Below are 56,332 nucleotides of genomic sequence, written 5' to 3'. Positions count from 1 at the left end.
GACCGAGGTCGGCGACCGTGAGGGGCTCACGTGGGTCGAGGCGGAGGATGCCGCCCGCACGACGGGTGAGATCTCGACGCCGGAGTCGTGGACGGGCGAGTCGAGCTGGTCGGGCGACAAGCTGACGCTGTCGCGCGGTGAGACCGCGGTGTTCGACGTCGGTACGGCGGGCACGGATCGGTGGATCGAGCCCGTGGTCTGGTCGGAGGTCGGAGAACGCACGTCGTCGACGTGGACGAGCGACCGCGCCCGACTGGGGAGCCTGCAGCTCACCGGTCCTCGGCAGGGGATCTCACCGACACCGGGTGCGATGCATCCGCACACGCTGCAGAAGGCCCTGCCCGGTTCGCGTGACGAGCTGCGCGTCGTGTCGACGCGCGGCGAGGTGCAGGTCGACGGCATCCTCGTCCGGCCGTTCGTCTCCCGCCTCGTGCTCGAGGGCGACGACGGTGCGCGCACCGAACTCGTGCACTCGGCGGCGCGCTCGCCGCAGAAGGTCAGGGTGGGCGCCGGCGACCTCGCGGTCTACGACGACCGCGGGCGCGAAGTGCGCGCCAAGAAGGACCGCACGGGCGTCCTCACCCTGCCCGCCGGCGGATTCGCGATCGTCGAGCGGTGACGATCCGACCGGGCCGTGGGACGCCGCGGCCCGGTCATCGCCGGAAGGCCCAGTCGGGCAGGTGGGCGTGCGCCACGAACGATCGCACGATCTCGCCGAGTCCGTGCTCGCGTTCGAGGCGCAGCGCCGCCGCGGCGTGACGATCGGCGTGGGTGGAGCGTCCGAGCGCCCAGGCGAGCCATGCGGCCGTCGCCAGCGGGCCCGCCCGGTGGGCCTCGGGAGTGCGGGCGGCCACGTGGCGCACCAGCTCGAGCGCCGCCTCGAGCCGGGTCGGGTCGGGCCGTTGGCTCTCGCCCCACATGACCGACGCCAGGTCGGCGGGGTACTCCTCGCCGTCCTCCCACCGGCGTTGCGCGTCGAGGGCGGCATCCCCTCCGGCCCGGTCGGTCGCCCACTGCACGATCCCGACGTCCCGAAGCGACGGACGTGCGAGACACCACGCGAGCACGGCCGTCCGCATCGGGTCGAGGTGTGCGGCATCCCACGTCAGGCAGGTCTCGAACAGGGCGGGCAGGTCGTCGAGCGCGCAGCCAGCCTCGAGCGCCGCCGGATCGATGCGCGTCGGGGCATCCGCCAGAGCCGGGATGCCGCACAGCACGGCCAGCGCCGACTCGAGCGACTGCAGCGCGGCGGCGACGTCCGCGACGATGGCGGGGTCCGCGGTCGGTAATGCGGCGCCGTCGTGCTGGTCGTGGTCGAGGCGGGGCAGGTGACGCTCGAGTTCTGCGAGCGCGCGGCCGCCGCGCGGGAGCCGCTCGTCGTAGTGCGAGCCCCAGCCGTCCCCGGCGACGGTGAGCGCGTCGACAATCCCGAGCCCGCAGGTCGCCGCCGCCCGTTCGAGCGCCTCGGCCAGGTCGCCGTGGGGGAGTCGGTGACGAGCGGATGCCGCCGTGTAGACGACCGCGGTGAAACCGTCGGCATCCGACACCCGGCAGATCATGCCGACGACGGTCGACGCGACGGGATCGAGCGGCGCGCCCCGGGGCGGCAGGTCGATGCGCAGGGCGCCGAGACTGCGCCCGCGGGTCATCGGGACGACGACGAGGCTCTCGGTCGGGGTGAACCCGAGCAGGCGGGGGACGAGGGCGAGGAAGTGCGCGGAATCCGCGGCGGTGACGATGGTCGACATGGCCCCACGGTCGTCGGGCGGGACCCCTCGCGGGCGCGAGGATGCGAGGCTGTGGACGATCCGCCGAGGATGCCCCCGGTTAGGGGAGCTCCGCGCCGTCCGGCCGCACCGGCATATTACGATGGAGACATGGATGAGGTCTGGAGCGCGGTCGTCTGGGGACTGATCCCCACGATCGTGGTGGCCGGGCTCTTCGCCTTCGTGATCCGCAGCATCCTTCGCATGGACCGCACCGAGCGAAAGCTCTACGCGCAGGTCGAGGCGGAGGAGCGGAGCAAGCGAGGTCTTCCTCCCCGCGACGAAACCGCCGGTCGATCCGCCAAACGATAGGCTGACCCCACACTCTCTGGGGGCCTCGTGATCAGCATCAGCGTCGACTGGACGTGGACGTGGTGGATCGTCCTCGTCCTCCTGTTCGACATCTCGGTGCGCGCCATCGCGGTCTTCATCATCCCGCGCAACCGCCGCCCGACCGCGGCGATGGCCTGGCTGCTGGCGATCTACTTCATCCCGGTCTTCGGCATCCTCCTCTTCCTCCTCATCGGCAACCCGCGTCTTCCGCGCAAGCGCCGCAAGGAGCAGGAGTCGATCAACGACGCCTTCCGTGCCGCGAGCGAGGGTCTCGACTTCGGCACGCTCCGCCCCGACGCCCCCGAGTGGTTCACGCAGCTGGTCGGCCTGAACCGCAAGCTCGGCGCTCTCCCCATGGCCGGGGACAACGGGGCGCAGATCATCTCCGACTATCAGGGCAGCCTCGACACGATGGCGTCCGAGATCGACCGCGCCGAGCGCTACGTCCACGTCGAGTTCTACATCCTGCAGTCCGACGGCGCGACCGACGGCTTCTTCGCCGCCCTCGAGCGGGCGACCGCCCGCGGCGTGAGCGTGCGAGTGCTGCTCGACCACTGGGCGAACCGCTGGAAGCCGAACTATCACGCGACACTCGCGCGCCTCGAGCGGATGGGCGCCGAGTGGCACCTGATGCTTCCGGTGCAGCCGCTGAAGGGCAAGTACCAGCGGCCCGACCTGCGCAACCACCGCAAGCTGCTCGTGATCGACGGCGTCGTGGGCTACGTCGGTTCGCAGAACGTCACCGACCGCAGCTACAACCTGAAGACGAACCTGCGCCGCGGGCTGCAGTGGGTCGACCTGATGGTCCGCGTCGACGGGCCGGTCGTGGCATCCCTCTCGGCCGTGTTCGTCTCGGATTGGTACGGCGAGACCGGCGAGGTGTTCGCGGTCGAATCCGACTTCCTGATGGATGCCGGGACCGGCGACCTCGACTGCCAGATCGTCCCGAGCGGGCCGGGGTTCGAATACGAGAACAACCTGAAGCTGTTCCTGAGCCTCATCTTCGGCGCGAAGAAGAAGATCGTCATGGTCAGCCCGTACTTTGTGCCCGACGAGGGACTGCTCCTCGCGATCCAGACCGCCTGCCACCGCGGCGTCGAGGTCGAGCTGTTCGTGTCCGAAGAGGGCGATCAGGCGATGGTCTACCACGCGCAGCGCAGCTACTACGAGCAGCTGCTCGCGACCGGTGTGAAGATCTGGATGTACAAGCGGCCTTACATCCTGCACTCCAAGTCGATGTCGATCGACGACGAGGTCGCCGTGGTCGGGTCGAGCAACATGGACATGCGCTCGTTCGGCCTCAACCTCGAGGTGACGATGCTCGTCCGAGGGGCGGAGTTCGTCGAGCAGCTCCGCACGGTCGAGGACCAGTACCGCGGCATGTCGCGCGAGCTGACGATCGCTGAATGGGAGAAGCGGCCTATGCGATCGGTCGTGCTCGACAACCTCGCCCGTCTGACGTCGGCGCTGCAGTAGGGGTTCCTCCCCGGCGGGCGAATTTCCGCCGTTGCGCACACAGGGCGGGGCGCGGCATCCGTTTGCCTTTCGCATCAGCGACCGTGACGGGATGCGCGCGCGATCCCTCCCCGACGGGCTCGGGGAGCCGTTCTCGGTCGCGCAGGCGCGCGCGGCGGGAGTGAACCGGTCGCGACTGCGGGCCGCGGACCTGACACGTCCGTTCCACGGCGTACGGTCGACGGCTGTTCCCGACGGCGACCTTGCGCAGATGGTCGCGGCCTACGCCTGCGCGATGAGCCCGCACGTCTTCTTCAGTCACGTGACGGCCGCGGAATTGTGGGGGATGCCGCTTCCCTCTTCCGCGGGTGGGCCGCTGCACGTCTCCGTGCGCGCGCCGCATCGCGCGCCAGCCGGGGCCGGTGTGGTGGGACACGCGGTGCACCCGTCGATGGTGGGGGTGGTGCGGCATCCGCTGTTCGGGGTGCCGGTGACGTCGCCCGCGACGACCTGGGCGATGCTCGGGGGTGCGCTCGGGAACGTGCGCGATCTGGTCGCGACCGCGGATGCCGCTGTGCGCGAGCCGATGCACCCGGCCGATCCGCCGCCGCTCACGACGCGGACGCAGCTCGAGCGGGCGGTGGCGGCTGGCCGTCGTGTCGGCGCCGCGCGTCTGCGCGAGGCGTTGCCGCGGGTCTCGGTGCGGTCGAGGTCGCGGCCCGAGACGTGGCTGCGCCTGATCGTGGTGGACGCCGGTTTCCCGCCTCCGGCCGTGAACCATGACGTCGTCGCTCGGGGGATGTGGTTGGCGCAGGTGGATCTCGCGTACCCGGCTCGGCGCGTGGCGCTCGAGTACGAGGGCGAGCATCATCTGACCGATCCGGCGCAGTGGGCCGCCGACCTCGCGCGCTACGACCGACTGGTCGAGGCCGGGTGGCGGGTGCTGCGGGTGACGAAGGGCGACGTGTTCGGAGACCCGCGTGACCTGCTCGCGCGACTGGGGCGGGCTCTGGCCTGAGGTGTGCGGCTGGGTGCGCGGCGGTGCGTGGTCGGTCGCGCGGCGCGGGCGTTCGGTCGCGCCGAATGGCGGGTGCGCGGGCGCGAAGGTCACCGTTCGGCGCGACTGAATCGCGGGGCGTGTGTTCAGTCGCGCCGAATGGCGGGTGCGCGAGCCTCGAGGTCGCCATATGGCGCGAGTGAATGTGCGGGTTGCCCGGGCATGCGAGATGCGGGTGCGGGTGTGCTCGCCCGAGCTCAGTCGCGCCGTATGGCGGGTAGACGGGTGCGGAGGTCGCGACATGGCGCGAGTGAATCCCGGGGCGTGCGTTCAGTCGCGCCGTATGGCGGGTACACGGACGCGGAGGTCGCCATTCGGCGCGACCGCGCGATGCGCGCAACGCCACACGACGCGCGGCGGGCTCAGTCCGCGCGCACGAGCAGCTCGCCGACCTCGCAGTCGAGGGCGCGGCAGATGGCCGACAGGGTCGAGTACCGGATCGCACGGGCGCGGTCGTTCTTGAGGATCGACAGGTTCACAACCGAGACCCCGACGATCTCGGAGAGGCGCGTCAGCGTCATCCCGCGTTCGGCGAGCAGTTCGTCGAGTCGACAGTGGATGCCGGTGAGCTCGTCCTCCTCGGTCGGACTCACACGAGCCCCTTGGTGTCGCGCTGCAGTCGCTCGCCCTGCGCGAAGGCGCTCGCCAGCACGGCCGCGGCGACGGCGACCAGCAGGATCGGCAGCAGGGGCAGCAGATCGAGCATCGACAGCGTCTCGAACCGGATGCCGAGGGATTGCATCGCGTGCTGTCGCCCCATCCCGTCGACGATCGGCCACGCGAACACGGCCGCCGTCAGCGTTCCGGCGATCACCGCAAGCGCGTGGGTGGCGCCCCCGGCGAACACGCGTCCCCGGCGCACGGCGAGAGCGACGCGCATGAGCGCTGCGGCCACGACCACGCTCGCGACGGCGACGAGCAGGACCGCCGCGATCATCCAGGAACGGCCGCCGACGCCGAGATCGGGCGCCCGGACGCTCACGGTATCCACCGTCGTCCCCACCGAGAGTCCCAGTGCAGCGGATGCCGCATCCGCCCCGACCGTCACGGCAGGGCCCTCGGGGCCAAGGATCTCGGTGATGCGGAACACAGCGACGGCCAATGCCGCGAGGGAGGCGGCGACGCCGTAGACGACGAGGTCCAACGCGCCCGTGGTCCGGGTCCCGGCGGCCATCAGACGAGCCCCGTCACGTCCCGCTGGAGGCGGGAGCCGTAGCGGAAGAACGCAGCCAGAGCAGCGAGGCCGAGGCCTGCCGCGATGGGCCAGAACGGGAAGGTGATGAGGAGGTTGGCCTGCGGAACCCAGGCGGCGAAAGGGTCTTCGATCCCGGGAATGTCTTTCCAGGATCTGCCCGTCACCTCGAATACCTGCGACGACGCCACGCTTCCCGCGATGTCTCCGAACACCTGCGCAAGAGTGCCGCCGGCAGTGACGCACACGGCCGACACCGACGCCATCCGCGCAACCACCGGAGCGAATCCGCGGCCAGACAGGAGGTGGGAGCACGCAACGGCGACAAGAGCGGCGATCGACGCGGGCACCAGCCAGGCAGCGACCTGACTGATCGCCCAGGTGATCCGTGCGGCAGGGTTCAGACCCGCCACGTCGAGCGTCACGGAATCGAAGCCGCCGCTCACGCGCGTGGCCTCCGTCGGCTCGGCACGGACCTGGCTGGGCAGTTCTGGCCAGAAGCTTTGAATCGGCATGGTGATCGACACTGTCGGCGAGAGGAGGATGAACAGGAGCGTGACGAGTGCGCCGACGGCCGACACTCCGGCCCACACGACAGCCACGATCTGGGTGACGCGCACCAAGGACGTCGGGTCCTTCTGTTCGCGTCGACGCTCACCCGCAGCAAGGACGAACGCGAGGATCATCGCCGCGATCAGGATCACGACGAGCATCGCGGCCATGCCGATCATCCAGGTGAATCCGCCCATGTCACACCAACCCTTCGGTCTCGCGCTGCAACCTCGCGCCCTGCTGGAAGATCACGCTCAACGCCCCGAGCCCCAGCGCCACACCGAGAGGCCATACCGGTGGGTTCAGGTTGAACGCCCTCGGCGCCGTCACAGGCGAGTCGGCGATCGGCTCCGCCAGGACGGATTGTGCAATCAGGAACGAGCCGACGTCATTGAGGAGAGACCCGAGCGTGCCGGCCACGAGCACGACGATCGCGCTGACGAGCAGCCACCGCGCGGAGCGAGCGGCGAACGGCGCTCGTGTCAGGGCGCGCTGGCCGAGGACGGCGATGACTACTCCTGGGACCGCCGCGACGAGCAGAGAGAGGACGCTCCCGAAGCCGAGCAGCGCACGCAGGCCGCCGTCGAGGCCGCTGACCGTGGCGCTCGCCGAATCGGCGACGGCGCAGTGCAGCACAGCGCCTTCACCTGTGATCCCGCCGCCGCGCGACTGGCACGGGAGCTCGGTCGGCCACCTGAGCGAGACAGGCATCTCAGCCAGGTCGTAAGGGCCGCCGGACACCCAGCGGATGATCGTCACGACGATCCCGAGCACCACGATCGCTACCCACACGCGGGCCATCGCAGCGATCACGTCGAGCAGGACCGACGGAGACTTCCGGCGCCGCGCATCCCACACCATCAGCCCGACGATCGCCGCGACGATCGCGAGCCCGATGGTGCCCCACAACATCACGCTCGACATGTCCGTCCCAGAAACCATTCCCGCCCCCATAACGACATTCGTTGTTATCGACAAACGTTATGCCCACGGATGCCGCGGCCGCAAGCCCCGGCATCCCGTATGCCCACGGCGAACACGGGCATACCGGCATCCCGCCGTCGTTAGCCTCTACGTAAGACGCCGCCAGTGCGTCGAGTGGAGGTGGAGACGATGTTCGAGAGATTCACAGACCGTGCACGTCGTGTGGTGGTGCTCGCCCAAGAAGAGGCGAAGATGCTGAACCACAACTACATCGGCACGGAGCACATCCTCCTCGGCCTGATCCACGAGGGTGAAGGCGTCGCCGCCAAGGCCCTCGAGAGCCTGGGCATCTCGCTCGACGCCGTGCGCGAGCAGGTCCAGGACATCATCGGGCAGGGGCAGCAGCAGCCGACGGGTCACATCCCGTTCACGCCGCGTGCCAAGAAGGTGCTCGAGCTGTCGCTGCGCGAAGCGCTGCAGCTGGGCCACAACTACATCGGCACCGAGCACATCCTGCTCGGGCTCATCCGCGAGGGTGAGGGCGTCGCCGCGCAGGTTCTCGTCAAGCTCGGCGCCGACCTGAACAAGGTGCGCCAGCAGGTCATCCAGCTGCTCAGCGGCTACCAGGGCAAGGAGCCCGCGGGCGTCGCTTCCGGCGCCGGCGAGCAGGCCCAGGCCACGGCGCAGGGCGGCTCCGCCGTCCTCGACCAGTTCGGCCGCAACCTCACGCAGGCAGCGCGCGACAACAAGCTCGACCCCGTCATCGGGCGCGAGAAGGAGATCGAGCGCGTGATGCAGATCCTGTCGCGCCGCTCGAAGAACAACCCCGTCCTCATCGGTGAGCCCGGTGTCGGCAAGACCGCCGTCGTCGAGGGCCTCGCCCAGGCGATCGTCAAGGGCGAAGTTCCCGAGACGCTCAAGGACAAGCAGGTCTACTCGCTCGACCTCGGTTCGCTGATCGCCGGTTCCCGCTACCGCGGTGACTTCGAGGAGCGCCTCAAGAAGGTCACCAAGGAGATCCGCACGCGCGGCGACATCATCGTCTTCATCGACGAGATCCACACCCTCGTGGGTGCGGGTGCCGCCGAAGGCGCGATCGACGCCGCCAGCATCCTGAAGCCGCTGCTCGCCCGCGGTGAGCTGCAGACGATCGGTGCGACGACGCTCGACGAGTACCGCAAGCACTTCGAGAAGGATGCCGCGCTGGAGCGCCGTTTCCAGCCGATCCAGGTGGCGGAGCCGAGCCTTCCCCACGCGATCAACATCCTGAAGGGCCTGCGCGACCGCTACGAGGCTCACCACAAGGTGCAGATCACCGACGGCGCCATCGTCGCCGCGGCGAACCTCTCCGACCGGTACGTCTCGGACCGCTTCCTGCCCGACAAGGCCATCGACCTGATCGACGAGGCCGGCGCACGCCTGCGTCTGTCGATCCTGTCCAGCCCGCCGGAGCTGCGCGAATTCGACGAGAAGATCGCCAAGGTCCGCGAGGACAAGGAAGCCGCCAGCGAGGAGCAGGACTTCGAGAAGGCAGCCTCCCTGCGCGACGAGGAGAAGTCGCTCCTGGCCGAGCGTCTGCGCCTCGAGAAGCAGTGGCGCTCGGGTGACGTCGCGTCGCACGCGGTCGTCGACGAGGGTCTGATCGCCGAGGTGCTGGCGCAGGCCACCGGCATCCCCGTCTTCAAGCTCACCGAAGAGGAGACCAGCCGTCTCGTCTTCATGGAGAAGGCCCTGCACCAGCGCGTCATCGGTCAGGAGGAGGCCATCGCGGCCCTCTCCCGCACGATCCGTCGCCAGCGTGCCGGACTCAAGGACCCGAACCGCCCCTCGGGCTCGTTCATCTTCGCCGGCCCCACGGGCGTCGGTAAGACCGAGCTCGCCAAGGCGCTCGCCGAGTTCCTCTTCGACGACGAGGGCGCGCTGATCTCCCTCGACATGTCGGAGTTCGGCGAGAAGCACACGGTCTCGCGACTGTTCGGTGCCCCTCCCGGGTTCGTCGGCTTCGAAGAGGGCGGCCAGCTCACCGAGAAGGTGCGCCGCAAGCCGTTCTCCGTGGTCCTCTTCGACGAGATTGAGAAGGCCCACCCGGACATCTTCAACTCGCTGCTGCAGATCCTCGAAGAGGGTCGACTGACCGATGGTCAGGGCCGCGTGGTCGACTTCAAGAACACCGTGATCATCATGACGACGAACCTCGGTTCGTCGGCGATCGCCGGTGGTCCGGTCGGCTTCCAGGTCGAGGGCAACTCGCAGACGACCTACGAGCGGATGAAGGGCAAGGTCGACGAGGAGCTGAAGCGTCACTTCAAGCCCGAGTTCCTCAACCGTGTCGACGACGTCATCGTCTTCCCGCAGCTCAACAAGGCCGAGCTGCGCCAGATCGTGACGCTGTTCACGAAGCGCCTCAGCGAGCGTCTGCTCGACCGTGACATGACGGTGGAGCTGACGGATGCCGCCAAGGACCGCCTCATCGAGATCGGGTTCGACCCGACCCTCGGTGCCCGGCCCCTGCGCCGCGCCATGCAGCGCGAGGTCGAGGACCAGCTCTCCGAGCGCATCCTCCGTGGCGAGCTGAACGCCGGCGACCACGTCGCGGTAGACGTCCAGAACAACGCCTTCGTCTTCGCGACGACCCGCCAGGAAGGCCGCGAAGCGGTCGGTGTGGGCGCCGCGGGCGAGATCACCGCGAGCCCGGACATCATCGCCGGGTCGTAAGCGACACGAACGACAGGGGTCGGATGCCGAGAGGCATCCGACCCCTTCGTCGTTCAGTCCCGGCGGACCAGGAAGACGTCGACCTCGTCCTCGCTGTCGAGGATGAAGCCGTGACGCTCGTAGAGGCGGCGGGCCGGGCTCTTCTGCAGGACATTGATGCGCCAAGGTCCCGGGTGGTCTTCGGCGAGGACCGACTGCAGGACCTGCGTCCCCACACCGTGCCCCTGCACACGCTCGTCCAGATAGAAGTGCTCGATCCACGTACCGTCCGGGGCCGAGCGGACGGCGACGCAACCGGCATCCGCCCGGTCGACGACGATCACGCGGGTGAGGGCGGGGTCGAACGCGTCGAGGAACCGCTGCCGCACCCGCTCGGGGCTGAAGACGCCGAGGCGTTCGAGGTCGGGGCGCATGACGACGGCGCGGAGTTCAGCAATCCACGTCGCGTCTGCGGGCGTCGAGAGGCGGGTCGTCCAGCGCATCCGTCCATTCAACCCCGGCGGGCGCGACGCCGAGAGATCGCGTGCGATTCGTCGCCTCCGCTGACAGGCGAGGATGGTCGGGTGCCTCTCCTCGTTCGCCCGGCCGTCCTCGACGGTGCCGATCTCGGCCTGGTCGCTGCGATGCTGGCTGACTATCACGCGCAGACCGAGGGCGAGAAGGTCGAACAGGGGCTCGCCGAGCGGGGCCCGTTGCCCGAGCGTTACGCGGCCGAGGTGCGCGACCCTGCGGCAGCCTTCGCAGGCGCCGAGGTGATCGTCGCAGAGCGCGACGGCAGCGCGATCGGGATGGCGGTGCTGCACCGGTCGGGATCGGATCTCGAGATCAAGCGGCTCTGGGTCGCGCCCGCGGGGCGTCGCTCCGGCGCCGGGTCGACGTTGCTGACGGATGCCGCCGACCGCGCGCGTGCCGTCGGTGCGACCGGACTTCGCCTGTCGGTCTGGGACTGGCGTGCCGACGCGCTCGCCCTCTACGCGCGGCAGGGCTTCGTCGAGGCGCCGTCATGGGAGTCGCGCGATCGGCTCGTGTGCCTCCGCCTCGTGCTCTGACCCGCTGTCGTCGGATGCGAGGGATGCCGGCGCCGCGAGGCATCCGAACGTGGCCGCACGTGCGAACGGACCGGGTGCGCCCTCAGCAGCACCCGGCCCGCCCGGGTCGGTCAGGAGCGCGTGTCTCCGAAGACGTCCTTCTCCATGGCGTCGTAGCCCTCGCGCTGCGGGTCGCCGTGGAGGCCGCCCGAGAGCGCGTACTCCTCCTCTGGCGAGAGGATGAGGCGCTTGCGGCCGTAGACGGCGAAGCCGATGAAGATCACGACGTAGACGATGATGATCGCGACGATCGCCAGCAGGAACGTCGGGTTGAACAGCAGTCCGACGAACACGATCGCGGCGATGATCGCGGCCGAGTAGGCGCCGAACAATCCCCACGGGCTCTTGTAGGGCCGCGCCGCGTTCGGGAACTTCTTCCGCAGGATGATGAACGACACCATCTGCAGGAAGTACGCGAGCACCGCGCCCCACACCGCGATGTTCAGCACGATCGCTCCGGCCGGGCTCGTGTCGCCGCCCGCGGCCTGCAGGATCACGAGGGCGATGAAGCCGAGCACGGCACCGAACGTGAGCGCGACCCACGGGGTCTGACGTTTGCCGGTCAGTGACAGCCAGCGCGGGTAGTACCCGGCCCGCGAGAGGGAGTACATGTTGCGTCCGTAGGCGAACATGATGCCCATCAGGGACGCGAGTAGGCCGACGAGGGCGAGCAGTGACAGGATCGCGGCGGCCTGGTCGGGCAGGAACGCCTGGAAGCCTTCGAGCAACGGCTCGGTCGACGGGCCGGTCGCGTCCGCGCCCAGCACGCCCGTGTTGATGAAGAGCACGATGAGGCCCGTCACGATGAGGGTGCCGCGCGCCCAGAGGCCGGCGCGAGGGATGTCGCGGGCCGGGTTGTGCGATTCCTCAGCCGCCAGCGGAAGCTCTTCGATCCCCAGGAAGAACCACATGGCGAAGGGCAGCGCGAACAGGACCGCGCCGATTCCCTCGGGCAGGAAGACGGACGCGCCGAACGCGTCCGGGTTGGGGGCCATGTCCCACAGGGAGTCCCAGCTGAACGCACCGGACGCGACGGCCATCACCCCGAACACGACGATGATGCCGATCGAGATGATCGAGACCACGATCGCGAAGCCGAACGACACCGCGGCGCCCGCGGCGTTGAGCCCGATGAAGAGGGCGTAGAGGATGACCCACCACAACCACGGCGGCAGGCTCACACCGGTGAGCAGGTTCAGCGCCTTGTCGGCGTACGAGCCGGAGAAGTAGACGACGACGGCAGTGGTCGCGACGTACTCGATCGTCTCCGCGAGACCGGTCGCGAGCCCTCCCCACGGCCCCATCGCGGAACGCGAGAACGAGTAGGCACCGCCGGTGTGCGGCATCGCGGCGGCCATCTCGCCGATCGAGAAGGTGAGTCCGTAGTACATGAGCACGAGCACGGCGAAGGCGATCAGCATGCCGCCGAAACCGGCGAAGTCGATGCCGAAGTTCCACCCCGAGAAGTCGCCCGAGATGACGGCGGCGACGGCGAGGCCCCAGAGCCCCCAGACTCCAGCGGAGCGCTTCAGGGTGCGTTTCTCGAAGTAGCCCTCTTCGGCTCGGGCGTAGCGCACGCCGCCGGTCGCGGGGGGAGTGGTGCTCGGATTCGTCATGAGACCTCCTGGCTGCGGGTCGGCGCGAGGCGCGCCGTCGGGTCGGCGCGCTGGCTCACGCCTTGCGGAAGAGTGTGGCGTCTATTGGTATGCCATGTCTACCTTTGGGATGTAGCGTTCTCGTTACAGCCCCACGACGATCCCGCACAGTGCACGACGGAAGGACCACGGATGCCCGGAAACCTGACGGTGGACGAACTCGCCGATGCGATCGCTGCCGACGAGATCGACACGGTGATCGTCGCCTTCCCCGACGCGCAGGGACGCCTCGTCGGCAAGCGCGTCGCGGGCCGCTTCTGGCTCGACGAGGTCGCCGGGCACGGCGCCGAGGTCTGCGACTACCTCCTCTCGGTCGACGTCGACGTCAACACGATCGACGGCTACGAGATGTCGGGCTGGGACAAGGGCTACGGCGACCTCGTGCTCCGCCCCGACATGGCGACGCTCCGCCGCATCCCCTGGCAGCCGGCGACCGCACTCGTCATGGCGGATCTGGACTACGTGCGCGGCGGCGCGGTGGTCCAGTCGCCCCGCGGCATCCTGAACGCGCAGCGGCAGCGGCTCGCCGACCGCGGCCTCGTCGCCTACTCGGGTACGGAACTCGAGTTCATCGTCTTCGACGACTCGTTCCGGGATGCCTGGGCCAAGCGCTACGTCGGACTGCAGGCATCCACCGACTACAACGTCGACTACAACCTGCTCGCCACGACCCGTCTCGAGCCGCTGCTGCGCGACATCCGCCGTGGCATGGAGGGTGCCGGGCTCTACTGCGAGGGCGTGAAGGGCGAGTGCCACGACGGGCAGCAGGAGATCGCGTTCCGCTTCGCCGAGGTGCTCGAAACGGCCGACCAGCACACGATCTACAAGAACGGTGCGAAGGAGATCGCCGACGCCCACGGCAAGTCGCTGACCTTCATGGCCAAGTTCGATCAGCGCGAGGGCAACAGCTGCCACATCCACCTGTCGGTCCGCGGCGAGGACGGCGAAGCGGTCATGGCGGGCGACGGCGAGCACGGGTTCAGCCCGCTCATGGAGCACTGGATCGCCGGCATCCTCGCGACGCTGAAGGAGTTCACGCTGCTCTACGCGCCGACGATCAACTCGTACAAGCGCTTCGCGAAGGGCTCCTTCGCCCCCACGGGCATCGCGTGGGGCGTCGACAACCGCACGTGCGCGCTCCGGGTCGTCGGGAAGGGGCCGTCGCTGCGAGTCGAGAACCGCGTGCCGGGCGGCGACGTCAACCCCTACCTCGCCATCTCGGCGATCATCGCGGGCGGTCTGCACGGCATCGAGCACGAGCTCGAGCTGCCCGCACCGCTCACCGGCAACGCCTACGACTCCGACGTCGATCACCTGCCGACGACGCTGCGGGAGGCGGCGGACCTGTTCGAGGCCTCCGAGATCGCCCGCGCCGCGTTCGGCGACGAGGTCGTGGCCCACTACCTGCACCAGGCGCGAGTCGAGGTCCTCGCCTACGACGCCGCCGTGACCGACTGGGAGCGCATCCGTGGCTTCGAACGTCTCTGATCCCGCGGGCGGCCGACGCCCCGTCATCGGACTCACCACCTACCTCGAGCGCGCGGTGCAGGGGGTGTGGGACGTCCGCGCGAGCTTCCTCCCGCAGCAGTACTTCGACGCCGTGACCGCCTCGGGCGGGGTCGCCGTGCTGCTTCCGCCGCAGCCCTCCGCCCAGGCCGCGGCGGCGGTCGTGCTCGACGGGCTCGACGGACTCATCCTGACCGGCGGACTCGACGTGCAGCCCGAGCTGTACGGAGCGCCCCGGCATCCGCTCACCGACCCTGCCCGCGCGGACCGCGACGAGTGGGAGCTCGCCCTGCTCGCCGGCGCGCGGGAGCGCGGCATCCCGGTCTTCGGCATCTGCCGTGGACTGCAACTCATCAACGTCGCCTACGGCGGCACGCTGCATCAGCACCTCCCCGAAGCCCTCGGGACCGAGCGCTACAAGATCGGCGGCGGGGTCTTCGCCGAGAACACCGTCGAGGTGGATGCCTCGACGAAGCTCGCGGGCCTCATCGGCGCCGGTCCCTACGGCGTCCACAGCTACCACCACCAGGGCGTCGACCGCCTCGGCGAGGGGCTCGTCGTCACCGCCCGCACCGATGACGGGCTCGTGCAGGCGTTCGAGACACCGGGCGACGACTACCTCCTCGCGGTGCAGTGGCACCCCGAGGAGAACTCCGCCGATCGGCGCCTCTTCCTCGGCCTGGTCGCCGCCGCCGACGCCTACGCCGCCTCGCACCGGGGAGTCTCCGCATGAGCGCCTTCACCGTCCTCAACCCCGCGACCGGCGCCGCCGTCCGCGACGTCGCGCTCGCCTCGGTGGAGGAGACGGATGCCGCGGTCGCCCGCGCCGTCCGCGCGCAGCGCGCGTGGGCCGAGCTGGCCCCCGTCGCCCGCGCCGATGCGCTCCGGAACTTCGCGCACGTGGTCGAGGACCACGTCGAGGAACTCGCCCAGCTCGAGGTGCTCGAGGCGGGGCATCCGATCTCGTCCGCCCGGTGGGAGGCCTCGCACGTCGCGCAGGTGCTCAACTACTACGCCGGTGCGCCGGAACGCCTGATCGGAAGCCAGATCCCCGTCGCCGGCGGGCTCGACGTGACCTACCACGAGCCGTACGGGGTCGTCGGGATCATCGTGCCGTGGAACTTCCCCATGACGATCGCGGCGTGGGGATTCGCCCCCGCGCTCGCGGCCGGGAACGCCGTCGTGCTGAAGCCCGCCGAGATGACCCCGCTGACCGCGATGCGTCTCGGAGACCTGGCACTCGAGGCGGGGCTGCCGGACGGCGTCTTCACCGTCATCCCCGGTGCCGGCCCTGTCGTCGGCGAGCGGTTCGTGACGCATCCCGACGTCCGCAAGGTCGTGTTCACCGGGTCGACCCGCGTCGGCACCGAGGTCGCCGCGGGCTGCGCGCGCCAGCTCAAGCCCGTGACGCTCGAGCTCGGCGGCAAGAGCGCCAACATCGTGTTCGCCGACGCCGACCTCGAGGCGGCCGCCGCGGCCGTCCCCGGCTCGGTCTTCGACAACGCCGGGCAGGACTGCTGCGCCCGCAGCCGCCTGCTCGTCGAGCGCTCGGTGTTCGACCGGTTCCTCGAGCTCGTCGAACCCGCCGTCGCCGCATGGCGCGTCGGCGACCCGAACGACGAGTCGACCGAGATGGGCCCGCTCATCTCCGCCGCACAGCGCGATCGCGTCGCCGGGTACGTCGACGGTGCCGACGTCGCCTTCCGCGGCGCCGCCCCCGAGGGCGACGGGTTCTGGTTCGCTCCGACCGTCGTGCTCGCCGACCGCGCCGACCGCATCGCGACGGAAGAGGTCTTCGGACCCGTCGTCGCGGTGCTGCCGTTCGACGACGAGGCCGACGCGATCGCCCTCGCCAACGACACCGTCTACGGGCTGGCGGGCTCGATCTGGACGCGCGACCTGGGTCGCGGCATCCGCGTCTCCCGAGGCGTGCAGAGCGGCGTGCTGTCGGTGAACTCGCACTCGTCGGTGCGCTACACGACCCCCTTCGGCGGCATGAAGGCCTCGGGTCTCGGCCGCGAGCTCGGACCCGACGCGGCCGAGCACTTCACCCAGACCAAGAACGTCTTCTACGCCACCTCCTGACCCGGAAGGACTTCCCCGAATGGATCTCACCCAGCGCCTGCGCGACCGCGTCGCCATCATCACCGGCGGTGCCAGCGGCATCGGCCTCGCGACCGCCCGGCGGTTCGCCGCCGAGGGGGCCCGCGTCGTCATCGCCGACCTCGACCCCGTGACCGGCCAGAAGGCCGCCGACGAGGTGGGCGGCGTCTTCCGCCAGGTGAACGTCGCAGACCAGGCATCCGTCGACGCGCTCTTCGACGGTGTCGCCGCCGACCTCGGTTCGGTCGACATCGCCTTCAACAACGCCGGCATCTCTCCCGCCGATGACGACTCGATCGAGACCACCGAGCTGCCCGCGTGGGACAAGGTGCAGGACGTCAACCTCAAGAGCGTCTACCTCTGCTCGCGCGCCGCGCTGCGCCATATGGTGCCGGCGGGCAAGGGCTCGATCATCAACACGGCGTCGTTCGTCGCACTGCTGGGCTCGGCCACCTCGCAGATCTCGTACACCGCCTCCAAGGGCGGCGTCCTCGCGATGACCCGCGAGCTCGGCGTGCAGTTCGCCCGGCAGGGCATCCGTGTCAACGCGCTCTGCCCCGGACCGGTGAACACGCCGCTGCTGCAGGAGCTGTTCGCCGCCGACCCCGAGCGCGCCCAGCGACGGCTCGTGCACGTGCCGATGGGCCGCTTCGCCGAGCCCGAAGAACTCGCCGCCGCCGTCGCCTTTCTCGCCTCGGACGACTCCTCGTTCATCACCGCGAACGCGTTCGTCGTCGACGGCGGCATCACCAACGCCTACGTGACGCCGCTGTGATCCCGGCCGCGTCGTCGCCGGATCTCGGCCGCACCGTCTACCGACCGGTGCGCGGCGGCAACGCGCTCGAAGACACCGTCGCACGGCTCGTGCAGACCGTGCGGCTCGGCGTGGTCGCGCCGGGGGAGTCCCTCCCCTCGGAGCGCGAGCTCGCCGAGCGCTACGGCGTGAGCCGTGACACCGTGCGGCAGGCGATCGGCGAGCTCGCCGACGCCGGTTACGTGGTGCGGCGGCGGGGGCGATACGGCGGCACGTTCGTGGCCGATCCGCTGCCCGTGCCCGCGGGCCCGGTCGACGCGGCCGAACTCGAGGACATCCTGGGCCTGCGCCGCGTGCTCGAGGCGGGCGCCGCGCGCGCCGCTGCGTCGCAGGCGTTGACGGATGCCGCCCGCTCCGCGCTCGAGCAGCATCACCGAGCGACCGTCGGAGCCGCAGAGGGGGAGTACCGCCGGCTCGACTCGCTGCTGCACCTGGCCATCGCGGAGGCCAGCGGCATCCCGTCGCTGCTGCCGCTGGTCGTCGAGAACCGGGCGCGCATCAACGCCTGGCTCGACACGTTCCCGCTGCTGCCGCGCAACATCGAGCATTCCGACGCGCAGCACGAGCGGATCGTCGCGGCGATCCTGGCGGGGCGGGCGGACGCGGCCGAGGCCGCCGTGCTCGAGCACCTCGCCGGGTCGGAGGCGCTGCTGCGAGGGTTCTTGGGCTGAGGTCGCGGCCCGCACGGTGACGGATGTCCGGCCGCTGGGGGCGATGTGGCGTTCGGGGCCGCGTCTTGTCACATCTGTACCGGCCGCCGTGCATCCGTCACGCTCCGACTGGTGCCGCCGGGGCGAATCTGGTGTGCTGAGCGGTGATGATGCGGCCCGGGATGATGCAGCGGCGTGCCGCCGAGGCGGCCGGATGGGGTGCGGCGCTGGCTCTCGCGCTCATCGCCGTGGCCGTCGTCGCCTCGACGAGTTCGTGGCTGCTGTACCGCGATGGGGATTCGGTCGTCGTCGCGCTCATGGCGGATTCACTGCGGCGCGGGGACTCGCAGGACTGGGCGCTGTCACCCGTGCTCTTCCTGCCCGAGACCACGGTCTACGCGGCGCTGTCGTTCCTGGGGCTCGGCACGACAGGGACGCTCACGCTCAACGCCGTGGTCAACCTCCTCGCCGTGTACGGCGGGATCCGCCTGGTCGCCGGGCGCTCCCGGCCGGGCTCGCGGCCCGTGACGGGGAGCGTTCTCGCGTTCGCGGCGTTCGTCGCGCTGGTCCTCCTCGAAGGGCCCGACGGGATGCCGGGGTTCCACCTCGCGCTGCTGACGGCGACGACGACCTACTACTCCGCGACGGTCGTCGGCACTCTTGTCACCGTGGGTCTGTTCCGGCGGCTGCTGGACGGCGCGCCGGCCGTTCGTGTCGTGCCCGTCATGGTGGGCGTCGTCGCGATCTCGACCCTCACGAATCCCCTCTTCGTCGTGTGGTGCGTCGGACCGGTCGCGGTGACCGTCGGCATCTTGCTCCTCGGGCGCAGGATCGTGCCGCGTCTCGCCTTCGTGACGCTGCTCGCGGTCGCGGGCGCGGCGGCGGTCGGCTACCTGCTGCGGGGGTTCTTCGCGGCGAACATTGTCGCCGCCGGCGGCAACTACCTGCGTCCCGACCAGGCGGGTGCCGCGCTCGCCCGTCTCGCCGGTGTGCTCGGCGACACGGTGGTCTCTGTGAACGGACTCCTGTGGCTCGCCGTGGTGCTCGCCCTGTTCGCGACGAGCGTCGTCGTCGCGGTGCGGTCGTGGCGTCGGCGTGACGGCGTCGTCGCGGCCGTCTGCGTCCTCGCGGTCGTCGCGCCGCTCGCGGCGACCGCCCTCGTCGTCGTGGCCGGCACCGACGCCGATCGCTATCTGCAGCCGTGGGTGTTCCTGCCGGTGGTGGTGCTCGCGGCGGCGCCACCCGTCCGGTCGGTCCCTCGCGCCCTGAGCGTGATCCTTGCCGGCGTGCTTGCTCTCGCCGCCGTCGCCGCTGTTCCCGGGACCGTCGCCGCCGCGAGCCGCCCGGACGCCGATCTCGCGTGCGTCACCCGCTGGATCGACGCATCCGGCCGCACCGGTGCGGGGCAGTTCTGGACCGTGCGCGCGCCGAAACTCGCCCTCACCGACCCGTCGCACCTGGTGCAGGTCGACAACACGATGCGCCCCTACGACTGGCTCGTCAACCGCGCCGAACGTCGCGGACCGGTGACGTTCCTGATCCAGGATGCCGCGACCGTCCCCTTCGCCGGTGTCTCGACGTTCGACGCGACGCCCGTCCGCTGTGGTCGCTACACGATCCTCGACTTCGGCTCGCGCGTGCTGCCGCTCGGTGACCCCCGCAACTGACCTCGGCGTCGGCGGTGGCCGGTGGCGGATGCACGAGATCGCGGGCGACACGCGGCATCCACTCGCCTGGGGGCGGGGTGTCGGGGCCGATCTATTGCATCCGCGAACGCGCGGCGCGCTAATCGAGCGGTGCGACGTCGACCTGCACGCGCAGGGTCGAGGTCTTCGCCTCGGTGAAGATGATGCCCGTAACCGGTGAGACGTCGCCGTAGTCGCGGCCCCACGCGACGGTGACGTACCGATCGTTCGCCCACTGATTGTTCGTCGGGTCGATCGCGAGCCACTGGTCGGTGCCGGGCAGCCACACCGCGAGCCACGCGTGCGAGGCATCCGCCCCGAAGACGCGCTCTTTGCCGGGCGGCGGCTGCGTCGCGAGGTACCCCGAGACGTAGCGCGCCGCGATGCCGTGACCGCGCAGGCAGGCGAGGGCGACGTGAGCGAAGTCCTGGCAGACGCCCGCCCGCTTCGTCATCGCGTCGCCCACCGTGCTCGTCACGGTCGTCGCGGTCTTGTCGTAGTCGAAGTCGCGGAAGATCCGCTGCATCAGGTCGGTCGCGGCTTCACCGATCGGCCTCCCCGGTGTCAGCGACTCGGCCCCGTAGGCGAGGGCTGCCTCGTGGTGCGCGACCCGTGCCGACTCGAGCGCATACTCCGTGGCCTCGACGGCGCCGCCGAGTTCGGGATGCCGCAGCGGCCGCGCGAGCTCCCATGGCTGCGCGAGCGCCTCGGCGTCGTACTCGGGCACCGCGACGGTCACCTCGCTCGACGCCTCGATCGTCAGCGCCTCGTGCGGATCGGTCACGTGGAAGTACGTCGACGAGTTGCCGAACCAGTCGGTGCGGGGGGAGATGTCGCCCGGGAGGGGGTCGACCGTCACCTCGGAACCGGCGATCCGCTGCCACGGCAGGTCGCGCGGGCGCAGGTGGAACTGGCCGATGCTGTCCTGCACGGCGTCGCTGTAGGTGTACGCCGTGCGATGCCACACGCGGTACCGGGTCATGCGCGCGCACCCATCAGCTCGACGAGCGACAGCTCGGTCATCGACACCGCCGGCGGGCCGGCCTCGAAGTGCAGGTCGCCGATCGCGTCCGAGAGCTGCTCCAGCTGAGCGCGGACGCCCTCGAGCCCGTCGACGAGCCGCTCGCGGCGTCCCCCGACGACCGCCGTCATCTCGAGCACCTCGATCTCGGCGAGCTCGGTCTCGAGCTGGTCGAGCAGACGCTCCGCACGCGACGAGCCGGTCGAGGCGGGCATGGCGGCCAGGTGGCCGCGCAGGGTCTGCAGCGAGAACGCGAGCGAACGAGGGTTGCCGCGGTCGAGCAGCAGCAGCTCGGCGACGTCGGCCGCTCGCATCGCACCGCGGTAGCGGCGGCGGTGCGTCACGACGCTCTCGGCCGTCAGCAGCAGCGATTCGAGCACTTCGCGGTCGGTTCGCGGACTGCGACTGGCCGACAACGCCGACGACAGCAGGGTCGTCAGTTGCAGGCCGCGCTCCAGGTAGCGACCGGCCTCCATCATGTGCCAGCCGGGGTCGCGGATCATGTTGGCCGTCACGCCGTAGAGGGACAGCATCGAGGCGAGCATCCGTCCCGCGGACTCCGCCGTCCGGTGCGGATGCGGCGCCGTTCGGAGCGCGCGCACCGCGCGCTCGATGTTCGAGAAGACGCGCCACGTGTCGCCCGAGAGCTGATCGCGCACCCCCTCCATGGCGTCGCGGAGGCGCGCGATCGAGTGCGCCGCCGATCCGGGACGCGCGGCATCCAGCAACAGCGACCGGAACTCCGCCTCTGGTTCGCTCGCCCGCGTGCCGGCGAGGGTGTGTATCGCTGCGAGCAGCACCCGCACGCTCTCGCCCGCCTGGCCCGCCCGGTGGGCGCCGGGCTGGTCGAGCGCCGCCTGAGTCGAGATCACGAGACGCAGGAGGTCCTCGGCGCGCTCGGCGTAGCGGCCCGTCCAGAACAGGTCCGACAGCGCGCGCGGCGCGAGGGTCGGGTCGCTTCTGGTCGTCGGCAGGGATGCCACGTCGACGATCCCCTGATCGGCTTCCGCCTCGTCCGACTTCAACACCCACACGTCCTTCGTGACGGGGGCCGACTCGGGTGCGGTCCGCACCGTCGCCAGGCCGCCCACGAGCGGACGGTACGTCGACCCGAAGCGGATCGCGAAACCCCGCAGGGTGACGGGCAGAGCGGATGCCGCGCCACGGGCATCCCACACCGGGACCTGCGACAGGGCCAGCTGCTCGACCGCGGCGAACCGGTGCGGCTCCCGCACCAGGCGGGCGCGCAGTTCGGGATCGGCCGCGTCGAGGCGGCGGCGGGGGTCGTCGATGTGGCGCAGCTCGAGCGTCGGGTCGCCGGCGGTCAGGCGCGGGAGGGCGTCGGCACGGGCGTCGGGGTCGCCGAGCCACCAGGCGGGGACGGACGGCAGACGCAGCTGCTCGCCGAGGAGCCGTTCGCAGACGGCGGGCAGGTAGGGGAGGAGCGCGGGGTTCTCGAGCACGCCGGCCCCGAGTCCGTTGACGACGCGCACGTGCCCGCGGCGCACCGCCTCGGCCAGGCCGGCGACGCCGAGCCGCGATCCCGAGCGGAGTTCGAGCGGGTCGCACCACTCGGCATCCACCCGTCGGAGGATGACGTCGACGCGCTCGCGCGGGGCGCGCTGCGGCCAGCCGGCGGGCTTCATCCACACCGCGCCGTCACGGACGACGAGGTCGCTGCCCTGTACGAGAGGGAAGCCGAGCGCGTTGGCGAGAAAGGCCTGATCGAACGCGGTCTCGGACAGCGGGCCGGGGGAGAGGACGACGATCCGGGGACTGCTCGCTCCCTCGGGGGCCGCAGCGATGAGCGCGGCACGGAGGGCGGCGAAGTAAGGGTCCATGCGGTGCAGGGTGCCCTCGTCGAGCAGGTCGGGCAGCACCTGCGAGATCACGCGCCGGTTCTCGGCGGCGTACCCGAGGCCCGACGGCGCCTGCACGCGGTCGGCGAGCACGTGCCATTCGCCGGCGGCGTCGCGACCGAGGTCGGTCGCCGAGAGCAGCAGGTCGGGCGGCGGGTTCTCGTCGCCGGCGCGCGCCATCGCGCGGAGGAACCCGGCGTGACCGAGGATGACCGCGGCCGGCACGATCCGCTCGCGCAGCACGACCTGCGGTCCGTAGAGGTCGGCGAGGAGGGCGTTCAGCAGCTCGGCGCGCTGCGCGAGGCCGACGTCGAGGCGTGCCCAGCCCGCGGCATCCAGGACGAAGGGCATCGGGTCGAGTTGCCACGGTCGCAGGTCGTCCCCCGCACGCGCGTACGAGACGCCGTCGTCGGCGAGGAACCGCGAGATCTCGCCGTCGACGCGTTCGAGCTCTTCGCGGGTGAGGCCCAGGGCGAGCGAGGCGAGCCCCTGCCAGGCGGGACGCAGTGCGCCGTCGCCGTCGACGACCTCGTCGTAGCGTGGCGCTGTCGACGCGAGCGACAGCGTCGGTTGCGACACGGCCGCGGCATAGTCACGGAGCACACTCACGGGGTCACCTTCCTGGGTCAAGCGTAGGGGCACGCGACCGGTCGGTCCGCGCGTGCGACCGGTCGCACGCGAATACAGTGGGACGCATGACGGGACCGGACTCCACCTTCACCGTCCGCCCCGCGCGGACATCCGACGTCCCCCGCATCCAAGAGCTCCTCGAGCCGTGGGTTCAGCGGCGCATCCTGCTCGGCAAGGAGCGCGTCACCCTCTACGAGACCGTCCAGGAGTTCGTCGTCGCCGAGGCAGGCGACCGTCTCGTGGGATGCGGCGCCCTCCACGTGATGTGGGAGGACCTCGGCGAGATCCGCACGCTCATCGTGGCCGACGACTGGCTGCACCGCGGGGTCGGCGGGGCCGTCGTCGACCTGCTCGAGGAGAACGCGCGGGCGCTCGGTCTCAGCCGGCTGTTCTGCCTCACCTTCGAGGTGCCCTTCTTCTCACGCCGCGGGTTCGCGGAGATCGGCGAACAGGTCGTCGACCCCGATGTCTATTCGCAGCTGCTCCGCAGCGCCGACGAGGGCGTCGCCGAGTTCCTCGACCTCGCGCACGTGAAGCCCAACACCCTGGGCAACACCCGCATGCTCAAGCAGTTGTAGGCGCGCCGGACGGTCCACCGCCGAGGCCGCGCTTACCCTGGGACGCGTGAGCAGCCAGACCCCCCGTCGTCGGCCGTCGCCGGCCGTGTACCGACGACGTCGGCTCGCCGTGCTGCTGCTCGCCGTGCTCATCGTCGGCGGCATCGTCGCGCTCGTCGTGGGTCAGCCCTGGCGGGCGATGACGGATGCCGCATCGCGGCCCTCCGGCGAAGGGGCGGCATCCGCCGGCCCGACCGCGTCGTCCGACGCGCCGCTGCCGGCGGCGACGGGTGTCACCCCCGCACCGTCGGGTACGCCGAGCCCGCGCGTCACCTCGTCGGCGGATGGCGACACCGGTGCGCCCGGTGACGACGACGGCGGGAGTGCGAGTGACGTGCCCGCCTGCACGACCGGCGATGTGACGGTCACCGCCACCACCGACAAGACGTCCTACGGCACGGGTGAGCTGCCGAAGCTCTCGATCACGCTCGTCAACGACACGGACCAGCCCTGTCTCATCAACGTGGGGACGGCCGCTCAGACGTTCGAGATCACCAGCGGCACCGATACCTGGTGGCGGTCGACGGACTGCCAGACCGAGCCGAGTGATCAGATCGTGCAGCTCGACGCGGGCAAGACCGTGAAGAGCTCGGCTCCGATCGTCTGGGACCGCACACGATCGGCCGTCGACACCTGCGACGGCGACCGACAGAAGGCCCTGCCCGGCTGGTACAACCTGGCCGTGACGATCGGGGGGATCGGCTCCGCCGAGCCGGCCTCGTTCACCCTCCGCTGAGCAGGGGCTCCGGCACAGCGTTTTCTGAGAAATTTCTCATGAGAGATGGGCTGTCCCGCGGTGCTCGAGTGTGCGTACCCTGGGGTTCAGCTCACGGCGGCTCTCCTCCACTGGTCCCCAGCAGCGGAGTCCCGCTACCCCCCCCCAGGCGGGACGTCGGATCCCCCGGGTCGCCGGCGAGCGATGGGCCCTCTCGACTTCTCCAGTCCCCAATGGGGAGTTCGAGAGGGCCCCCTTCTTTTGTGCTCGCCGGTGTCCACGATGCGCGGATCGGCGACGCGCGGCATCCCGCTTAGGCTGGGGGGATGGCCGGGAAGAAGCGCGAGAAGAAGCCGCTCGAGTTCCGCAACACCGCACTCGCGGACGCGCTCCAGACGCAGGACATGGCTGCCCTCGCGTTCGCCCTTCGACACGGACCGACGGTCGTGCCGCTGCTGCGCCCCGGCGCCCGCGACGACCCTCGTGATTCGGGTGAGGTCTGGACGTACCGCGATCCGGCCACCGGCGACGTCGCGCTCCTCCTGTTCAGCGATGCCGCGAACAAGCCCGCATCGCTGCCGCCCGGTGTCGGGCTGCAGTCTCCGGCGTGGCTGCGGGCGTTCCTCGGCACATACGGTGACGAGATCACGACCGTGTTCTTCGACATCGCCGGTCCGCACGCGATGCAGGCGTCGCCGGCCGACCTGATCGCGGCGCTCGACGCCTGATCCGCCTCGGAAGCCCGACCTGCCTCAGAAGCCTGACCCGACTCAGAAGTCGGGCCGGTCGTCCCGCGTCGGTGCGTGGTGCCGTGCTCGCTGATTGAGGGCGTCCCGGAGCGTGCCTGCACTCGCATCGATGACCGCTTTGTACCCCAGTCGCGCCGCCTCGGACCGTCGCTGGTCGTGCTGGGTGACGCGGCGGATCTCGCCCGACAGGCTCAGCTCGCCGATCGCCGCGAGCTTCGCGGGGTTCGGCCGCTCGGCTGCAGCGCTCGCGATGGCGAGGGCGATGGCGAGGTCTGCGGCCGGTTCGGTGAGGCGCACCCCGCCGACCGTGGAGACGTAGACGTCCTGGTCCGACAGCTTGATGCCGGCGCGCTTCTCGAGCACGGCGAGCACCATCGCGACACGGGCACCGTCGACACCGCTCACGATCCGGCGCGGGTTCGGAGCCGACGTGTGGAGAGTCAGGGCCTGCACCTCGACGGGCAGCGCACGACGACCCTCGAGGGCCACGGTCACGCACGTGCCGGGCTCGCTGGGACGCGTGCTGAGGAAGAGTGCGCTGGGATCGGGGACCTCGGCGATGCCGTCGCCGGCCATGTCGAAGCAGCCGACCTCGTCGGTGGCGCCGAAACGATTCTTGAGCGCCCGCACGAAGCGCAGCGACGTCTGCCGGTCACCTTCGAAGTGGCAGACGACGTCGACGAGGTGTTCGAGGATGCGCGGCCCCGCGACCTGACCGTCCTTCGTGACGTGTCCGACGATCACGACCGGCAGGTCGCGCTCTTTGGCGACGCGGATGAGGGTGGATGCCACCTCCCGCACCTGACTCGGCTGCCCGGCCGCCCCGTCGATGAGCCCTGACGAGACGGTCTGCACCGAGTCGACGATCAGCAGGTCGGGTCGCACGTCGTCGATGTGCCCGAGCGTCGTGGCCAGGTCGGTCTCGCTGGCGAGGTAGAGCTCGTCGTGCAGCGCGCCGGTGCGTTCGGCGCGCAGGCGCACCTGGCCGAGGGACTCCTCGGCGCTGACGTAGAGGACGCGCCGCCCGGCGCGCGCGCTCTGCGCGGCGACCTCGAGCAGGAGGGTCGACTTGCCGACCCCCGGCTCGCCCGAGAGCAGGATCGCCGCGCCGGGGACGATGCCGCCGCCCAGGACGCGGTCGAACTCCCCGACGCCGCTCGAGCGGCGCGGCGTCTCACGCGTGTCGATCTCGGTGATGCGACGCGCGCTCCGCGTCGGGGCGATCGGGGTGACGGATGCCGTGATCCCCGTCTGCGTGGCGGCTTCGACGACGGTGCCCCACTGCTGGCACTCGCCACAGCGGCCGACCCACTTCGCGGTCGTCCAGCCGCACTCGGTGCAGCGGAAGGCCGCGGTCGGTGCGGGTCGTCGTGAAGCCATGTCCTCAGGCTAATCGCCGCATCCGACATCGCCGGCGGGCACCTCAGCGCAGCGAGGCGGCGACCGCCTTCAGAGCGTCGGCGGAGCGGTGGAAGAGCGCCAGCTCGTCGTCCGAGAACGAGGTCTCGAGGATCGGGCGGGCTCCCGCGCTGCTGACGACGGAGGGAACCGAGAGTGCGACACCGTCGACGCCCTGGAAGTCGCTCAGGACGGTCGACACGGGCATGACGGCGTGCTGGTCGCCGAGGATCGCCTCGACGATGCGTGCGCTCGACAGGCCGATCGCGTAGTTCGTCGCTCCCTTGCCGCGGATGACCGTGTAGGCGGCATCCCGCACATCGACGGCGATGCGGTCGAGCTCCAGGGCCGTGAAGGGCGGCTGGCCGTCCAGTGGCTGCCAGTCCAGGATCGGGACGGTGCCGATCGTCGCGCGCGACCAGTGCGGGAACTCGGTGTCGCCGTGCTCGCCGACGATGTACGCGTGGACGCTCGAGGTCGACACCCCTGCGCGCTGCGCGAGCTTCCACCGCAGGCGCGACGTGTCGAGCACGGTGCCCGAGGCGAAGATCCGCTCGGGCGGGAGCCCGGTGACCTCCTGACCGATGACGGTGAGCACGTCGCACGGGTTCGTGACGACGACGTACACGGCGTTCGGGGCGACCTCGAGCAACTCGGGCAGCATCCGCTTCAGGATGCCGGCATTGACCCCGGCGAGCTCGGTGCGGGTCTGCCCGGGGTTCTGCTTCGCCCCGGCGGTGATGACGACGACGTGGGAGCCCGCGGCGACCGAGACGTCGGACCCGCCGGAGATGTCGCTCGACCCGGTGAACTGAGCGCCGTGGGCCAGGTCGAGGACCTCGGCCTCGACCTTCTCGGCGGCGATGTCGTAAAGGGCGACGTGTCGGGCCGATCCGCGGATGAGCGCGGCGTAGGCGACGCTCGATCCGACGGCGCCCGCGCCGACGACGGTCAGTTTCGAGTTCTCGATGACGCTCATACCGTCAGTGTGGCAGTCGACGGATGCCGCCGGTCCGCATCCAGCCGTGCAAATCAGATGGACTGCGCGTCGGTCGCCGCGGGCCGGCGGATCCCGAGGAACGAGACGAGCGCGCCCGCCACCATGAGGATCGCGGTGATCAGCGCGGCGCGGTGGAAGCCGTCGAGGTCGAGCGATCCGCCGATGATGACGGCGAGGATCGCGATGACGACGAGTCCGGCGATGCGCGAGACGGCGTTGTTCGTCGCCGAGGCGATGCCGGAGCGCTCGCCGCCGATCGCGCCCAGGATCGTCGAGGTCAGCGGCGACACCGTGACGCCGAGCCCCAGGCCGAAGACGATCAGACCGGGCAGGACCTGCGTCCAATAATCGAAGTCCTTCTGGACGGCGAGGAGCATCAGCGCTCCCACCGCCATCACGAGAGGGCCGACGGTCATGAACAGGCGCGGACCGAACCGGTTCACCCATCCGCCCACGACCGAGCTGAGCGCGATCAGGGCGAGCGTCGTCGGCAGGCTCGAGAGCCCGGCGAGTGTCGCACTGAGGCCCGCGCCCTGCTGCAGGTAGACCCCGACGACGAAGCCGTTGAGCGAGAGGGCCGCGTAGATGAAGAAGGTCGCCAGGTTGCCGGTCCAGAAGTTCCGGACGCGGAAGATCCCGAGCGGCAGGATGGGCGAGCGCACGGTGCGCTGACGCAGCAGGAACGCTGCGAACAGCAGGATGCCGGCAGTCAGCGGCATCCAGATCGCCGGATGCCCCCACCCCAGGTTCGGCTGTTCGATGAGCGCGAAGACGATCCCGCCGAGGCCGAGTGTGCAGAGGGCCGCGCTGACGAGGTCGATGTGCGCGTCGTCACGCCGTCGGTCGACGTCGCCGAGGCGCGTCAGCAGGACGAAGGTCACGGCGATCGGGAGGATGTTGACGAGGAAGGCGAAGCGCCACGACAGCAGGTCGACGAACAGGCCGCCGATGAGGGGTCCCGCGAGGTTCGCGCCCGTTGTCCACGCCGTCCACTGGCCGATCGCCCGCGCCTGCGCCGGGCCGTTCAGCAGCGACGTGATGAGGGCGAGCGAACTCGGTACAAGGAACGCACCTGCCGCGCCCTGCAGTGCCCGGGCGATGATGAGGACGACCGGGTCGGGAGCGAGGCCCACACCGATCGACGCGATCCCGAAGCCGATGAGGCCGATGCGGAGGACGAGCACCCGACCGAACGCGTCGCTCACCGACCCCGCGAAGAGGATGAGCGAGCTCAGGGTGAGGAGGTAGGCATCCACCGCCCACTGCTGCGTGGACAAGCCGCCGCCCAGCTCGTCCCGGATGGCGGGGAGCGCGACGTTCACGACCGTGCCGTCGAGGAACGCGACAGCCGACGCGAGCGCTGCGATCGCGACGATCAGCCCGAACCGGGGGGATGTCGTCGGAGCGCTCACAGGCTCACGTTACGCCCGGGGAGGAGGTCAGCGGGGGCTCGAGCCGACGGGAGCGGTCGTCATTCGGGCGGGGAAGCGGCAGGTCGCGTCGGGTCGAGGCCATCGAGAGGAGTGGAGGGGAGGGCGATCCATCCTTCCCGGCGGGCGCGGTCGTGCGCGGCGGGCGGGACGGGGTGCGTTGCGCCCAGCGCGTGTGCGCGGGCGATGAGTGCGGCGACGACGGCGTCGAACGCGTCGTCGGAGGCTTCCATCAGCGCACGATTGCCGGGGGTGACGGCGAGCCATAGGGCTGCGGCGAGGAGGTTCGCCGTCGCCGTCTGGCGGGCCGCGGCATCCGTCTTGTATCCGGACACCGCGACACCCCAGAGGCGGAGGGATGCCGCGGGGTAGACCTCGACGAGTCGTCCCGTCGCGCCCGACCGGTCGACCACGTCACCGGCGGCGGCGAACCCTGCGAGCAGGTCGGCGCACCGCATCGCGGTGAGTCCCAGGCGATCGGTCGAGACGCTGAGGGGGAGGCGCCCCGTGATCCGGTGGGTGGCTCGGTCGGTCTCGCGGTAGGCGAGCAGGCGACGTCCCTCGATGCCGTGGAGGTCCGGGGCGGGTGCCTCGCCCCGCGCGTTCGCCGCGATGTAGGCGACGAAGTCGTCGGGCCAGCCGAACGCGCAGTCGACGCCGACGTGCGTCGACCCGGCGGCGAACCCGACGATGTCGTCATCCGTGTTGTCGAGGCGGAGCGTCGTGAGTTCGGCGCCCCCACCGCGCCAGTCGACGACGGCGACCGCCGTACGCAACGGCTGCGCCGCGAGGTCGACTCCGGTGGTGATCACACCGCGACGCTACCCGTCCGCCGGTGCGTCGAGACGTCGCGGATGGTCGCCGAACCGGGCGGAACACGACCATCCGCGACGCTTCGGCGGGCTGCGACGAGGCTCGGTTCGCGGCATCCGCTCTCGTGTCGTAAGCTGGACGACGGTGACGTGTCCGAGCGGCCGAAGGTGCAACTCTCGAAAAGTTGTGTAGGGTAACCCCCTACCGTGGGTTCAAATCCCACCGTCACCGCCATGAAAACCCCTGCTGATGCGGGGGTTTTCTGTTTCTCCGGGCGGACGTCAGTCGTCCAGCAGGGACACGCTCTGGACGGTGGCGACCCGATCGACCAGGTCGCCTGCCGCGCGATCGATCGCGGCGGCCGACCAGGAGATGACGAGAGCCGCGACGAGAAGGGCACCCGCGGTGGCGGCCCAATCGAGGCCGCGGCGGATCGTCAGGACGACGAAGGCGAGAGCGCTGAGGATCGCGACGGTCTGGCCCGCGACCTGGGCGAAGGCCATGCGCACGGCGGACTCCTCCGTCAGCGGGCCCCAGCTGTTGAAGACGAGCATCAGCGCGAGCGGGACGACCACCACGCCGGCGACGAGCACGGTCCACCGGGTCGGTCGGTAGCGACGGCGTGCGACGGGAAGGGCCTCGAACGCGGTGACGGCGGTCATAGCCCTGACCCTAGCGGCGTGCTCCCGGCCGGGACCAGGGCGAGCCGACGCGAACGGCATCCATCCGCGCACGGTCAGCGCAGATCGCGTCGGGTCGAGACCAGGCCCGCCGCCCTAGAGTGAGTCGGATGCCACGACGGGGGAGGCGACGATGCTCGCGACGGTGACCTATGCGCCGACGGACGGTCAGGATGCGACCGCGCTCGGCTTCCTGGTGCACAAGCACCCCGCCAAGGTGCAGACCTTCTCGGCCCCGGTCGGCGACATCCACGTCTTCTATCCCGAGGCGACCCCCGAGCGGTGCACCGTCGCGGTCATGCTGGAGGTCGATCCGATCGCGCTCGTCCGCAATAAACGGTTCCGGGGGGATGCCGGGGCTCTCGGCCATTACGTCAACGACCGCCCGTACGTCGCCTCGAGCATGCTCGCCGTCGCGCTCGGGACGGTGTTCCGCACCGCGATGACCGGTCGCAGCGACTCGTACCCCGAGCTGGCGGCATCCGCTCTGCCCCTGCGGATCGAGATCCCCGTGGTCTCCGCCCGCGGCGATGACGACCTCGTGCGTCGGCTGTTCGAGCCGTGCGGCTGGTCGGTCGAACAGACCCGCATCGCGCTCGACGGCGACCACCCCGAGTGGGGCGACTCCCGGTACAGCTCGGTCGTCCTGACCGGCGAGGTCCGACTGGCCGAGGCGCTGCGCCAGCTCTACGTCCTGCTGCCCGTCCTCGACGACGCGAAGCACTACTGGGTCGGCGACGACGAGATCGGCAAACTCGAGCGCGCCGGCGAGGGATGGCTCGCAGGCCACCCTGAGCGCGACCTCATCACGCGGCGCTACCTCGTGCACCAGCGCGCGCTGCTCGCCGATCCCGCCGAGGGCGAGGACCGCCCGACACCGCTCCGCCAGCACCGCGCCGACGCTGTCCTCGCCGCGCTCGCGGACGTCGGCGCGCACCGCGTCGTCGACATGGGCTGCGGCCCCGGAGCGCTCCTCGCCCGCCTCGGGAAGGACCGCTCCTTCACCAAGATCGTCGGCGTCGACGTCTCTGCCCGCTCACTCGACCAGGCCGCACGGATGCTGCGGCTCGCCGAGGCATCCGATGCCGAGCGGGAGCGCATCGAGCTGCTCCACGGCTCGGTCGTCTACCGCGACGAGCGGCTGCGCGGTTTCGACGCGATGGTGCTCATGGAGGTCGTCGAACACGTCGACCCGTCGCGGCTCGGCGCGCTCGAAGACGCCGTCTTCGCGTCGGCCGCGCCGGACGCGGTCGTCGTCACGACGCCCAACGCGGACTACAACGTCCTCTACCCCGACCTGCCCGTGGGCGCGTTCCGTCACGACGACCACCGCTTCGAGTGGACGCGCGACGAGTTCCGCGACTGGGCCGAGGGGGTCGCCGCCCGTCACGGCTACACCGTTTCGTACCGTCCCGTCGGTGAGGCGGATGCCGACCACGGCGCCCCCACGCAGCTCGCCCTGTTCCGGAAGGAGGTCGCGGCATGACCGTCCTCGACATCCCCGCCCTCTCGCTCGTGGTCCTCGTCGGGGCATCCGGGTCGGGCAAGTCGACCTTCGCGCGGGAGCACTTCGGCCCGTACGAGACGCTTTCGAGCGACGCCTTCCGCGGACTGGTCGGCAACGACGAGTCCGATCAGTCGGTGACCGCCGCCGCCTTCGACGCGCTGCAGTACGTCGCCGGCAAGCGTCTCGACGCGGGCCTGCTCACCGTCGTCGACGCGACGAGCGTGCAGCCCGAGGCGAGGCGCAAGCTCGTCGAACTCGCGAAGGCGCACGACGTGCTGCCGGTCGCGATCGTCTTCGACGTGCCCGAGGCGGTCTCGGTCGAACGCAACGCGGCGCGCACCGACCGTCACATCCCCGCGGGCGTCGTGAAGCGGCAGAACGACCAGCTGCGCCGCGGACTCCGTCACCTCGGGCGCGAGGGCTTCCGCAAGGTGCACGTGCTCCGCACCCCCGACGAGGTCGCGGACGCCACCATCGAACGCACGCGCCTTCTCACCGACCGCACGGACGAGCGCGGCCCGTTCGACGTCATCGGCGACGTGCACGGATGCCGCAGCGAGCTCGAGACACTGCTCGGACGCCTCGGCTACGAGCTCGTGCGCGACGAGCAGGGCCGGGCGGTCGACGCGCGGCATCCCGAGCAGCGTCGCGTCGTCTTCGTCGGCGACCTCGTCGACCGCGGGCCCGACGTCGTCGGCGTCCTGCGCCTCGCGATGGGGATGGTCGCGTCGGGAAGCGCGCTCGCCGTGCCGGGAAACCACGAAGCCAAGCTCGTGCGCGCGCTCCGCGGCGCGAAGGTCACCGTCTCGCACGGGCTCGAGGAGACGCTCGCCCAGCTGGCCGGCGAGAGCGCGGAGTTCCGTGAGCAGGTGGAGGCGTTCTGCTACGGCCTCGTGTCGCACCTGATCCTCGACGAGGGGCGGCTCGTCGTCGCGCACGCCGGCCTCAAGGAGCAGTACCACGGGCGCGCATCCGGGCGGGTGCGCGCGTTCGCCCTGTACGGCGAGACGACCGGCGAGACCGACGAGTTCGGGCTGCCCGTGCGCCACCCCTGGGCGCAGGACTACCGCGGTAAGGCCGTCGTCCTCTACGGGCACACGCCGGTGCCGACGGTGGAGTGGGTGAACAACACCGCGTGCCTCGACACCGGGTGCGTCTTCGGCGGGGCGCTCTCGGCGATGCGCTACCCCGAGCGCGAGGTCGTCTCGGTGCCGGCCGAGCAGGTCTGGTACGAGCCGATCCGTCCGCTCGCGCCCGCCGCCCCCGTGCGCGCCCCCGGTGTGCTCGACCTCGCCGACGTGCAGGGCAGGCTCATCGTCCAGACGAGCCTGCATGGCCGCGTCGGCATCCAGGAGGAGCAGTCCGCCGGAGGTCTCGAGACGATCAGCCGGTGGGCGACCGATCCGCGCTGGCTGATCCATCTGCCGCCGACGATGTCGCCGCCGAACACGTCGGCGCGGGACGGCTTCCTCGAGCACCCCGACGAGGCCTTCGCGACGTACCGGGCGAACGGCGTCACCGATCTCATCGCCGAGGAGAAGCACATGGGCTCGCGCGCTCTCGTGCTCGTCGCGCGCGATCCGGCGCGGTTCTCGGCGCCCGAGGGATGGCGCGGCGCGATCCACACCCGGACCGGTCGCCCGTTCTTCTCGCCCGACGTCGAAGCCGACATGCTCACCCGCCTCGACGCGGCGATCGAGCGCGCGGGCCTCTGGGACGAACTCGGCTCGTCGTGGATCCTCCTCGACGCCGAGATCCTGCCCTGGTCGCTGAAAGCCGGTGACCTCATCCGCGACCTCTACGCCTCGGTGGCCGCGGCGGCCGAGACCGCGACGGATGCCGCCGGTGCCGTGCTGGCCCGGGCCGCGGCATCCGGGATCGAGGTCAGCGCCCTCGCCTCACGGAACCGGGGACGCGGCGAGGGCGCGCGCGGGTTCCGTGCGGCCTACCGCCGGTACGTCGGCGACGAGTCCACCGCGCGCGTCGCGCCGTTCCAGGTGCTGGCCGCAGGGGATGCCACGTTCGAGACACGCGACCACGGGTGGCACCTCGGGGTGGCCGACCGGCTCGTCGAAGCCGCGCCGGACCTCGTGGCGTCGACGCGGCGACGACGGATCGATCTCGGGGACGAGGCATCCGTCACCGCGGCGGTCGCGTGGTGGGAGGAGCTGACCGGCGCGGGCGGGGAGGGCATGGTCGTGAAGCCGTTCGCCAACCTCACGCGCACCGAGAAGGGTCTCGTGCAGCCGGGCATCAAGGTGCGCGGACGCGAATACCTCCGCATCATCTACGGGCCCGACTACACCGACCCCGCGAACCTCGCGCGCCTGCGCGACCGCAACGTCGGGCACAAGCGCTCGCTCGCCGCCCGCGAGTACGCGCTGGGGATCGAGTCGCTCCACCGCTTCACCGCCGGAGAGCCGCTCTGGCGCGTGCACGAGGCGGTGTTCGGCGTCCTCGCCCTGGAGTCCGACCCGATCGACCCGCGACTGTAACCCCCCCCGTAACGACGTCGAGACGTCTCAGATGGTCGACTTTCGGTGAGGAGAGTGACCATCTGCGACGTCTCGACGCCGGGACAGGTGTCAGGGCATCACGAGGACGGCCTTGACGGCCTTACCGGACTGCGTGTCGGCGATCGCCTGCTCGATGTCGGCGAACGCATACTTGGTGATGAGCTCGTCGAACGGGAAGCGGCCCGCGGCGTGGAGGGCGAGCATCTCGGGGATGAAGGTCTGCGGCACGGCGTCGCCCTCGATGGCGCCGATGTAGCTCTTGCCCGCGCCCGAGATCGAGCCGAGCGGGATCGTGACACCGGGCTTCGGAACGCCGACGAGGGCGATCTTCGCGCCGAAGGCGGTCGCGGCGGCGAGCATCTCGACGACGGCCGGTACGGCGGTCGTGTCGACGGCGTAGTCCGCGCCGATGCCGCCGGTGATCTCGTGGATGCGGGCGACCGCGTCCTCGTCCTTGCTGTTGACCGTGTGGGTCGCGCCGAGCTTCTCGGCGAAGGCGAGACGCTCGGGCAGGATGTCGACCGCGATGATCGTCGTCGCGCCGGCGACCTTCGCGCCCATGATGGCCGAGAGGCCCACGGCACCGGTCCCGCTGACGATGATCGAGGCGCCCGCGGGGACGTCGAGCGAGTTCAGGACTGTGCCCGCACCGGTCTGAACACCGCAGCCGAGGGGGCCGGCGATCTCGACGTCGGCGTCCTCGGGCAGCTTGACGGCGTTGCGAGCCTCGACGATGAGGTGGCTCGCGAAGGACGACTGTCCGAAGAACGAGCCGTGGACGGCCGAGCCGTCGGCTGCGGTGATCGTCGACGATCCGTCCTCGCGCGCACCGGCGAAGTTGAGGGCCATGAAGTTGCGGCAGTAGGCCTCCTGGCCGCTCACGCACTTGGCGCAGTGGCCGCACGAGGCGAAGGAGACGGCCACCTTGTCGCCGACGGCGTAACCGGTGACGGCGTCGCCGACCTGCTCGACGATCCCGGCGCCCTCGTGGCCGAGGACGTAGGGGAAGGGAGCGGGGATGTCGCCGTGCTGGACCGCGAGGTCGGTGTGGCAGAGGCCGGTCGCGGCGACCTTGACGAGCATCTCGCTCGGGCGGATGTCGTCGAGGGTGACGTCCTCGAAGGTGAACGGAGCGTCCTGGTCGTGGAGGACGGCGGCGTGGGCGGTCGTGGTCATGGGTGATGGTCCTTTCGATACGCGCCCGTGCGGCGATGTGGCCGTAGGGATGTCCCCAGCCTATGCACGTGAATCCATCCCGGGGCCGCGGGTTGACGCGCATCCGATGGCGTGGCAATGCCGCATCCCATAACGCTTAGAGAATCTGGGCACCACCCCTTCCTGCCGGGCGTGCGGAGTTCGTAGCGTGGACTCCATGGCGCGTGACGACGATCGACCCGAAGATCTCTACACCGGACCCATCGACCTCGCTGCGCTCGCCGCAGCCGAAGACGGGGACCTCGAGATGCCCGAGATCAGCTACGACGAGCAGCGCTACCCGGCACGTCCGCGGCGTCTGCGCCCGCGCGACAATCTGCGAGGCAGCAGCGTGCGCCGCATCCGCACCGACCCGCGCACCGCGAACGGCACGAACCCGTCGTACGTCGAGTGGCTGGTGCGGCAGTCGATGTTGAAGGATGCCGACGTGCTCGCCCGTCAGCTGTCGGGTCAGCCGACGATGTGGCGGAACGCGTACGCGCGTCCCGATGCGCGTCGCGCCATCGCGACCAGCGACGTGTGGTTCACCGCGTACCCGATCTCGCTCATCACGCGGCCGGGGCAGTCGTTCCTCTCAGCCCTCGGCGACGAGGAGCTGTGGTCGGTGTTCGAGCGCATCGGCATCACCGCCGTCCACACCGGCCCCGTCAAGCGGGCCGGCGGCATCGAAGGGTGGGGCGAGACGCCCAGCGTCGACGGTCACTTCGACCGCATCAGCACCGCGATCGATTCGACCTTCGGCACGGAGGACGAGTTCCGCGCCCTGTGCGACGTCGCCGATTCGCACGGCGGCAGCATCATCGACGACATCGTGCCCGGCCACACCGGCAAGGGAGCGGACTTCCGCCTCGCCGAGATGGGCTTCAAGGACTACCCCGGGATCTACCACATGGTGGCGATCCCGCCCGAGGACTGGCACCTGCTGCCCGACGTCCCCGAGGGCTACGACAGTGTCAACCTCGACCCGGCGACCGAGCACACCCTCGCTGAGCACGGCTACATCATCGGCGCCTTGCAGCGCGTCATCTTCTACACGCCCGGCGTGAAGGAGACGAACTGGAGCGCGACGGCGCCGTCGATCGGCCCCGACGGCGTGACCCGCCGCTGGGTGTACCTGCACTACTTCAAGCAGGGCCAGCCCTCGATCAACTGGCTCGACCCGACGTTCGCGGGCATGCGCCTCGTCATCGGCGACGCCCTGCACTCGCTCGGCGAGCTCGGCACGAGTGCGCTGCGCCTCGACGCGAACGGCTTCCTCGGGGTGGAGAAGAGCGCCGAGGGCCTGCCGGCGTGGTCGGAGGGGCATCCGCTCTCGCACGCGGCCAACCACATCATCGCCGGGATGGTGCGCAAGGTCGGTGGGTTCACGTTCCAGGAGCTGAACCTCACGATGGAGGACATCCGCGACACCGGTGCCGTCGGCGCCGACCTGTCGTACGACTTCATCGGGCGCCCCGGCTACCACCACGCCCTCGCCACCGGACAGACCGAGTTCCTGCGTCTCGCGCTCACGTCGTCGCTCGCGCTCGGAGTCGCGCCGGTACAGCTCGTGCACGGTCTGCAGAACCACGACGAGCTCACCTACGAGCTCGTCCACTGGGCGACCCGGCACGCCGACGAGGAGTACGGCTTCCGCGGTGACACCATCACGGGTGCCGACCTCGCCGAGGTCGTCCGCGCGGAGCTGACCGAGAAGCTGGTGGATGCCGGTGACTACAACCGCGTCTTCACGCAGAACGGCATCGCCTGCACGACGACGTCGCTCATCGCGGCGACCCGCGGCATCCCGACCCTCGACGACATCACCGACGCCGAGATCCCGACGATCCGCGACGCGCACCTGCTGCTGTGCGCCTACAACGCCTGGCAGCCGGGGGTGTTCGCCCTCTCGGGGTGGGACCTCGTCGGCATGCTGACGCTCCCCGGCGACGAGGTGGCCGACCTCATCCGCGTCGGCGACACGCGCTGGATCGAGCGCGGCGCGCACGACCTGCTCGACGTCGACCCCGCCGCCACGCGCTCGATCTCGGGCATGCCGCGCGGCCGCGCCCTGTACGGCCCGCTCCCCGCCCAGCTCGACGACCCCGAGTCGTTCGCCTCGAGGCTGTCGGCGATCCTCGACCTCCGCCGCGAGTACGGGATCGCGACGGCGTCGGCGGTCGACATCCCCGAGGTCGCCCATGCCGGCATGCTCGTGCTCGTCCACCGCCTCGACGAGGGGATGCCGGAGGTCGACGCGCCGCTCCAGGTCACCGTCCTGAACTTCTCGGCCGAGCCGATCGAGGGCACGGTGCGCTCCGAGCACCTCACTCCGCAGAGCGACGTCCTCGACGCCGCTCAGGGCGAGGTCGTCGGCCGCGTCGACGACCTGCAGAGCTTCTCGGTGTCGCTGCCGGCCTACGGTGCGCGATTCCTCGTCCTGCAGCCGCAGGCCGAGGAGGACTGATCGGGGCGAACGCAAGCCCCCGCGCGATGTCGGGTGCCGCGCGTACGGTCCTGGCATGACCGATCAGAGCAACGTCCCCGAGAACGATTCCGCACCCGACACCGATGCGCCCGAGATGCTGGGCGGCCCGAGCGGCGACACGGCGGTGAAGGACCCGGAGCAGTGGGTCACCGGCGATGAGCCGATGACGGGCGCGCAGCGCAGCTACCTCGACACCCTCGCGCGCGAGGCCGGCGAGGAGATCCCCGCGAACATCACGAAGGCCGAGGCGTCCGAGCACATCGACCGCCTGCAGCAGGCGACGGGTCGGGGCGCCTCGAACTGACCGCGCAGACGCCGCGCTCGCCGGTCAGGCGAGGGCGGCGTCGATGCCGGCGAGCGGCACCGGCAGCCAGTCCGGACGGTTCCGCGCCTCGTAGATCGACTCGTAGACCGCCTTGTCGAGGACGAGGGCTCGCAGCAGGGCAGGATCCAGGTCGATCGCACCGGGAGCCGTCGCGTAGGCGTCGAAGAAAGCCGCCCGGCATGCCGCCGCCCAGGCCGCGGCATCCGGTCCCGCTCCCACGGCGCCCGCGTAGTCGAACGAGCGCAGCATGCCGGCCACGTCGCGCGGCGGCAGGTCGGGGATCGCGCGCTCGGCCATCGGCCGGAGCGGCTCGCCCTCGAAGTCGACGATGCGCCAGCCGCCGTTCGGCACGGCGAGCACCTGACCGAGGTGCAGGTCGCCATGGATCCGCTGCAGCCGCGGCCACGGGCGCTCGAGGGCCTCCGCGTACACGGCGTCGATCGCGGCGAGCCGGTCAGCGACGGCGGGGACCTCCGCCGAGGCGATCGCCAGTCGGCGGCGCCACGCGCGCCCCACGGCCTCGGCCTGGTCGGGTGTGGCATCGGCTGATTCGAGGGCGTCGCCGAGGGCCCCGTGCACGCCCGCGACCGCGACCCCGAGGTCGCGCGCCGCGTCGGTGAAGTCGCGTCCTTCGCGGGCGGCATCGAGCGCGATCGCCCAGCCGTCGCGGACACCGGGCAGGAACTCCTGCGCGAACCCGAGCGTGCCCTGCGCGGTGCCGGACTCGCGGCCGACGTCGGGCCACTCGGCATCCGCACTGCCGTAGAACGTCGGCACGTACGGGGACCCCGCGTCGCTGAGGACGCGCTGGACGGTCACGTCGGGGTTCTCGCCGTGGTGGAGCGTCCGGAAGAGCTTGAGGATGATCGTCGGCGACCCGTCGACGTCGTAGACGATCGAGGTGTTCGACTGCTCGCCGGTCAGCACGCGCGACCCGGTGACACGGCTCGTGTCGACGCCCATCTCGGCCAGGAGGCCGACCGTGAACCCGGGATGACGCGTCGCATCGACCAGGGGACGTCCGTCCTCGGTCGTGGTGACGACCTCCTCGGCCTGCGCGTCGGTCGCGTCGGCGAGGGGGACGTTGTAGAGCGTCGGCAGGGCGCCGGCGTCGTCCATGAGCAGGTAACGCGTGGCACCACCGGGCGCCGGTTCCGCGTCGAGGATGCGGAACCGCGGGTCGTGGCTCTTGCCCGCGTACCAGCGCTGTCGCGCCACCCAGGCGCCGAGGTCGTCGTCGAATCGCACACGATCACTGTGACGTGCCGGTACTCGGTCGCGGAAGGGGTGGACGGGGATTCGTGCGGACGGTAGGGACGTGCGATTCAGTTCGCGGGCAGGCGCACGGTGAACGCGGTGCGGCCGGGCTCGCTCCGAACGTCGATCGCACCGTCGTGGGCGACCACGATCGCCTGCGCGATCGAGAGCCCGAGGCCGGTGCTCCCGGCATCCCGGTTGCGTGACACATCACCGCGGGCGAAACGTTCGAAGAGTCGGTCGCGGATCTCGGGGACGATGCCGGGGCCGTCGTCGACGACCTCGATGACGGCGACGTCACCCTCTCGCCGGAGCGTGAGGGTGACGGTGGTCGCCGCGGGCGTGTGGGTGCGCGCATTCCGCATCAGGTTGGCGACCACCTGTCGCAGGCGGTTCTCGTCGCCGAGCACGTCGACCGCGTCGTCCTCCTGCAGGTCGAGCAGCCACGTGCGCGAGGGGTCGGACGCATGCGCGTCGCTCACGGCGTCGATCGCGAGCATCGTCAGGTCGACGGGCTCACGCCGCAGCTGCTGGCCTGCGTCGAGGCGCGCGAGGAGCAGCAGGTCCTCGACGAGGTCGGCCATGCGCGTGGACTCCGATGCGATCCGGTCGAACGCGCGCTCCTGCGTGGGCGTCATCGGGGCGTTCTCACCGAGGGAGAGCTGCGCGTACCCGCGGATGGACGCGAGGGGTGTGCGGAGCTCGTGGCTCGCGTCGGCGATGAAGCGCCGCAGCTGGTCCTCGCTGTGCTGCCGGGACGACAACGCCGACTCGATGTGCGCGAGGAGGACGTTGAGCGAATGGCCGACGCGGCCGACCTCGGTCGTGGGGTCGGTGTCGGAGGCGTCCACCCGCTCGGGGATCTCCACCTCCCCGGTGGAGAGGGGGCGTGCGGCGACCCGGTCGGCGACGACGGCGACGCGCTCGAGCGGGCGGAGCGACCGCCGCACGAAGAACGACAGTCCCAGCAGGACGAGGGCGAGGGCGGTGCCCGCGACGCTCACGAGGATGACGGTGAGGGCCGAGGTCGTGGCCGTCACCTCTTCGACGGACATCCCGGCGACGACTTTCTGACCGTTCTGCTCGCGTGCGGCGAGGCGGAACTCGCCGAGCCCGCCGCCGACGTCCACGGTGACGGGCGTCCGCGCCGACAGATCCGCCTGTGTCACCGCGGCGAGCTGCTTGGCGTCGAGGGACCGTTCCTCTCCGTCGTCGCCGGTGTAGCTCGAGACGACCGTGCCGTCGTCGAACAGGACGAACAGTGAACCGACCCGCGGCGCAGGACCGTCGCCCCGGTCGCCGTTCGCCGGATTCGGCGCGGTCTGCATGCCGTTGCCGAGACGGGCCATCTGCAACGACTCGACGACCTGCGCATCGAGGCGCTCGTACACGAAGATGCGGAGGGCCAGCGACGTCGCGAGGCCCGTCACGAGCAGGGCGATCGCGACGAGGGCGCCGGTGCCGACGACGAGCGTCCGGCGCAGCGTCCAACGGCGGGCGGTCATTCTGCGGACTTGATCGTGTAGCCGACGCCGCGCACCGTGTGGATGAGGGGTTCGCCGAGACTGTCGATCTTCTTGCGGAGGTACGAGATATAGATCTCGACGACGCTCGACGTCCCGCCGAAGTCGTAGCTCCACACCTGGTCGAGGATCTGCGAGCGGGACAGCACGCGGCGCTGGTTCTGCATGAGGTAGCGCAGCAGGTCGAACTCCTTCGCGGTCAGCTTGATCGGGATGCCGCCCCGCACGACCTCGTACGTCTCCTCATCCAGCGTGAGATCGCCCACGCGCAGTCGCGTCTCGGCCGCTGCGGCCGCCGCGACGTGTCGACGGGCCATCCCGCGCAGCCGTACGACGACCTCCTCGAGGTTGAACGGCTTGGTGAGGTAGTCGTCACCGCCGGCGCTGATGCCGGCGATGCGATCCTCGACGGCGTCCTTCGCGGTCAGGAACAGCACGGGAACGTCGTTGCCTGCACCCCGGAGGCGCCGGAGGACCTCCATACCGTCGATCCCCGGCATCATGATGTCGAGCACGACGAGGTCGGGGGCGAACTCCCGCACCAGGTTCAAGGCTTCCTGCCCGTTCGCCGCTGTGCGTGCGTCCCACCCCTCGTTCTGCAGCGCCATCCGCAGCAGATCGCTCAGGTTCGCTTCGTCGTCGACGACGAGCACGCGGACGGGGGAACCGTCTACGCGGGTGAGGGGCGCGGGACGGGAAGGGTTCATGGTGTCAGCTTTCCTGGTTCGGAGAGGGAATGCGACCGTGCGGCGTCCACGGGGACGCCGCACGGTCGAGGGCGTCAGGAGTTCTCGCCGCCGTCGGACGGGGCGCCGCTCCGGTCGCCGGGCTGACCCATCTCACCGGGTCCGCCCATGCCGCCGCCGCCCATGCCCCCGGCGATGGCTTCGCCGGCGGTCACCTCGACCGACTCTCCCGCCACCGTCACGGTGTAGGTGCCGGCGGCGGCGACCTCGGAGGACGAGAACACGACCGTCTCGAACTGCTTCGCGGCCGTCGCCGAGGCGATGACGGTGCCGTCGGCATCCGTGATCTCGATCTCATCTCCCGCAGACCCGCTGATCGTCGCGGCGATCCACGCCTGCGCCGCGTCGGCGTCGGGCGTCTCGGCCATGCCGGCACTGCCCACGGCGAGCAGGGTGCCCCCGCTGACAGAGAAGCCGCCGTTGCTGTCGAGCGCGCCGTTGCCCTGCATGGTCGGACCCCAGACGACGATGTCGCCCCCGGTCACGGTGACCGATCCGTTCGAGTCGATGCCGTCACCACCGGCATCCACCGTCAGAGTGCCGCCCGAGATCGTGATCGTCTCGCCCGTGTCGGACATACCGCCGCCCCCGCCGCCGGCCGTCGAGCCCGCGTCGCCGCTGCCGTTGAGGCCGTCGTCGGATGACGTCACCACCGTCTCGCCGCCACGGATGAGGATGTCGGTGGCCTCGAGTCCTTCGGTGGATTCGGCGATCGTGAGGCTGCCGGCGGCGACGTCCAGGGTGTTCGCGGCGTGCGCGCCGTCGTCCCCCGCGGCGACGGTCGCGGTGCCGCCGGTGATGCCGATCGACCCGTCGGAGTGCAGCCCGTCATCGGTCGCGGTGACGTCGACGGTCCCGCCGCCGATCGCGACCACGACGCCGGCGCTGATCCCCTTGGAGCCGGCATCCGCTGCACCCTGGGCGCGGAGCGTGACCGTCCCGCCGGTGACGACCGCATCGGTCGCCGCCGAGATCCCGTCGTCGCCGCTGGTCGCGGAGACCGTGCCGTCCGAGATCCAGACGTACCCACGGGTGGCGTCCTCGTCGTCGTCGCTCTTGAGCGCGTCGCCGCCGGCCGTGAGATCGAGCGTGCCCCCCGAGATCACGAGCGCGTCCTTTCCGCGGAGCGCGTCGTCGGCGGCATCCACCGTGATCGTCCCCGACGTGATCGCGAGGTCGTCTGTGCTCGCGATGCCGTCGTTGCCGTTCCCCGTCACGTCGAGCGATCCCGAGCCGGTGAGGGTGAGGTCCGCGTCGGCGTAGATCGCGGCGTTGGCTGCAGCGGCGTCGTCGTACGACGAGGCATCCGACACCGTGTTCTGTGTCCCGTCGGCGAGGGAGATGACGACGTCGTCGGCGGTCGTGACGGAGATCGCTGCCCCCGCGGTGTTCGCGATGTCGACACCGTCGAGGATGAGCACGACCTGCGCGTCGTCGGGGGCGGCGACGACGACCGCCCCGTCGAGGTCTCCACTCAGGCGGTACACGCCGGCTGCGCCGATCGTGACCGTGCTGCCCGAGACCTCGACGCCGTCGCCGGAGGCCTCGGCGGTCGAGCCCGAGGGAGTGATCTCGACCGCGTCGTCGGCCGTCCAGTCGTCGTCGGCGACGACGGTCGCCTCGTCGTCCGCGGCGAGCACAGCGGTCGCGTCGAGATCGGAGTCGACCGTCACCTGGGCCGCCGTCGAGGTCGCGTCGCCGCTCGACGACGAGGTGTCGCTGCCCGTCGTCGTCAGACCGGTGACGGCGCATCCGGTCAGCAACAGGCCGGCGAGAGCGAGCGGAATGGTGGGAAGGATCAGGCGGCGGCGCATGGCAGCTCCTCGGTGTGGAAGGTGATGGTGGGGGATGAGGCGGCGAAAGGGCCGCGGAGGAGTCGACCCCAGCGGTTGCGGGGGAGGTCGGGGCTGAGCGCGGCGAGCCCCGTGGCGTACTTGCTGACGGAGACCGGACGGTGTCCGGCGCGCCACAGCAGGCGATCGACCGCGGATGCCGACGAGGGCGACTTCGTCTCGAGGATCGCGAGGCCGGGGAGCGTGAATCCGCTTCCGTCGGGGCGATCCCACCGGAGATCGGTGTCGATCGTGGCGCGGGACGACCCGTCGGGGGCGAGGAGCGTCGCACGGGCGTACCGCGTGGTCAGGGTGGCCCCGAGCTCGTCCACGCGACGGGTGTCGACGCCGATCGCCTCGAATGCCGCGGCGACGTCGTCCTGTGCGTCGGGAGTCAGGACCGCTCGGTGGGCGATGTCGTACTCCGACCGCTCCTTGACGGTTGTTCCCCGCGCGCCGCGTGTCTTGATCTCGAGGAACGCGGCGTCCGTGTCGATGTAGGTGCGGGTCCGCAGCTTGAACCGCCGGCGCCGGGGACGGGCCGCCATGTGGAAGCTCAGCAGATCGGGGGTGTCGAAGTAGACCGACTCGTAGGCGAAGCGGCGCGCTCCGCCGATCTCGAGGATCCGGGTGCGATCGTCGACGCGGGCGAGGAGGTCCTCCAGGGCCGGCTGCGGGATCACGTACTTGCGGTCCACCCGGGCGAGCAGGGCCGCCTCGGCGACCATCTCGTCGAGCTCGACCGCCTCGAAACGGGTGAGCGCGTCGGCTGCCGCGGTCATCGTGCGACTCCCGCGGTGAGGCGGACGTCGGCGCTCGCCCGGAAGCGCACGTCGACGAGCGTGGTGTCGTTCACGAAGTCGAGTTCCTGCACGGTGAGCGAGGTGACCTCGCCGCCGACGCGCTCCGCGATCATCGTCCGGAGGGTGGTCTCATCGGACTCGGCGCGGTCGAGGCGGACGATCTGGTGCCGGCTGCGCGAGAGGATGCGCGGGTGGTCGGCTGCCCACAGGACCGCGAGGATCAGGGCGATGAGCGCCGTGACGGGACGGATGTCGGTGGTCGGCAGCCCCGCCATGAGACCCATCGCGAGCGCGGCGAAGTAGTACGCCACTTCGCGCTGCGAGATCTCGGACGACCGCAGCCGGATGATCGACAGCACGCCGAACAGTCCGAGGCCGAGGCCGAGCGCGACTTCCGCCGTCCCCAGCACGCTCGCGACGGCCATGACGCCGACGTTGACGCCCAGGAACGCGACCACGAGGTCGCGGCGCCGGTGGCGTCGGTAGTAGAGCCCGAGGCTGAGGACGAGGGCGGCGGCGATGTCGATCGCGATGAGCAGGATCGAGGGGATGGTCATGGGTTCCTCCGAGGACGTGTGGTGACGATCTCCATCCGAGTCGCCGCACCTTCACCGTTCATAAGAGGCGCATTGACCGCCGATTCGAGCGGTGCGGGCGCCGGAGTGCGGGAGAAGACGACGCGGCGCTGGATCAGGTAGCCGAGGGCGAACAGGGCGGCCTCGGTCGCGATCTTGGCGGGCACGAGTCCGAGCCCGAGCGCGGTGAGGCCGCTCATCCACGCGACGTTCGTGGCGAGGAGCACGGCTGCGAGCGCGGCATAACGACCGGCTTGTCGCAGCAGCGGTCCCCGCGCCTCGCCTCGGAACACCACCCGCCGGTTGACGGCGAAGTTCACGCTCGCGCTCACGACGCGGGCCGCGATGATCGAGGGCACGAGTGCGCCGGTCACGGCGTGGAAGACCAGCAGGAGGACGGCGTCGAGGGCGAACGAGGCCAACGACGATGCGGCGAACAGCACCAGCGGCATCCCGACCCGCAGGGTGTCGATGATCGGGCGGAAGTGACTCGACGCGTTGCCGGCGAGATAGACGGTCTCGATGGGGACCTCGAGGGTCCGCCAGCCGTCCCGACGACAGCGCAGGAGGATGTTCTGCTCGTACTCGAAACGGTCTCCCCGCTGCGCGCGCAGCCACGGGAGCATGACGGCGGGGATGCCGCGCAGCCCCGTCTGCGTGTCGGAGAGGCTCCAGCCGGCCGACGCCCGGAACGCGGCGCGCGCGGCCCGATTGCCGATCCGGCTGCGGAGGGGGTTGCCGGGGCGATCGACCTCGCGGCATCCGAGGACCATCGCGGGGTGGCCGCCGGCTTCGGCAGCGACGGTCGCCTGACCGACGCGGACGATGTCGCGCGCGGTGTGCTGGCCGTCCGCGTCGGCGGTGACGACCGCGTCGCCGGGGAAGGCCTGCGCGGCATGGTCCAGGCCCGTGCGCAGGGCCGCTCCCTTGCCGCGGTTGCGGACGTGGCCGAGCACGGTCGCGCCGAGGGATGCCGCCTCGGCGAAGACGGCGTCGTACGCCGGCCCGCTGCCGTCGTCGACGAGGATGACCGGGGTGCCGGGTGCGGCGGACGCGAGATCGCGGAGGAGGTCGAGCAGGGCATCGCCGGGCTCGTATGCGGGGATGAGGACGACCACCGGCTCACTCCCCGATGTAGAGGATGTCGCTGGTGCCGCGTTCGCCGCCGTTGGAGGGCTGGTTCACGACGTCGCCGTCGAAGTACATCGTCGACGAGCCGCCCCCGTCGAGGTTGTATGCGGTCTCGGCGCCCAGTCCGGTCATGATGTCGGCGAGCTCGGTCAGGGTGGCGCCGCGGCTGTATCCGTCGGCGCGGCCGTCGACGACGACGAAGACGAGGTGGTTGTCGTCGATGACGCCGACGGCGGTGCGCGGCTGTTCGCCCTGGATCGAGTGGTTGCCGACGTTGGTGTCGACCTCGACGTCCTCGATGCCGTCCACGGTCGCGCCGTCCTCGACGATCGCAGGACCGAAACTGAGGGTGTTCCAGACGCCGTCGGCCAGGAGTTCGTCGGCGCTCGTCGTGGTCTCGTCGTACACCCGGACGGTGCCGTCGGCGTAGAAGGCGAGCCCGGTCCGGGCGGGGGAGTCGCGGTAGACGACGCCGTTGCGGATGACGATCCCCGTGTCGCGGAACCCGTAGTAGTCGCCGTTGATCGCGAACACGGCGTCGCTGTCCTCGGCGATGCCGCTCGTCGTCTCGGTGATGTTCTCGCCGAACTGGTCCTTCGCGAAGGCGGACCGCAGGCGGGTGGCATCCGCGAGGACGACGTCGGCGACGTAGTACGTCAGGGTGTCGTCGCCCGAGCCGGTCACGACCTGCGAGACGGTGACGCTCGTCTCGCCGTCGGAGTAGGTGTCGCCGTCGACGGTCCCGGCGGTGGACGCTGACCCGGTGGTCGGGGTCGCGGTCGAGTTCTCGGCCTCGTAGGCCGAGACGTCCGAGATCTCGACGTGTTCGATGAGGAAACGGTCGGCGGCCCACGCCGTCGCGCCGCCGACGGCGAGCGCGAGGGCGAGGCCGCCGGAGAGGAGGGCGGTGCGGACTCGGCGGGGTCTGGTGATGTGCGGCATCCCTCAGGGATACGGATGCGGCATCGGGCGGACGTTGACCGATCCTGAGAACGGCATTAACGGTGGCGGCGCCGGCCGACTGCCATGATCGAGCCATGGGGGAGACGATGGTCGCGGAGCGACTCGAGCCGGCGCCGGAGAAGAAGCGACGGGAACCGCGTCGTCGGGCCCTGCTGATCGCCGCGATCGCGGTCGGGGCGATCGCCGTGGTGGTCGCCGGGTGGCAGATCGCCGCATGGACGGCGCTCGGCGCGGTGCGGATCGTCTACGACGCCCGTCCGGTCGCCTGCGAGGGTGCCGAGGTGACGCTCGACCCGCCGGGGGCGTCGGACGAGTTCCTGAGCGACGGCGGTTTCGCGGGGGACGAGACGTTCTACTCGCCCGTCGTGGGGGTCGAGCCGGGGATGACTTGCGGGGTCCGGTTCTTCGTCGTCAACGACGGCTGGAGCGAGGTCGATGCCCGGGCCGTCGCGCTCCCGGGGATGCAGAAGGACTTCGTCTCCCTCATCCGGCCGACGATGGTGAATCCGAACGGCCAGATGAGGCTCGCCGACATCGACGACGCGGCGGTCTTCGCGATCGAGGGCATGCCCGTGCCCGCCGGGGATCAGCAGTCCTTCACGGTCATCCTCGAGGCGAACGCTGAGGATGCCGCCGGCTACGAACAGTGCTCCGGTTTCATGCCGAGGCCGCCCCGGGTGACCGTCTCGGCGCTCGGCGTGGAGCGCACCGTCGCATCGCCCGAGGATTCCGGCATCTGGTACTCCGACGGCGCGCGCAGCGACTGCGACTGACGCCGGTACCACACGGCCTCGGCGGACGCACGCCCCTGGCCGGGCCCGCAGCGCGCTGAGAGCGTCGGGACATGCCGACTACTGGTGAGCCCTCGACCTCCATCCCCGCGACCCGCGCGGAGCGCTCCGCGGACCCCTCGCTCGGAGTCGTCTCGCGACCGTTCTGGCGCGACGACTCCGCCGCCCTCCTGACCCGCGGATACCGGTTCGGTGAGCGCATCTGGAGGCGTGCTCCGAAGGGCTCGCGTTCGGCGCCCATGCGTCTGCTCTTCTCCGATGCATTGCTCGTCCGGGGCGCCGAGGGCGTCGCGGCGTTCTACGACGAGGAGCGCGTCGCCCGGCACGGCGCGATGCCGCCCTTCATTCAGGAGACCCTCTTCGGGCACGACTCGGTGCACAGCCTTGACGGCGACGACCATCGACACCGCAAAGCGACGTTCGTCTCGGCGCTGTACGAGGACGAGCAGGTCGCGCGGCTGCGTCCGCACCTCGAACGGGAGTGGCGACACGAGGTCGACGCCTGGATCGCAGGCGGCGAGCAGTCGGCGTACGACGCGGCGGTCGGCGCTCTCGGACGGGCCGTGATGCGGTGGGCCGGGCTGCCGGGAACCGGCGACGCCAAGACGCGGTGGGCGTGCCGACAGGCGCAGATCGTCGACGGGTTCGGGGTGCCGTACTCGCCCGAGTACCTGCTGGCGTTCGCGAATCGACGCTGGTCCGACCGTCACGCCGAGCGCCTGATCCGAGCGGTGCGCGCCGGCCGCCTCGACGCGCAGCCCGACACGGCGCTGAACGCCTGGGCTTGGCACCGCAACCGAGACGGGGAACTGCTGCCCGCGCGCCTCGCCGGCATCGAGCTGCAGAACAGCTTCCGGCCGATGATCGCCGTCGCCCGGTTCACGGCCTTCGCGGCGAAGCGTCTTCACGAGCACCCCGAGTGGCGGGAGCGGATCGCGGCCGAGGTCGCCGAGCGCGGCTCGCTCGTCGACGGCCCGCTCGCGACCGCGTTCGCGCAGGAGATCCGCCGCACGTCGCCGTTCGTCCCGATGCTCCCCGCGTTCGCGACGCGGGACATCGAGGTCGGCGGGCGCACGATCCGCGCCGGCGGGCGGATCGTGCTCGACGTCCTCGGGACCGACACCGACGAGCGATCGTGGGAGAACGCCGGGACCTTCGACCCCGAGCGTTTCGTGTGTGTCCGCGATTACGAGTCGATCGCCGCGTTCGTCCCGCACGGAGGTGCCGACGTCACGACGGGGCACCGATGCCCGGGCGAGAAGCTCGCGATCGCCGGACTCGCGGCATCCATCAGCGCGATGAGCGACCCGCGGCTGACGATCCTTCCGACGGGCCTCGACGTGAACGAGCGCCGGATGCCGACGAAGCCCCGCTCCGGCGGGCGCGTCCGCGGGGCCGGCCGGGATGAGGGTGGCGCGCGCTGCCCCTTCCACCGCGCCTGAGGCCGGCAGCAGCCGCGGGATGCCACAGCCGGGCGGGCGGCGCAAGGGGGTCCGCGCGCAACGGCGGGGCCCGCAGGGTGTGCTGCGACCGGGAGGACCATCATGGCCACGCAGAACACCACGCCGCCGAGCGGCGACACCGACACGCGATTGAAGCGGGGGATCACCGGGCCGCTGCTGTTCGCCTTCATCCTCGGCGACGTTCTCGGAGCGGGGATCTACGCGCTCATGGGCGTGCTCGCCGCGGAGGTGGGCGGGATGCTGTGGGCTCCGTTGCTGGTGGCCTTACTGCTCGCTCTGCTGACGGCTGGCTCCTACGCCGAGCTCGTCACGAAGTATCCGCGGGCGGGCGGTGCGGCGGTCTTCGCTGAGCGCGCGTTCCGGAGCCCGCTCGTCTCGTTCCTCGTCGGCTTCTGCATGCTCGCGGCCGGTGTCGTCAGCGCGGCGGGCCTCGCGATCGCGTTCGCCGGCGACTACTTCACGACGTTCGTCGACCTGCCCGCGCCCCTCGTCGCGATCGTGTTCCTCGCCGTCGTCGGCGCGCTGAACGCACGCGGCATCCGCGAATCGATGGGGGCGAACCTCGTCATGACGCTCATCGAGCTGAGCGGCCTGGTGATCGTGATCGTCGTCGTCGCGATGCTGCTCGCGGGTGGCGGTGGCGACCCGGGTCGGGTCGTCGAACTGCCGGCGGATGCCGCCCTCCCGACCGCCGTGCTCGGCGGCGCGATCATCGCCTATTACTCGTTCGTCGGGTTCGAGACCTCGGCGAATGTCATCGAAGAGGTGCGGGATCCGCGAAAGTCCTACCCGCGCGCCCTGTTCGCCTCGCTCATCACGGCCGGGATCGTCTACGTGCTGGTGGGCCTCGCGAGCGCGACCGCCCTGCCGCCCGAAGACCTCGTCGAATCGAGCGGTCCCCTCCTCGACGTGGTCGCGGCCGCGGGAGTCGGCGTGCCGGCTTGGCTGTTCAGCTTGATCGCACTCGTCGCCGTCGCCAACGGGGCACTCCTCACGATGATCATGGCGAGCCGCCTCACGTACGGGATGTCGGAGCAGGGGCTTCTGCCCAGTGCCCTCGGACGGGTGCTCCCGCAGCGCCGCACGCCGTGGGTGGCGATCCTCACGACCACGCTCATTGCCATGCTGCTCACCCTCATCGGCGACCTCAGCCTGCTCGCCGAGACGGTCGTGCTCCTGCTGCTGTTCGTCTTCCTGAGCGCGAACGTGTCGGTTCTCGTCCTCCGCCGCGACCGGGTCGAGCACGATCACTTCCGCGTCTGGACGGTCATCCCGATACTCGGCATCGCCTCGTGCACCCTGCTGCTCACACAGCAGTCGGGCACCGTCTGGCTGTTCGGCGCGGGCCTGCTCGTGGTCGGTGTCGTCCTGTTCTTCGCGACCAGATGGCTGCGGTCGCGGGCGGGGGAACCGGTCCAGGGCGTCATCAGACGCGACTGACGCCCTGAGCCCGATTCAGCGGCCGGTGGGCGGGAGCTTCGCGATGCCGTGGCGGGCGGGCTCGTCCGGTTCCGCGGCGGTCGCCGGGGACGCTGCCGACGCGCCGTGCGGGGAATCGGTGCCGGGGTAGGACGGCTCCTCGATCTCGATCGCTCGGTCGCGGTCCTCCTTCTTGGGCAGGTGGTCCAGGGGCTGTCGGATGTCGTCGGATTCGCTCATGTCCCCACGGTCGGACTCCGGCGACGCCGTGGGCAGGGGCTTGCGAGCGTAGAGCGAGTGTGGTGGTCCGGTTCGCGTAGCGTTGAGCGGTGACCGTCGGCATCCATCTGTCCCCGCTCGCCGAGATCCCGGCGACGACCCTCTACCGGATCCTCTGGCTGCGGGTCAGCGTGTTCGTCGTCGAGCAGCAGGCCGCCTACCCCGAGCTCGACGGACGCGACATCGAACCCGGTGCGCTCCTCGCGTGGGCGGAGGAGGACGGCGAGGTCCTCGGGACGCTCCGTCTGCTCGACGAGGGCACACGGTGGCGGATCGGACGCGTCGTCACGAGCGTTCCCGCCCGAGGCCGCGGTGTCGGCGCCGACCTCATGAGCCTCGCGATCGACCACGCCCTCGCGCAGGATGCGTCTCGCCCGTTCGTCCTCGACGCGCAGGAGCACCTCGCGGACTGGTACGGCCGATTCGGATTCGTCGTGAGCGGGCCGTCTTTCGTGGAAGACCGTATCCCGCATGTGCCGATGACCCGTCCCACAGACGCCGAAGTGTAAGAGACGGATGCCGGGGGCGCGACCCCCATCTGCGTGACGAGAACGGGCCACACCATCGAGTGATGCTCGAACTGCACTATTCCGATGGCTACGTCGTGACGACGCACGCGATCGCAGATGCGGTGATGCGGTACGCGAAGAGCCTCGCGGAGCACAAGGCCTCGGACCTGATCACCGTCCCCATCTCGACCACCGAGGGCGCGGCGACCTCGTCGATGCTCATCGGTCCGGCGAGCCAGCTCTACACGACGCCGCACACGGGTTTCGCGGTCCGGCTGGACGACGAGTCCGCGGTCATGGACCTCCTCAGCCGCAACGATCGGCTCCTCCATCCCCCGGCGTCGCCCGGCGAGTACCCCTTCGAAGAGGACGACCCCTGGTACGAGGAGTCGTTCTGAAGCGCGCTCGGTGGCGGGAGCGCAGCCGCCTCGTCCGGTTGGGACGACTCTGGCGCACGCGGCATCCGGTCACCTTCCGCGAGAAGGTCCGCTACAAGATGCTCCGCGACCACCGTCCGCTCGTGGTCACCTTCGCCGACAAGGCGGCTGTGCGCGACTACGTCGCCGAGCGTGTGGGCGCGCAGTACCTGCCCCACGCCGTCGTGGTCGACGCACCCGCGGAGCTGCTGACGGTGGAGCTGCCCGATGCCTTCGTGCTCAAACCGACGCACGGCAGCGGTGCCGCGATCATCGTGTCGCCGTCGGCACCCGTCGACGCCCGACTGCCGAAGGACGGCAGCTGGGTGTATCGCCATGTGCGGCCCGAACACGCTCCTCGGGAAGAGCTCGTCCGCATCGCGGCGGATTGGGTCTCGCAGCTCTACGGTCAAGGTCCCAACCGTGAGTGGGTCTACGGCAGGGTGCCCCGCCGGATCATCGTCGAGGAGATGCTGGGAGGTGCCGGCGACCGCATCCCCGACGACGACAAGTTCTTCGTCTTCCACGGCCGCGTGCAGTACGTCCAGGTGGATGCCGGCCGGTTCGCGGGCCGCACGCAGGATTTCTTCGATCGATCCTGGAACCACCTGCCGCTGAGCGGCGGTCCGCCCTGGGGCGACCCGACCCCGCCGCGCCCCGCTGCCCTCGGCGAGATGATCCGCATCGCCGAGGCGCTCGCCGCCGAGACCGACTTCGTACGCGTCGATTTGTACGACGTGGATGGCCGCATCGTGTTCGGCGAGCTCACGAGCTTCCCGGCAGGTGGCGACAGCCCCTTCCATCCGGAGTCGTTCAACACGGAGTTCGGCAGCCACTGGGCCGTGCCGAAGCGATACCGATGACCGAGCGGTGGCTCGTCGCCACGACCGAGTACGCCGGGGTGACCGCCTACAGCGGGGGCATCGGACGTCATTACGCGGCGCTGCTTCCCGCGCTCGGGGCGCAGGGGGCTGACATCGACCTCATGGTTTTCGCGGAAGGTGCCGCACAGGCGCGAGCGACTCCCGGCATCCGTCGGCTCTTCGTCCACCGGACCGATGGGATGCCGCGCCTCGCCGCGCTGATCCACCGGGCACGCGTCGTGCGCCGGGCCTACCGTCGCGGCGCGTACGACCGGGTGTTCCTGCCCGAGTGGATGGGCCTCGGCGCTGGGCTTCCGCGGGATGCGCCGCTCGTGACGAACCTCGCGACCGGCATGCGGCTCGCGAACGAGGTGTCGGGGCTGCAGTTGGCGGGCTTCCCGCGGTGGAGTCGGCCGGCCGTGAGGCTGCAGGAGGCGCTCGAGGCGCGTCAGGTCGGACGGTCGGCGGGAGTGGTGGCGATCTCACGAGCGATGGTCGAACGATCGGAACGGATCTGGGGACGTCTGCCCGCGGTCGAGGTCGTGCGCAATTGCGTGGACGTCGGGGCGATCAGGCGAGCTGCCGATCGTGCTGGCCGCCCGCCGGGGTGGCCGGGTGGCGAGGGACCGATCGTCCTCTTCCTCGGGCGCGCGGAGCGGCGGAAAGGGGTGGTCGACGGTATCGACGCATTCGCGCGAATCGCGGAACGGCACCCAACGGCCCGTCTCGTGCTCGCGGGAGCGGGCGGCGACGACAGGTTCGAGCCGTCGCGCGCGACGCTGCTGGAGAGGATGCCGCTGGCGGTGCGGAATCGCGTGACGTTCCTCGGACACGTCGCCGGTGACGATCTCTACGGCGCGATCGCGGCGGCCGATGTCGTGATGTGTCCCTCGCGGTGGGAAGGGTTCGGCAACGTGGCCATCGAGGTGAAGGCCGTCGGAGTGCCGCTCGTCGTGACTTCGGGTAGCGGATTCGACGACTCCTGTATCGACGAAGTGGACTGCCTCATGGTGCCGCCGGGCGACCCTCGTGCGCTCGCTGGTGCGGTGATGCGGGTCTTCGACGATCCCGGTGATGCGCTCGCCCGTGCGCGGCGTGCCGGTGTCGGAGTCGCTCACTTCGATCCCGCGCCCGTCGCCGCCGATCTCCGGGCGGCGGTCGATCGGTTGATGCGTAGGGGCGGAGTCCGGGCGTAGCCTCGCGCTGTGCGCCCCCTCCGCTATTCCATCAATGTCGCCCTCGACGGGTGCGTCGACCATCTCGCCGGCATCCCCGACGCCGAGATCCACGCGCATGCCGCGCAGCTGATCGCCCGCGCCGACGCCCTCCTGTTCGGCCGCACCGTCTACCGGATGATGGAGGAGGCCTGGCGGCCACCCGCATCCGACGGGATGCCGGAGTGGACGCGGCCGTTCGCCCGGACCATCGACGCCGCGAAGAAGTACGTCGTGTCGTCGACGCTCGGGTCCGTGGACTGGAACGCGGAGCTCCTGACGGGGGACCTGCGCGCCGAGGTCGAGCGACTCAAGGCGATGCCGGGGGAGGGGCTCTACACGGCGGGCGTCACGCTCGCGACGGCGCTCGCCGGGTGGGGCCTCATCGACGAGTACACCTTCGTCGTCCACCCGCGCGTCGTCGGCCGCGGACCGCGACTGTTCGACGGGCTGGCCGGGCCGCTCGATCTCGAGCTCGTCGACCGCGTCGCCTTCGCTTCGGGTGTCATCGCGGAGACCTACGTCCCGAAGGGCTGAGCGGCCCCCGTCCCGACGCCGCGCGCCCTGACAGGGCATGCGCTCCGTGTCGGTGAGGGGCGGATCTACGAACGGATGCCGTCCGCGCGGCGCCAGCCGGCGGCATCCCTCACCACCGCCCCGGCCCGCTCGAACGCCTCGAGCCAGCCGGTCATCGGCCACTCGCCCCACCGGCGGTGGAACAGGGCGCCGTTGCGGAGGATGTCGTCGACGTGCTGCCACGGCGGCGAGGTCGTCGGGTGGTACTGGTGGTACGCGTGCGCGCCGCCCGTCCAGACGAGCGGGATGCCGCGCGATCGCATCCGGAACGCGAAGTCGGTGTCCTCGCCGCCGTACCCCTCGTAGTCCTCGTCGAACCCGCCGATGCGCTCCCATGTGCGGGGCGTCAGCGCGAACGACAGCGACCAGAACAGCGCGTACTCCTCGGGTCCCGCCGCGCGTTCCGCCTCGTCCGCGGGCATCGGCCGCGCCGCATGGGGAGAAGTGAGGGGGACGAGGTCGGCGGGGTCGGATGCCGCGACCCCTTCGGCGAGGTAGGTCACCGGTCCGCACAGCACAGCGCCCGCGTGGCGCGCGGCGGCGTCCCGGTACCTGCGCAGCAGGTCGGGACCGGGGATGCAGTCCGCGTCGAGGAAGATGAGCAGGTCGGCGTCGCCGGCGGCGAGGGCACCCGCGTTCCGGCCCGCGGCCAGCCGCAGTCCGTCCGGGCCGGGCGGCATGCGGACGATCACCTCGGCATCGAGCTCGGGCGGTGCGGAGTCGCCGATCCAGACGACGACACGGCGGGCGTCGGGCGCTCCCTCGAGCGCCCGCAGCTGCGCGCGCAGGTGGTCGACGCGTCCTGCGGAGCACAGGCTCACCACCGCGACGCTCATCGCCGGCCTCGCACCGTGTCGCTGATCGCGGCTGCGGCGCGCTGGGGTGCGCCGGCGACCTCCCAGCGCTCCCACTCCGGGCGCGCCGTCGAGGCCCGGTCGACCAGCTCCGGCCACTGCGCGATCGTCGGCCACTCGTCGGCGACCTGTGCCAGGCCCGCGCGGCGCAGCGCCCGACCGGTCTCGCGCTGCTCCTCGAACGGTCGCTCCTGGGGAACGACGATCGCGGGCGCGTGTGCCGCAGCGAGGTCGGCGACCGCGTTCTGACCCGCCCACGAGACGACGACCGCCGCCGAGACGAGGGCCTCCCACGGGTCCTCCGCCCAGGCGCCGCCCTCGCCGAGCACCCGCCACCGCCGGCCGGTCGCCTTCTCGGCATCCCGGATCGCCGCCGGTCCCACGGCCGACCCGCCCGACCCGGCCAACAGGACGACCTCGTCGGTGCGGGTTCCGCCGGCCCCGCGCGCGGCGAAGCGGCTGATCCCGCCGGTGTGCACGACCTTCTCGCCGAGCGCCTCGAGGTGCGGGGGTGACAGGATGCCGCGGGCCCACGGCGCGAGGACCGTGTCGGCGGCGGCGAAACCGAGCAGGTGCGGCCGGTCGATGCGGTGGCCCGGCTGCGTCACGACGACGGTTCGGAGGCCGAGCAGGCGGGCGAGGAGCGTCACTTCGACGGAGGTGTCCACGACCATGCCGTCC

Annotated in this window: 53 protein-coding genes and 1 tRNA gene (2 of these 54 only partly in view); 28 read left to right on the top strand and 26 right to left on the bottom strand. The window is 70.9% G+C overall.

From position 1 onward, the window contains the following. Positions 1-619: the 3' portion of a hypothetical protein gene (locus BLR68_RS14220; RefSeq protein ID WP_018185738.1), read on the top strand. The gene continues 1,388 nt to the left of window position 1, outside the view; the window shows 619 of its 2,007 coding nt (coding positions 1,389-2,007); its start codon lies off the left edge, out of view; its stop codon occupies positions 617-619. 34 nt (positions 620-653) lie between these two features. On the opposite strand, the gene BLR68_RS14215 is transcribed toward BLR68_RS14220, so the two are convergent. Further along, positions 654-1,748, bottom strand: a complete 1,095-nt coding sequence (locus tag BLR68_RS14215; RefSeq protein ID WP_018185737.1) for a DUF4192 family protein — start codon at positions 1,746-1,748, stop codon at positions 654-656. 129 nt (positions 1,749-1,877) lie between these two features. Between BLR68_RS14215 and BLR68_RS14210 the strand changes: the two genes are divergently transcribed. The 3 genes from BLR68_RS14210 to BLR68_RS14200 all read left to right on the top strand — a co-directional run bounded on the left by BLR68_RS14210 (position 1,878) and on the right by BLR68_RS14200 (position 4,572). Continuing rightward, on the top strand, positions 1,878-2,078 hold the full coding sequence (locus BLR68_RS14210; RefSeq protein ID WP_018185736.1) for a hypothetical protein: 201 nt from the start codon (positions 1,878-1,880) through the stop codon (positions 2,076-2,078). A gap of 27 nt (positions 2,079-2,105) precedes the next feature. Beyond that, the gene (cls, locus tag BLR68_RS14205) at positions 2,106-3,575 is read left to right on the top strand and encodes a cardiolipin synthase (protein ID WP_018185735.1); all 1,470 of its coding nucleotides are present in this window, start codon (positions 2,106-2,108) and stop codon (positions 3,573-3,575) included. A gap of 91 nt (positions 3,576-3,666) precedes the next feature. Then, entirely contained in the window at positions 3,667-4,572 is a 906-nt protein-coding gene (locus BLR68_RS14200) for an endonuclease domain-containing protein (RefSeq protein WP_018185734.1), read from the top strand. Positions 4,573-4,973: 401 nt separating this feature from the next. Here BLR68_RS14200 and BLR68_RS14195 read toward each other — a convergent pair whose 3' ends face one another. The 4 genes from BLR68_RS14195 to BLR68_RS14180 are packed head-to-tail and all read right to left on the bottom strand — an operon-like array spanning position 4,974 to position 7,279. After that, the gene (locus tag BLR68_RS14195) at positions 4,974-5,204 is read right to left on the bottom strand and encodes a helix-turn-helix domain-containing protein (RefSeq protein ID WP_018185733.1); all 231 of its coding nucleotides are present in this window, start codon (positions 5,202-5,204) and stop codon (positions 4,974-4,976) included. Next, positions 5,201-5,785, bottom strand: coding sequence for a hypothetical protein (locus BLR68_RS14190; protein ID WP_018185732.1), 585 nt, complete (start codon positions 5,783-5,785; stop codon positions 5,201-5,203). Before BLR68_RS14190 ends, BLR68_RS14195 begins: the two co-directional genes overlap by 4 nt. After that, positions 5,785-6,552 (bottom strand): hypothetical protein, encoded by a 768-nt coding sequence (locus BLR68_RS14185; protein ID WP_018185731.1) that lies wholly within the window; start codon positions 6,550-6,552, stop codon positions 5,785-5,787. The genes BLR68_RS14190 and BLR68_RS14185 overlap by 1 nt, the downstream gene beginning before the upstream one ends. Position 6,553: 1 nt before the next feature. Beyond that, positions 6,554-7,279, bottom strand: coding sequence for a hypothetical protein (locus tag BLR68_RS14180; protein WP_143015766.1), 726 nt, complete (start codon positions 7,277-7,279; stop codon positions 6,554-6,556). A 189-nt stretch (positions 7,280-7,468) separates the two neighbouring features. Here BLR68_RS14180 and BLR68_RS14175 point away from each other — a divergent pair, with 189 nt between their 5' ends. After that, complete coding sequence (locus BLR68_RS14175) at positions 7,469-9,994, top strand: ATP-dependent Clp protease ATP-binding subunit (protein ID WP_026302767.1); 2,526 nt, start codon at positions 7,469-7,471, stop codon at positions 9,992-9,994. A 53-nt stretch (positions 9,995-10,047) separates the two neighbouring features. Here the strand turns inward: BLR68_RS14175 and BLR68_RS14170 are convergent, their stop codons facing one another. Then, positions 10,048-10,476 carry a GNAT family N-acetyltransferase gene (locus tag BLR68_RS14170; protein ID WP_018185728.1) on the bottom strand — a complete coding sequence of 143 codons (429 nt, stop codon included), beginning with the start codon at positions 10,474-10,476 and terminating at the stop codon, positions 10,048-10,050. A gap of 81 nt (positions 10,477-10,557) precedes the next feature. On the opposite strand from BLR68_RS14170, the gene BLR68_RS14165 reads away from it, so the two are divergent. Beyond that, complete coding sequence (locus tag BLR68_RS14165) at positions 10,558-11,043, top strand: GNAT family N-acetyltransferase (protein ID WP_018185727.1); 486 nt, start codon at positions 10,558-10,560, stop codon at positions 11,041-11,043. Between the two features lie 110 nt (positions 11,044-11,153). On the opposite strand, the gene BLR68_RS14160 is transcribed toward BLR68_RS14165, so the two are convergent. After that, positions 11,154-12,698 carry an amino acid permease gene (locus BLR68_RS14160; protein WP_018185726.1) on the bottom strand — a complete coding sequence of 515 codons (1,545 nt, stop codon included), beginning with the start codon at positions 12,696-12,698 and terminating at the stop codon, positions 11,154-11,156. A gap of 171 nt (positions 12,699-12,869) precedes the next feature. Between BLR68_RS14160 and BLR68_RS14155 the strand changes: the two genes are divergently transcribed. The 6 genes from BLR68_RS14155 (at position 12,870) to BLR68_RS14130 (ending at position 19,477) form a co-directional block, all read left to right on the top strand. Next, on the top strand, positions 12,870-14,225 hold the full coding sequence (locus BLR68_RS14155) for a glutamine synthetase family protein (RefSeq protein ID WP_018185725.1): 1,356 nt from the start codon (positions 12,870-12,872) through the stop codon (positions 14,223-14,225). Further along, positions 14,206-14,976, top strand: coding sequence for a gamma-glutamyl-gamma-aminobutyrate hydrolase family protein (locus tag BLR68_RS14150; RefSeq protein ID WP_018185724.1), 771 nt, complete (start codon positions 14,206-14,208; stop codon positions 14,974-14,976). Before BLR68_RS14155 ends, BLR68_RS14150 begins: the two co-directional genes overlap by 20 nt. Then, the gene (locus BLR68_RS14145; RefSeq protein WP_018185723.1) at positions 14,973-16,328 is read left to right on the top strand and encodes an aldehyde dehydrogenase family protein; all 1,356 of its coding nucleotides are present in this window, start codon (positions 14,973-14,975) and stop codon (positions 16,326-16,328) included. Before BLR68_RS14150 ends, BLR68_RS14145 begins: the two co-directional genes overlap by 4 nt. 19 nt (positions 16,329-16,347) lie before the next feature. Continuing rightward, entirely contained in the window at positions 16,348-17,121 is a 774-nt protein-coding gene (locus BLR68_RS14140) for a 3-oxoacyl-ACP reductase (protein ID WP_018185722.1), read from the top strand. Continuing rightward, positions 17,118-17,831, top strand: a complete 714-nt coding sequence (locus BLR68_RS14135) for a FadR/GntR family transcriptional regulator (RefSeq protein ID WP_018185721.1) — start codon at positions 17,118-17,120, stop codon at positions 17,829-17,831. The genes BLR68_RS14140 and BLR68_RS14135 overlap by 4 nt, the downstream gene beginning before the upstream one ends. Positions 17,832-17,992: 161 nt before the next feature. Next, complete coding sequence (locus BLR68_RS14130; RefSeq protein ID WP_018185720.1) at positions 17,993-19,477, top strand: hypothetical protein; 1,485 nt, start codon at positions 17,993-17,995, stop codon at positions 19,475-19,477. A 118-nt stretch (positions 19,478-19,595) separates the two neighbouring features. Here BLR68_RS14130 and BLR68_RS14125 read toward each other — a convergent pair whose 3' ends face one another. Both BLR68_RS14125 and BLR68_RS14120 read right to left on the bottom strand, forming a co-directional pair. After that, a complete protein-coding gene (locus BLR68_RS14125; protein WP_018185719.1) occupies positions 19,596-20,477 on the bottom strand; it encodes a transglutaminase family protein in 882 nt (293 codons plus the stop codon). Next, entirely contained in the window at positions 20,474-22,984 is a 2,511-nt protein-coding gene (locus BLR68_RS14120) for a circularly permuted type 2 ATP-grasp protein (RefSeq protein ID WP_018185718.1), read from the bottom strand. The genes BLR68_RS14125 and BLR68_RS14120 overlap by 4 nt, the downstream gene beginning before the upstream one ends. Positions 22,985-23,070: 86 nt before the next feature. Between BLR68_RS14120 and BLR68_RS14115 the strand changes: the two genes are divergently transcribed. The 3 genes from BLR68_RS14115 (at position 23,071) to BLR68_RS14105 (ending at position 25,065) form a co-directional block, all read left to right on the top strand. Further along, complete coding sequence (locus BLR68_RS14115) at positions 23,071-23,583, top strand: amino-acid N-acetyltransferase (RefSeq protein ID WP_018185717.1); 513 nt, start codon at positions 23,071-23,073, stop codon at positions 23,581-23,583. A gap of 46 nt (positions 23,584-23,629) precedes the next feature. After that, a complete protein-coding gene (locus BLR68_RS14110) occupies positions 23,630-24,358 on the top strand; it encodes a hypothetical protein (RefSeq protein ID WP_256335401.1) in 729 nt (242 codons plus the stop codon). A gap of 305 nt (positions 24,359-24,663) precedes the next feature. Then, on the top strand, positions 24,664-25,065 hold the full coding sequence (locus tag BLR68_RS14105; RefSeq protein WP_018185715.1) for a hypothetical protein: 402 nt from the start codon (positions 24,664-24,666) through the stop codon (positions 25,063-25,065). Positions 25,066-25,107: 42 nt separating this feature from the next. Here the strand turns inward: BLR68_RS14105 and radA are convergent, their stop codons facing one another. Genes radA through BLR68_RS14085 form a run of 4 tightly spaced genes read right to left on the bottom strand, consistent with a single transcriptional unit; the run spans position 25,108 to position 29,726 of the window. Beyond that, positions 25,108-26,466 carry a DNA repair protein RadA gene (gene radA, locus BLR68_RS14100; protein ID WP_018185714.1) on the bottom strand — a complete coding sequence of 453 codons (1,359 nt, stop codon included), beginning with the start codon at positions 26,464-26,466 and terminating at the stop codon, positions 25,108-25,110. Positions 26,467-26,509: 43 nt separating this feature from the next. Further along, positions 26,510-27,463 (bottom strand): L-lactate dehydrogenase, encoded by a 954-nt coding sequence (locus BLR68_RS14095; RefSeq protein WP_018185713.1) that lies wholly within the window; start codon positions 27,461-27,463, stop codon positions 26,510-26,512. Between the two features lie 53 nt (positions 27,464-27,516). After that, positions 27,517-28,896, bottom strand: a complete 1,380-nt coding sequence (locus tag BLR68_RS14090; RefSeq protein ID WP_018185712.1) for an MFS transporter — start codon at positions 28,894-28,896, stop codon at positions 27,517-27,519. A gap of 59 nt (positions 28,897-28,955) precedes the next feature. Next, positions 28,956-29,726 (bottom strand): DUF429 domain-containing protein, encoded by a 771-nt coding sequence (locus BLR68_RS14085; protein WP_018185711.1) that lies wholly within the window; start codon positions 29,724-29,726, stop codon positions 28,956-28,958. Between the two features lie 144 nt (positions 29,727-29,870). Here BLR68_RS14085 and BLR68_RS14080 point away from each other — a divergent pair. Next, positions 29,871-29,961, top strand: a tRNA-Ser gene (locus tag BLR68_RS14080). A gap of 47 nt (positions 29,962-30,008) precedes the next feature. Here the strand turns inward: BLR68_RS14080 and BLR68_RS14075 are convergent. Beyond that, entirely contained in the window at positions 30,009-30,389 is a 381-nt protein-coding gene (locus tag BLR68_RS14075) for a hypothetical protein (protein ID WP_018185710.1), read from the bottom strand. A gap of 151 nt (positions 30,390-30,540) precedes the next feature. On the opposite strand from BLR68_RS14075, the gene BLR68_RS14070 reads away from it, so the two are divergent. Next, positions 30,541-31,893 (top strand): 3' terminal RNA ribose 2'-O-methyltransferase Hen1, encoded by a 1,353-nt coding sequence (locus BLR68_RS14070; protein ID WP_018185709.1) that lies wholly within the window; start codon positions 30,541-30,543, stop codon positions 31,891-31,893. Further along, positions 31,890-34,409 (top strand): polynucleotide kinase-phosphatase, encoded by a 2,520-nt coding sequence (locus BLR68_RS14065; protein WP_018185708.1) that lies wholly within the window; start codon positions 31,890-31,892, stop codon positions 34,407-34,409. The genes BLR68_RS14070 and BLR68_RS14065 overlap by 4 nt, the downstream gene beginning before the upstream one ends. Positions 34,410-34,499: 90 nt before the next feature. Here the strand turns inward: BLR68_RS14065 and BLR68_RS14060 are convergent, their stop codons facing one another. After that, positions 34,500-35,606, bottom strand: coding sequence for an NAD(P)-dependent alcohol dehydrogenase (locus tag BLR68_RS14060; protein WP_018185707.1), 1,107 nt, complete (start codon positions 35,604-35,606; stop codon positions 34,500-34,502). Positions 35,607-35,802: 196 nt separating this feature from the next. Between BLR68_RS14060 and treS the strand changes: the two genes are divergently transcribed. Continuing rightward, complete coding sequence (gene treS, locus BLR68_RS14055; protein WP_018185706.1) at positions 35,803-38,091, top strand: maltose alpha-D-glucosyltransferase; 2,289 nt, start codon at positions 35,803-35,805, stop codon at positions 38,089-38,091. Positions 38,092-38,146: 55 nt separating this feature from the next. Continuing rightward, complete coding sequence (locus BLR68_RS14050; RefSeq protein ID WP_018185705.1) at positions 38,147-38,416, top strand: DUF3072 domain-containing protein; 270 nt, start codon at positions 38,147-38,149, stop codon at positions 38,414-38,416. Positions 38,417-38,440: 24 nt separating this feature from the next. On the opposite strand, the gene BLR68_RS14045 is transcribed toward BLR68_RS14050, so the two are convergent. The 8 genes from BLR68_RS14045 to BLR68_RS14010 all read right to left on the bottom strand — a co-directional run bounded on the left by BLR68_RS14045 (position 38,441) and on the right by BLR68_RS14010 (position 47,246). After that, positions 38,441-39,685, bottom strand: a complete 1,245-nt coding sequence (locus tag BLR68_RS14045) for a phosphotransferase (protein WP_018185704.1) — start codon at positions 39,683-39,685, stop codon at positions 38,441-38,443. Positions 39,686-39,762: 77 nt separating this feature from the next. Further along, positions 39,763-41,199, bottom strand: coding sequence for a sensor histidine kinase (locus tag BLR68_RS14040; RefSeq protein ID WP_018185703.1), 1,437 nt, complete (start codon positions 41,197-41,199; stop codon positions 39,763-39,765). Then, entirely contained in the window at positions 41,196-41,924 is a 729-nt protein-coding gene (locus tag BLR68_RS14035) for a response regulator transcription factor (RefSeq protein WP_018185702.1), read from the bottom strand. The genes BLR68_RS14040 and BLR68_RS14035 overlap by 4 nt, the downstream gene beginning before the upstream one ends. A gap of 74 nt (positions 41,925-41,998) precedes the next feature. Next, positions 41,999-43,777, bottom strand: a complete 1,779-nt coding sequence (locus tag BLR68_RS14030) for a carbohydrate-binding domain-containing protein (RefSeq protein ID WP_018185701.1) — start codon at positions 43,775-43,777, stop codon at positions 41,999-42,001. Then, a complete protein-coding gene (locus BLR68_RS14025; protein ID WP_018185700.1) occupies positions 43,762-44,577 on the bottom strand; it encodes a polyphosphate polymerase domain-containing protein in 816 nt (271 codons plus the stop codon). Before BLR68_RS14025 ends, BLR68_RS14030 begins: the two co-directional genes overlap by 16 nt. Further along, positions 44,574-45,155, bottom strand: coding sequence for a DUF4956 domain-containing protein (locus BLR68_RS14020; RefSeq protein WP_018185699.1), 582 nt, complete (start codon positions 45,153-45,155; stop codon positions 44,574-44,576). The genes BLR68_RS14025 and BLR68_RS14020 overlap by 4 nt, the downstream gene beginning before the upstream one ends. Further along, on the bottom strand, positions 45,152-46,291 hold the full coding sequence (locus BLR68_RS14015) for a bifunctional glycosyltransferase family 2/GtrA family protein (protein WP_018185698.1): 1,140 nt from the start codon (positions 46,289-46,291) through the stop codon (positions 45,152-45,154). The genes BLR68_RS14020 and BLR68_RS14015 overlap by 4 nt, the downstream gene beginning before the upstream one ends. 4 nt (positions 46,292-46,295) lie before the next feature. Then, positions 46,296-47,246 (bottom strand): phosphodiester glycosidase family protein, encoded by a 951-nt coding sequence (locus tag BLR68_RS14010; protein WP_018185697.1) that lies wholly within the window; start codon positions 47,244-47,246, stop codon positions 46,296-46,298. A gap of 95 nt (positions 47,247-47,341) precedes the next feature. Here BLR68_RS14010 and BLR68_RS14005 point away from each other — a divergent pair, with 95 nt between their 5' ends. The 3 genes from BLR68_RS14005 (at position 47,342) to BLR68_RS13995 (ending at position 50,961) form a co-directional block, all read left to right on the top strand. Beyond that, entirely contained in the window at positions 47,342-48,040 is a 699-nt protein-coding gene (locus BLR68_RS14005) for a hypothetical protein (RefSeq protein WP_018185696.1), read from the top strand. A 71-nt stretch (positions 48,041-48,111) separates the two neighbouring features. Further along, positions 48,112-49,500 (top strand): cytochrome P450, encoded by a 1,389-nt coding sequence (locus BLR68_RS14000; protein ID WP_018185695.1) that lies wholly within the window; start codon positions 48,112-48,114, stop codon positions 49,498-49,500. A gap of 102 nt (positions 49,501-49,602) precedes the next feature. Next, complete coding sequence (locus BLR68_RS13995) at positions 49,603-50,961, top strand: APC family permease (protein ID WP_018185694.1); 1,359 nt, start codon at positions 49,603-49,605, stop codon at positions 50,959-50,961. 15 nt (positions 50,962-50,976) lie between these two features. Here the strand turns inward: BLR68_RS13995 and BLR68_RS13990 are convergent, their stop codons facing one another. Next, a complete protein-coding gene (locus BLR68_RS13990) occupies positions 50,977-51,180 on the bottom strand; it encodes a hypothetical protein (RefSeq protein WP_018185693.1) in 204 nt (67 codons plus the stop codon). 89 nt (positions 51,181-51,269) lie between these two features. Between BLR68_RS13990 and BLR68_RS13985 the strand changes: the two genes are divergently transcribed. The 5 genes from BLR68_RS13985 to BLR68_RS13965 all read left to right on the top strand — a co-directional run bounded on the left by BLR68_RS13985 (position 51,270) and on the right by BLR68_RS13965 (position 54,758). Further along, the gene (locus BLR68_RS13985; RefSeq protein ID WP_018185692.1) at positions 51,270-51,728 is read left to right on the top strand and encodes a GNAT family N-acetyltransferase; all 459 of its coding nucleotides are present in this window, start codon (positions 51,270-51,272) and stop codon (positions 51,726-51,728) included. A 62-nt stretch (positions 51,729-51,790) separates the two neighbouring features. After that, positions 51,791-52,126 (top strand): hypothetical protein, encoded by a 336-nt coding sequence (locus BLR68_RS13980; RefSeq protein WP_018185691.1) that lies wholly within the window; start codon positions 51,791-51,793, stop codon positions 52,124-52,126. Positions 52,127-52,164: 38 nt separating this feature from the next. Continuing rightward, complete coding sequence (locus BLR68_RS13975; protein ID WP_018185690.1) at positions 52,165-53,007, top strand: ATP-grasp fold amidoligase family protein; 843 nt, start codon at positions 52,165-52,167, stop codon at positions 53,005-53,007. Beyond that, a complete protein-coding gene (locus tag BLR68_RS13970; protein WP_018185689.1) occupies positions 53,004-54,203 on the top strand; it encodes a glycosyltransferase family 4 protein in 1,200 nt (399 codons plus the stop codon). The genes BLR68_RS13975 and BLR68_RS13970 overlap by 4 nt, the downstream gene beginning before the upstream one ends. Positions 54,204-54,212: 9 nt before the next feature. Further along, entirely contained in the window at positions 54,213-54,758 is a 546-nt protein-coding gene (locus BLR68_RS13965) for a dihydrofolate reductase family protein (protein ID WP_018185688.1), read from the top strand. A 65-nt stretch (positions 54,759-54,823) separates the two neighbouring features. On the opposite strand, the gene BLR68_RS13960 is transcribed toward BLR68_RS13965, so the two are convergent. Together BLR68_RS13960 and BLR68_RS13955 are read right to left on the bottom strand one after the other, a co-directional pair. Then, complete coding sequence (locus tag BLR68_RS13960) at positions 54,824-55,633, bottom strand: glycosyltransferase family 2 protein (RefSeq protein ID WP_018185687.1); 810 nt, start codon at positions 55,631-55,633, stop codon at positions 54,824-54,826. Then, a protein-coding gene (locus BLR68_RS13955; RefSeq protein WP_018185686.1) for a glycosyltransferase crosses the window boundary here: on the bottom strand, positions 55,630-56,332 show its 3' portion. The gene runs 287 nt beyond the window's last position; 703 of the gene's 990 nt are visible here — the last part of the coding sequence; the start codon falls outside the window, past its right edge; it ends in the stop codon at positions 55,630-55,632. The genes BLR68_RS13960 and BLR68_RS13955 overlap by 4 nt, the downstream gene beginning before the upstream one ends.

The organism is Microbacterium sp. 77mftsu3.1 (assembly GCF_900100525.1).
Lineage (GTDB): Bacteria > Actinomycetota > Actinomycetes > Actinomycetales > Microbacteriaceae > Microbacterium > Microbacterium aquilitoris.
Note: the sequence above shows the minus strand (reverse complement) of the source record. Positions and strands in the feature narration are given on the sequence as shown.

What these genes read in the sequence shown, in the direction of transcription:
- BLR68_RS14215 (WP_018185737.1), bottom strand. Translation starts at nt 1,748, where the DNA reads ATGTCGACCATCGTCACCGCCGCGGATTCCGCGCACTTCCTCGCCCTC.
- BLR68_RS14210 (WP_018185736.1), top strand. Translation starts at nt 1,878, where the DNA reads ATGGATGAGGTCTGGAGCGCGGTCGTCTGGGGACTGATCCCCACGATC.
- BLR68_RS14200 (WP_018185734.1), top strand. Translation starts at nt 3,667, where the DNA reads ATGCGCGCGCGATCCCTCCCCGACGGGCTCGGGGAGCCGTTCTCGGTC.
- BLR68_RS14190 (WP_018185732.1), bottom strand. Translation starts at nt 5,785, where the DNA reads ATGGCCGCCGGGACCCGGACCACGGGCGCGTTGGACCTCGTCGTCTAC.
- BLR68_RS14185 (WP_018185731.1), bottom strand. Translation starts at nt 6,552, where the DNA reads ATGGGCGGATTCACCTGGATGATCGGCATGGCCGCGATGCTCGTCGTG.
- BLR68_RS14180 (WP_143015766.1), bottom strand. Translation starts at nt 7,279, where the DNA reads ATGTCGAGCGTGATGTTGTGGGGCACCATCGGGCTCGCGATCGTCGCG.
- BLR68_RS14175 (WP_026302767.1), top strand. Translation starts at nt 7,469, where the DNA reads ATGTTCGAGAGATTCACAGACCGTGCACGTCGTGTGGTGGTGCTCGCC.
- BLR68_RS14170 (WP_018185728.1), bottom strand. Translation starts at nt 10,476, where the DNA reads ATGCGCTGGACGACCCGCCTCTCGACGCCCGCAGACGCGACGTGGATT.
- BLR68_RS14160 (WP_018185726.1), bottom strand. Translation starts at nt 12,698, where the DNA reads ATGACGAATCCGAGCACCACTCCCCCCGCGACCGGCGGCGTGCGCTAC.
- BLR68_RS14155 (WP_018185725.1), top strand. Translation starts at nt 12,870, where the DNA reads ATGCCCGGAAACCTGACGGTGGACGAACTCGCCGATGCGATCGCTGCC.
- BLR68_RS14145 (WP_018185723.1), top strand. Translation starts at nt 14,973, where the DNA reads ATGAGCGCCTTCACCGTCCTCAACCCCGCGACCGGCGCCGCCGTCCGC.
- BLR68_RS14140 (WP_018185722.1), top strand. Translation starts at nt 16,348, where the DNA reads ATGGATCTCACCCAGCGCCTGCGCGACCGCGTCGCCATCATCACCGGC.
- BLR68_RS14130 (WP_018185720.1), top strand. Translation starts at nt 17,993, where the DNA reads ATGATGCAGCGGCGTGCCGCCGAGGCGGCCGGATGGGGTGCGGCGCTG.
- BLR68_RS14125 (WP_018185719.1), bottom strand. Translation starts at nt 20,477, where the DNA reads ATGACCCGGTACCGCGTGTGGCATCGCACGGCGTACACCTACAGCGAC.
- BLR68_RS14115 (WP_018185717.1), top strand. Translation starts at nt 23,071, where the DNA reads ATGACGGGACCGGACTCCACCTTCACCGTCCGCCCCGCGCGGACATCC.
- BLR68_RS14105 (WP_018185715.1), top strand. Translation starts at nt 24,664, where the DNA reads ATGGCCGGGAAGAAGCGCGAGAAGAAGCCGCTCGAGTTCCGCAACACC.
- radA (WP_018185714.1), bottom strand. Translation starts at nt 26,466, where the DNA reads ATGGCTTCACGACGACCCGCACCGACCGCGGCCTTCCGCTGCACCGAG.
- BLR68_RS14095 (WP_018185713.1), bottom strand. Translation starts at nt 27,463, where the DNA reads ATGAGCGTCATCGAGAACTCGAAACTGACCGTCGTCGGCGCGGGCGCC.
- BLR68_RS14075 (WP_018185710.1), bottom strand. Translation starts at nt 30,389, where the DNA reads ATGACCGCCGTCACCGCGTTCGAGGCCCTTCCCGTCGCACGCCGTCGC.
- BLR68_RS14070 (WP_018185709.1), top strand. Translation starts at nt 30,541, where the DNA reads ATGCTCGCGACGGTGACCTATGCGCCGACGGACGGTCAGGATGCGACC.
- BLR68_RS14065 (WP_018185708.1), top strand. Translation starts at nt 31,890, where the DNA reads ATGACCGTCCTCGACATCCCCGCCCTCTCGCTCGTGGTCCTCGTCGGG.
- BLR68_RS14060 (WP_018185707.1), bottom strand. Translation starts at nt 35,606, where the DNA reads ATGACCACGACCGCCCACGCCGCCGTCCTCCACGACCAGGACGCTCCG.
- treS (WP_018185706.1), top strand. Translation starts at nt 35,803, where the DNA reads ATGGCGCGTGACGACGATCGACCCGAAGATCTCTACACCGGACCCATC.
- BLR68_RS14050 (WP_018185705.1), top strand. Translation starts at nt 38,147, where the DNA reads ATGACCGATCAGAGCAACGTCCCCGAGAACGATTCCGCACCCGACACC.
- BLR68_RS14040 (WP_018185703.1), bottom strand. Translation starts at nt 41,199, where the DNA reads ATGACCGCCCGCCGTTGGACGCTGCGCCGGACGCTCGTCGTCGGCACC.
- BLR68_RS14035 (WP_018185702.1), bottom strand. Translation starts at nt 41,924, where the DNA reads ATGAACCCTTCCCGTCCCGCGCCCCTCACCCGCGTAGACGGTTCCCCC.
- BLR68_RS14030 (WP_018185701.1), bottom strand. Translation starts at nt 43,777, where the DNA reads ATGCGCCGCCGCCTGATCCTTCCCACCATTCCGCTCGCTCTCGCCGGC.
- BLR68_RS14025 (WP_018185700.1), bottom strand. Translation starts at nt 44,577, where the DNA reads ATGACCGCGGCAGCCGACGCGCTCACCCGTTTCGAGGCGGTCGAGCTC.
- BLR68_RS14020 (WP_018185699.1), bottom strand. Translation starts at nt 45,155, where the DNA reads ATGACCATCCCCTCGATCCTGCTCATCGCGATCGACATCGCCGCCGCC.
- BLR68_RS14010 (WP_018185697.1), bottom strand. Translation starts at nt 47,246, where the DNA reads ATGCCGCACATCACCAGACCCCGCCGAGTCCGCACCGCCCTCCTCTCC.
- BLR68_RS14005 (WP_018185696.1), top strand. Translation starts at nt 47,342, where the DNA reads ATGGGGGAGACGATGGTCGCGGAGCGACTCGAGCCGGCGCCGGAGAAG.
- BLR68_RS14000 (WP_018185695.1), top strand. Translation starts at nt 48,112, where the DNA reads ATGCCGACTACTGGTGAGCCCTCGACCTCCATCCCCGCGACCCGCGCG.
- BLR68_RS13995 (WP_018185694.1), top strand. Translation starts at nt 49,603, where the DNA reads ATGGCCACGCAGAACACCACGCCGCCGAGCGGCGACACCGACACGCGA.
- BLR68_RS13990 (WP_018185693.1), bottom strand. Translation starts at nt 51,180, where the DNA reads ATGAGCGAATCCGACGACATCCGACAGCCCCTGGACCACCTGCCCAAG.
- BLR68_RS13980 (WP_018185691.1), top strand. Translation starts at nt 51,791, where the DNA reads ATGCTCGAACTGCACTATTCCGATGGCTACGTCGTGACGACGCACGCG.
- BLR68_RS13970 (WP_018185689.1), top strand. Translation starts at nt 53,004, where the DNA reads ATGACCGAGCGGTGGCTCGTCGCCACGACCGAGTACGCCGGGGTGACC.
- BLR68_RS13960 (WP_018185687.1), bottom strand. Translation starts at nt 55,633, where the DNA reads ATGAGCGTCGCGGTGGTGAGCCTGTGCTCCGCAGGACGCGTCGACCAC.